Genomic DNA, 57,671 nt, shown 5'->3' on the forward strand with positions numbered 1-57,671 from the left:
GTGTGGCGCAAGGTACTCACCCCTTAGTGTATTGCTACGTTCTGGTTTAGACTTTCAAGCAGAATAATCGCGAGGTCTACAATGAAAAATAAATGTGTACTGGTAACAGGTGCCACCAAAGGTATAGGTTGGGCGATCAGTCAGCGTTTGGCCGATGCGGGGGCGCATGTGGTGGGGTTGGCACGTAATACGCAAGATATAGACTTTCCGGGCTATCTCTATGCATGTGATTTGACCAATGCAGGTGAAACAGAGGAAATGTTGCGATTGATTCGCGAAAAATATCCTGTGGATGCCATCGTTAATAATGTAGGGATTGTGCGGCCTAGCCCTTTAGGTGAAGTAGACCTTGCAGCGTTATATGAAGTCTTTGATTTGAATGTACGTGTGGCCGTACAAGTAACACAAGCATTTGTGCCGTCCATGAAAGCGCGTCGAGAAGGGCGTATCGTGAATATCTGCAGTCGCGTCGTGAATGGGGCGTACGATCGTACCAGTTACTCGGCAGCTAAAAGCGCCTTGTTAGGATGCACACGAACATGGGCACTAGAGCTCGCACCTTTTGGCATTACCGTCAATGCAGTGTCACCAGGGCCAGTAGAAACAGAGCTGTTTCGTGCGGGGCACCCTCACGGTGGCGATGCTGAGAAAAAAGCGTTGGCTTCTATTCCTATGGGGCGTATTGCCGAAGCCAGTGAAGTGGCGGCGGTAGTGGCATTTTTATTAAGTGATGAAGCTGGCTATATCACTGGGCAAGAAATTGGTGTAGATGGTGGAAGCAGTTTGGCAGGACGGTAAAGCCTTATGGTGACACAGCGCCGCGCGGCAAAAAAAGCAAAAATTACCTTTGTTTGTACTGAATGTGGGGGTGAAAGTCCTCGCTGGGAAGGTAAGTGCCCTCATTGCAGCGAGTGGAATACTCTGCAAGAGTTTAAAGACAGCTCTGGTGGCGCAGGGGAAACCAACCGATTTGCGGCGTTAGCGGGTGCAAGTCCAGTACAAAAACTCACGGAAGTACAAGCACGAGAACTACCACGCCAACCTAGTGGCATTGAAGAGTTCGATAGGGTGCTAGGTGGTGGTTTGGTGCCAGGAGGCGTGATTTTGCTTGGCGGTGACCCAGGTATAGGGAAATCCACCTTATTATTGCAAGCGATGACAGCCTTGGCTAAGGTTGCTCCTGTGCTGTACGTCACTGGTGAAGAATCCGCTGAGCAAGTTGCATTGCGTGCTCGCCGGTTGGCCGTCGATACCGAAGGCGTAGATCTTTTAGCAGAAATACGCTTAGAGTCCATTATCGAAACGTTAATAGAACGACGCCCATTGGTGGCTGTGATTGACTCTATTCAAACGTTGTACTCAGGCGAACTGAGTGCTGCGCCCGGTTCGGTTTCGCAAGTACGTGAATGTGCAGCGCAACTCACGCGGGTTGCCAAGCAGCATGGCATTTCCATCGTTTTCGTCGGTCACGTTACCAAAGATGGTTCGTTGGCCGGCCCACGAGTGCTAGAACATATAGTGGATACTGTGCTGTATTTTGAGGGGGACACACACTCTTCATACCGGTTGATACGCGCGTTCAAAAACCGTTTTGGTGCGGTAAATGAACTGGGTGTGTTTGCCATGACAGACAGAGGCTTACGTGGAGTTAGTAATCCGTCGGCATTGTTTTTGTCCCAGCACCAGCAAAAAGTACCGGGGTCCTGTGTGATGGCGACTCAAGAGGGTACTCGTCCATTATTGGTAGAGATACAGGCCTTGGTCGATACGGCTCACGTTCCTAATCCACGTCGCTTATCGGTAGGTTTGGAAGGTAACCGTTTGGCCATGTTGTTGGCGGTGATGAATCGCCATGCGGGTATTGTGACGTATGACCAAGATGTGTTTGTGAACGCGGTAGGGGGCGTACGTATTACCGAGCCTGCAGCTGACTTGGCTGTGTTATTGGCGATTATGTCATCGCTGAATAACAAAGCCTTGCCTGAAGGCTTGGTGGCTTTTGGTGAGGTAGGCTTGTCAGGTGAAATTCGCCCGGCACCGCGTGGGCAAGAGCGCCTGAAAGAAGCTGCTAAACTTGGTTTTAGTATTGCCTTGATTCCGCAAGCGAATGCGCCACGTCAGGCCATCGAGGGCTTAGAGGTGTGGCCAGTGTCGCGTATTGAAGAGGCTGTAGACCGTGTAAGGTCCAGATAAACCATGGATATAGTGCTGCAAATTATGCTGTTCATGGTCATCGGCGCTGGTATTGGCTTTATTGGCGGTGTTTTGGGCATTGGTGGTGGGTTGCTTGCTATTCCACTGCTGGTATTGCTACAGAATATGGACCAGCAATTGGCGCAGGGTACAGCATTGATTATGGTGTTACCCGCCGTCATCTTGACCATACGAAAATATAACCAATATGCGCGTATAGATAGAGGTTCCGCGATAGCGGGGGCGGCCAGTGCGAGTCTGTTTACGTGGGTAGGGGCCTTTTTTGCGTTGAGCTTGCCCTCATCTACCTTGCGTTTGATTTATGCCATGTTTGTGTTGGCGGTGGCGCTATACTATTTTCAACAGAGTGCTGCATTGCGCCGTCGTCGCGCACCGACGACTAAACAAGCAGCAGACTATCCTCGATGGATATTTGCCGTAGTGGGTGTGCTGGCAGGGCTTGCAGGCGGTATTTTTGGTGTGGGTGGTTCAGTGATTGCGGTCCCTGTGCTCACACGGTTTTTGAAACTCTCACAATTCAATGCACAAGCACTGGGCTTGACTATGGTGCTGCCAGGGCTGATGGTGGCGCTGCTCACGTATGCATCCCATGGGCAGGTAGATTGGAGCATCGGTATTCCCATGGCACTGGGTAGTATTTGTTTAGTACCTGTAGGTGTGCGGTTGGCGCACGGTATGCCTGAGCCTAGGCTAAAGCTGATTTTTGCCTGCATGCTATTGTTAATCATGGTGCTTTTGCTTCTAAAGATTTGATATGACATTGCTGGATTCACGTACCTTCCATGTGCATCATGGGCAGTATCACACTTTGTATGCCAACCCTTTGGGGAGGGTATTCGACGAAACGTTATTCGATCCTGAAAATCCCGATTTGCGTGCAGAAAAGGTGCGCAAAGGTGGGCGTCAGGCGGCATGGTTTATTGATTTGCCTATAGATATGCAGGGCGTGCTGCGTTTTTATAGGCGCGGTGGCCTCGCGGGCAAAGTGGTTCAGCAACGCTATGCATGGATGGGCGCAGGCAATACGCGCTCATGGGCCGAGTTCGTGGTCATGCAGTATTTGCAGTCACGAATTCCTCAACACGTACCCATGCCATTGGCGGCTATGTATCAGCGTTTTGGGTGGTCTTACGAGGCCGCCATCATCGTAGAGCGCGTGCCCAATGTGCAGCCGTTGGCAACATGCCTAGAGAAGGCTGATCCACAGGCGGTGGCCAAAGCTATTTTGGCGATGCACGAGGTTGGCGTGTGGCACGCAGATCTCAATGCTTACAATATCTTAGTTGATGCGTTTGACCAGATCTGGCTCATAGATTTTGACCGAGCCAGACGCGTCAGCATGGACGATAAAAAGCGGCAAGGTAACCTGCTGCGCCTACAGCGATCACTGCATAAAGTGTGCGGTCCAGCTGGGGGCTTGTGGTGGGAAGAGTTAAATCGGGCTTATCTGCAACAATGGCCAAATAAACGATGACCTTGCCATAGTAAAACCGCTATCATCACGGTTTTTGGTTTGTACGTTTTCAAAAGGGGTTCACCAATGAACTTCGGTTACGCAAAACACACCCTGTTGGGTGCCGCGCTGGTTTTTTCAGCTACTTCTGTTTTGGCCCAAGAAAAAGTTGTGAATGTGTACAACTGGGCAGAATACACGGCTCCAGATACCTTATCGGGTTTTGAAGAAAAAACTGGTATTAAGGTTCGATATGATGTGTATGACAGTAATGATACGTTGCAAGCCAAACTGCTAACAGGTAAATCCGGTTATGACGTAGTGGTGCCTTCTACCCACTACGCTGCACGTCAAATTGAAGGTGGGTTGTTCCAAAAACTGGACAAAAGCAAGTTGCCCAACTGGGAGCACTTGGACCCTGCGATCATGGCTGTACTGGCTGATGTAGACCCAGGTAATGAATACTTGATCCCATGGGGCTACGGCACCAACGGTTTGGGCTACAACGTCGACAAAGTACGTGAGATTTTTGGTGATGACGTAGAGCTGGGCAACTGGGATATGTTGTTTAAGCCTGAAAACGCCGAGAAACTGAAAGCATGCGGTATTTCTGTGCTGGATGAAGCTGCACAGGTGTTTCCAGCAGTACTGCACTACTTGGGCAAAGATCCCAATAGCTCAGACCCAGAAGACTACAAAGAGGCGTTGGCGCTGTTGAAGCAAATACGTCCGTACATCCGTCAGTTCAGCTCCTCCGGTTTTATTGATGAGCTGGCAACGGGTGATCTGTGTATGGTGTATGCCTTCTCTGGCGATGTCATGATTGCAGCTAACCGTGCTAAAGAAGCCGGTAAAACCTACAAAGTGGATTACTACATTCCTGAGGGTGGCGCACCGGTGTGGTTTGATACCATGGCTATTCCTAAAGATGCCGCTAACGTAGAAGCAGCACACGCGTTCATCAACTATATTGAAACGCCTGAAGTGCATGCGGCAATCACGAATACGATGTTCTACCCCAACGCGAATAAGTCAGCGCGTGAGTTTGTGGTGAAAGAAGTGGCGGATAACGTCATGATTTACCCACCAGACGATGTTGCACAAACCTTGTTTGTGATTAAGCCTCAACCACTGCCTGTACAGCGTTTGCAAACGCGTATGTGGGCGGAACTGAAATCAGGACGCTAACCCGATGTTGGAGAACCGTTCAGCCGCATCGTGGGCGGGAGCAGAGGATGAGTTCGTAAAAGTAGAAAACGTCGTCAAAATTTTTGGTGACACTGTGGCTGTGAAATCCGTCAATTTGTCGGTGCAGCGCCACGAGTTTTTTGCTTTGTTAGGAAGCTCAGGCTGTGGGAAGTCCACGCTGTTGCGTATGTTGGCAGGCTTTGAGGAAGTGACCTCTGGCCGCATTTATCTTGATAACGAGGACATCACCGACCAACCACCTTATAAGCGGCCGGTCAACATGATGTTCCAATCCTATGCGTTGTTTCCCCATATGACGGTGGAAGCGAACGTGGCCTTTGGTTTGAAGCAAGAAGGCGTGCCCAAGCATGAAATTCATGAGCGAGTATTTGAGGCGCTGGATTTGGTGCAAATGGCAGGTTATGCGCGTCGTAAACCCAATCAGTTATCAGGCGGTCAACAACAGCGTGTAGCGTTAGCTCGTAGTTTGGTTAAACGCCCTAAGTTACTGCTGCTAGACGAGCCTATGTCGGCGCTAGATAAACAGATTCGTACCAAAACACAGGTGGAACTGGTCAAAATTCTGGAGCAAGTGGGTGTGACCTGCATTATGGTGACTCACGATCAAGAAGAAGCTATGACCATGGCGCATCGTATTGCTGTGATGACGGCTGGCCAGATAGAGCAGTGCGGTACACCTTATGATGTGTATGCTTTCCCGAACTCTCGTTTTGTGGCGGGCTTTATTGGTTCTACGAATTTGTTCACGGGTGAGATCGTCGTAGACGAACCTGACCATGTAGAAATCGGTAGCGATGAGCTCTCTCGAGTCCTGCATGTGAACCATGGTATTAGTGAGCCGCTAGGTATGGAAGTGTACGTGTCCATACGCCCAGAGCAGATTTCGGTCACACATGCTCAACCAGAGCAGGATAAAAACTGGGGCCACGGCGTGGTCAGTCATATGGCCTGGATGGGCAGCTATGTGCGCTACCAGGTACGCCTAGATTCAGGCAAGGTTGTGGAGTCTCACATGCCTAGTTTGACGCTAGCACAGGCTGATGCTCCCGGCGTGGAAGACGAGGTTTACGTCAGTTGGTCTGACGACAGCGCGATTGTATTGCCATCATGAAACTCTTTAGTTGGCGCCGCTACATGCCATCAGGCAGGTCGTTAGTTATAGGCCTGCCTTTTGTCTGGCTATTCTTATTTTTATTCATTCCGTTTTTGCTGGTATTTAAGATCAGTTTTGCTGACCTTAAGTTTGGCGTGCCGCCCTATACGCCACTGGCAGAAATGCAAGACGATACTTTATCGTTATTGCTGCACTTGCGCAGTTACGTGCTGCTGTTTAGCGATAACTTATATCTAGATACCTATTTTAGCTCGGTCAAAATAGCCGCTGTCTCTACCTTTTTCTGTGTATTGATTGGCTATCCTATGGCGTATTACATCGCCAGAGCAAAGCCCGGTATTCGGCACTATTTGTTGTTAGCAGTGATTTTGCCATTCTGGACATCGCTGTTACTGCGGGTTTATGCATGGGTAGGGTTGCTGCGTACTGATGGGGTGATCAATAACGTGTTGATGTGGCTAGGGGTGATTGATAGCCCCTTAACGCTATACCGTACAGAACTGGCGGTATACATAGGGCTGGTCTATGCCTATCTGCCTTTCTTTATCTTGCCCTTGTATGCAAACTTGGTGAAGTTAGATGTGCGCTTGTTAGAGGCGGCCTCCGATCTGGGTGCGCGTCCATGGTCTACATTCTGGCATGTGACTTTGCCGCTTTCTATGCCGGGTGTCATCGCCGGTGCCATGTTGGTCTTTATCCCCTCTGTAGGGGAGTATGTGATCCCTGAAATGCTAGGTGGTGCAGATACCCTAATGATGGGGCGCATTATGTGGAACGAGTTCTTCAATAATGCCGATTGGCCTATGGCAGCAGCGGTAACGTGCGTCATGGTGTTGCTGTTGATTATTCCGTTGGTACTCTTCCAGTACAGCCAGATACGCAACCTACAGAATGAGAGGAAATAGCTATGGTGCGTCCTAATCCTTGGTTGCGTGGCATCGTTCTCTTCATCGGGTTTGGCTTTTTGTACATGCCCATTTTGTTTTTGATGGTGTTTTCATTTAATGACTCCACCTTGATGACGTCGTGGTCAGGTTTTTCATTGCGCTGGTACAAGTCGCTCATGAACGACCACGCGTTATTGGATGCAGCCAAGCTATCTTTTCTGATCGCTGGCATGACTGCAACCGCAGCGGTTATTTTGGGCACGTGGGCAGGTTATGTGTTGGCACGCATGGGCAAGTTTCGTGGCTTTGCGATGTATGTTGGCATGCTAAGCGCGCCCTTGGTAATTCCTGAGGTGGTACTGGGTATTTCGCTGCTGTTGATGTTTGTGGAGTTCTCTAAGCTATTTGGTTGGCCTGAAGAGAACGGTATCTTCACCATCTGGGTAGGGCATGTGTTGCTGTGTATGGCCTATGTGGCGGTGGTCGTGCAGTCGCGTATTCGTGATTTCGACCGCTCATTGGAAGAAGCTGCCATGGATTTGGGAGCAACACCCATCAAAGTGTTTTTCCTGATTACCCTGCCACTGATTGCACCTGCCTTAATGGCGGCATGGTTGCTCGCCTTTACCTTATCGCTAGACGATGTGGTCATTGCGTCCTTCTTGTCTGGTCCGGGCTATACCACCTTGCCGGTAGAGGTGTTTTCTCGTGTGCGTTTAGGCTTGAAGCCAGAAATCAATGCACTTGCTACACTGTTTATTTTGATCGTTGGCTTAGTCGTGATTGTGGCGAACAGGCTTCAGCATCAAGTGAATAAAGCAGAACAGTAAGGAGTAACTATGCTACGCGTTTATGGCATTAAAAATTGCAGCACATGTGTGAAAGCTCTGAAATGGTTGGAAGAGCAAGGTCAAACGGTTGAGTTTATTGATTACCGTGCGAACCCGGTTGATTCCACCTTGTTGCAAGATTGGGCTAAGCAACTGGGCGAATGGCCTAAGCTGGTGAATCGCGCTTCCATGACATGGCGCAATTTGGACGAGTCATTGAAGTCTCCAGAAACCGATGCCGACTGGCTGGCAATTATTGCCACCCACCCTACTGTAGTGCGTCGCCCAGTAACCGTTAAAGCGGATGGTAATGTCATCGCCGGCTTCAACGAAAAGAAAATGATAGAGTTTTTAGGCTAAGCCTATAGCTCAACACGTAGGTCATGCGTTTTGGCATGGTCGTGGTTGTAACAAGTAAAGTGATTATGTATTCCCAAACAGAACTTAAAGCTCAGGTTGCTCAGGCAGCTGTGGATTTCGTCGTACCTCAACTGCATGCAGATAGCATTCTGGGCGTAGGTACCGGATCCACCGTAGATTTATTTATTGATGCACTGGCTGCACATAAAGGTGCATTCAAAGGGGCGGTCTCTAGCTCTGAGCGTTCAACTCGCCGCATGCGCGATCTGGGTATTACCGTATTTGACTTGAACGACGTAGAGTCGTTGGTATGGTACGTGGATGGCGCTGACGAGCTTGACCCTAGCTTAGCCATGACCAAAGGTGGTGGCGGTGCCTTGACCCGCGAGAAAATCGTAGCCTCCGTGGCTCAAAACTTCTTGTGTATTGCTGACGCCTCTAAGGAGGTTGCTGTATTGGGCGCTTTCCCATTGCCTGTAGAGGTGATTCCTATGGCACGCGAAGCGGTGGCTCGCCAGTTAGCCACTTTGGGTGGTAAGCCTGTATTGCGTGCTGATTTTATCACTGATAACGGCTGCCAAATTTTGGACGTACATGGTTTGCAGATCCACGATCCTCAAGCTCTGGAGCAATGCATCAACAATATCCCTGGCGTAGTGTGTTGTGGTTTGTTTGCCCTGTCTGGCGCGACAATTGCCATGATTGCTACCCAAGAAGGCGTACTACGCAGAGAGCTATCGGACTCGTAACACCTCTGTCATAATGAGACGGTATCCTAAGGTTTATTTTTATTCAGTAGCGTCTATCAAGGGTAGTATCCATGATTGAACACACCAACAAACAATTTCACAGCGATTTAGAAAACACACGCTCCCTTTTCCTGAAAATGGGTGGCATTGTGGAGTCTATGGTGCGTGAAGCAATGGAAGCCTTGTTCAGCGGTGACCTCACTTTGGTTGAGAAAGTGCGTGAGCGCGAAAAAGAGGTTAATGCACTGGAAGTCGAAATCGACAGCCGCATTACCTACTTGATCGCCCGTAACCAGCCTACCGCTATCGATTTACGTATGCTGCTGTCCATCTCCAAAATGCTGACCGATATGGAACGCTGCGGGGACGAAGCAGAACGTATTGCCAAAATGGTACGCCGCCTGTACGAGAGTGAATCCGGCTACGAGCCAGTTGTAGAACTGCGCCACATGAGCACATCCGTAGTGAGCATGATCAAAAACGCCTTGGATGCTTTTGCACGCCAAGACGCGATTCGTGCTGCTGAAATCGTGCGTAGCGATAAAGAAGTAGACCGTGAGTGGAAAGCTTCTTTACGTCATATCAGTACGTTCATGATCGAAGATCCACGTACTATCTCTCGCTCTATTGATCTGATTTTCTTGGCCCGTGCGCTGGAGCGTATCGGTGACCACGCGAAGAACATGGCTGAGCGTGTGATTTATATGGTGCACGGTGATGATGTGCGTCACGCAGGCGTAAAAACTGCTGAGCGTGTGGCTAGAGGGGAAAGCATTGATGCTATTCCTGACGCTACGACTGACGCCGCAGCAACAGATAGCAGAGCATCTGAGCAAGCCTAAGGGTTTGTGGTGTAGCAATAAAATACCCCACGAAAAGTGGGGTGTAGAGAACAAAAAAGCTCTGGTGTGATGCCAGAGCTTTTTTTGTTTCTAGTTACAGCGATGAGGTTAGCCTAGCAGAGCTTGCACACCCAAGTTAATCAGCAACCCGCCACCCAGTAACCAGCCGAACAACATCAACGCTAACAGTAACGGACGTATCCCAGCACGGCGCAAGACGGAAACGTGTGTGCTCAAACCTAATGCACCCATTGCCATTGCTAGCAGCAAATTATCCAGCACGATGCCATTCTCAACTACCGCGCTAGGCAGTATTGACGTGGAGTGAATGGCAATCACCAAGATGAAACCTAACGCAAACCAAGGGATAACAATTTTCTTGCCGGATTGTTCGGCTTGTGGATTGTGTTTACGCTCGTAGCGCAGCAAGCCCCAGGCCAGCAACATCAAGAAAGGAGCCAACATGATCACGCGTACCATTTTGCTGATCACGGCAGCGCCAGCAGCTTCTTCACCTGCTGCACGACCTGCTACCACCACTTGAGCAACTTCGTGCACGGTAGAACCAACGAACACACCGTACTGCTGTGCATCCATGGCTAACCAGCCTTTTTGGAAGAAGAGGTTGTAGAGCACTGGCCACAAGAACATGGCGATAGTACCGAAAATCACCACGGTCGCAATAGCGACAGTTACGTGTTCGGCACGGCCTTTCACAATGGGTTCTGCAGCCATTACCGCCGCTGCACCACAAATAGACGCACCCGTACCAATCAGCAACGTGGTGTGTCTATCCAGTTTGAACAGGCGCATACCCAAGAAGCATGCGATGGCAAAGGTAGAACCCAAAACCAGCGCATCAATGACCACACCTGTCACACCCACTTGAGCAATATCTTGGAAGGTCAGACGCAAGCCGTACAGCACAATACCTGTACGCAGCAAACGTGTTTTGGAGAAGTCTACGCCCGCCGAAGTGTGGGATTGCACACTAGGGTAAAAGGTATGACCACAAATCATGCCCAACACAATAGCGATGGTGAGCGGGCTTAGACCATTGGCCATAAACCAAGGCTGTTGCCCTAACCACATGGATACTAGCCCCAGTAAACCTGTGAGCAATAAACCTGTAAACATAGAAAACGACTTGGGCCAGGTCGTAACCTGATGAGATGAAGAGTGTGATGTGGCCATGTTAATACTCGAAATACAACAGTGATAGACATCATGACCGCCTTTGTCTTATTTGTTAAATTGGTTATATAGTTATAGTTGATCTAATCTATAGATATAGAACGTCATGAAAATTACTTTGCGTCAGTTGCAGATATTTGTCGCTATTGCTGAGCATGGTAGTACCACTGCTGCTGCAGAACAGATTCCTCTATCGCAATCAGCGACCAGCGCGGCGTTGGCTGAGCTAGAGTTATTGCTGGGTACTAGTCTGTTTGACCGCATAGGTAAACGCTTGTCGTTGAATGAGACGGGCCGCAGTTTGCTAGAGGCGGCACGAGGCACCTTAAATGGTGTGGAAGAAATAGAACGTAATTTTGGTATGGGGGAGGGGCATAGTTTGCCCGCCTGGATACGGTTAGGTGCCAGTACAACCTTAGGCAATTACGTCATGCCTGAGCGCATTGCCAAGCTGCTACGTACCGAACCACTGACACAAGTACAGATGCGTATAGGCAACACACAAGAAATTATTAGTGCCGTACAGCGATTGGATGTGGATGCGGGAGTAATTGAAGGACCCTGCCATGCTGACGATTTAGATGTGCAGCCGTGGGGCGTTGATGCTTTGGTAGTGGTAGCATCACCTGAGCATAAATTAGCAAGAGACTCACAACGTTGTTCTATTGAGGCATTGCGTGCACAGCGTTGGTTGGTGCGTGAAGCAGGGTCTGGAACACGTGAGTCGGTGGACAACGTGTTGTTGCCGCATATGGGGGGCTTTTCCAGCAGTATGCAATTGGGCAGTACTGAGGCCATCAAGCAAGCGGTAGGGGCGGGGGTGGGCATTGCGTGTTTATCCAGCTGTTCAGTGCAAGATTTACTAGCACTGGGGCGGTTGACTGTATTAACTACAGAGTTACCGCCCCTAGAACGTATGCTGTATTGCATTGCTCATCGTAGTAAGCGTTTTTCACCCAGCCTGACACGCTTGCTGGAGCCTATGACGAGCGGACCGACGCGTTAGTCGTTGTGCGGTACGAAGCCTTGGGCTTCAACGTCTTTATCGTCGAACAAGTAGTTTTGCATTTGTTCAGACAAATATTGGCGAGCACGCGCGTCGGCCAAGTTCAGGCGGTTTTCATTCACTAAACGGGTTTGAATCCCCATCCAGTTATTCCATGCTTCTTTGGAAATAGAACGCCAGATTTTGACGCCTACCTCACCTGGGTAAGGTGGGAAATCAAGCCCTTCGGCTTGGCGTTTGAGTTTGATACAGTCAACCATACGGGTCATGAAAAATTCCTCGTCAAAGTTTTTTGATGAATACTAGGCTATTGCGCGAGCGGTTGTATAAAGCCCGTTTTTCTTTGGGAAGATCGGATACGCCACCTTGCACAAAACCTCGCTTAATAAACCAATGCGAGGTACGTGTGGTGAGTACGAATAGACGTTTGGCACCCATAGCGCGGGCGCGACTTTCTGCATGGCGCAGCAAGAGCTCACCCTCGCCACTGCCTTGCCATTCCGAATGGACGATCAAACAGGCCATTTCAACCATGCCTTCGTCCAGATACGGCGTAACAGAAACGCAACCGTAAATAATGCCGTCGTGCTCAAGAACTGTGAAACGTTCAACTTCACGTTCTACAACGGCGCGGCCACGCGGTACTAAAGTACCATCGGCTTCTAACGGTTCAATTAATTGCAAGATGGACGCAACATCATCCAGCGTGGCTGGGCGTAGGTCGTCCAGTGTGTCTTCTACCACCATGGTACCTACACCGTCGTGGGTGAAGATTTCCAGCAAGATACTGCCGTCCAAGGGGTAAGGGACGATGTGCGCGCGTGCAATGCCACGTTTAACAGCTTGGGAGGCACTGCGTAGAAATACGCTAGAGTCTTCACTGAGTGCATTGGCATTCAATAACTGATCTGCATCAGCACGTGCCAACTCACCATCAATGGTTTGGTTAGCATCTACATTAGCCAGAGGAGCTGGTGTAAGGTAGATGAGTTTTTCTGCACGCAAGGCGACGGCTGCATTCAAGGCCAACTCTTCCATGCCCAAATCAAAAGCATCACCAGTGGGCGAGAAGCCCAGCGGTGACAGCAGTACAATAGCGCCTTGGTCTAGAATCTTACGCATGGATTCTGTATCCATTTTGCGTACGGCACCAGCGTGTTGGTAATCCACACCATCAATCACGCCTACAGGGCGAGCGGTCACAAAATTACCAGAAATCACGCGTATTTGCGCATGGGACATAGGGGTATTAGGCAAGCCTTGGCTAAAAGCCGCTTCAATATCCAAGCGTATTTCACCAGCCGCTTCTTTGGCGCATTCTAAGGCCGCAGGGCTAGTCGGTGAGGTGCTACGGCCAAAGGTGTTCTTTTCACCTTTGAGCAGCAGTTGTTCATTAACTTGTGGTCGTGATCCATGCACCAGCACTAAGCGTATGCCCAGTGCAGACAACAAGGATAAATCGGGTATCAGTGTGGACAAGAAGTCGTCAGCGATTAGCTCTCCGCCAAAGCCGACTACAAAGGTTTTGCCACGAAAGCGGTGCACATACGGAGCGACTTCCCTGAACCAGCGTACAAACTGCGCGGGAGCGAATTCTGGTGCATCATGGGCGGAAAGGGTGTCGCTGTCATTGTTGCTCATAAGCCTGCCTGAAAGGGTCAGTGATCAAAACCAAAACAAAATTATAATGAGGGACTATTTAGAGAAGCGAGTTTCATGCAAGAGCCTGTAGACGTTGCGGGAAAGCCAACATTTCCCCTAGTAATTGAGTACCCAGAAGAGTTGCCGGTTAGTGCCCGCCGCGAGGAAATCGCGCGCGCCATACAAAAGCATCAAGTGGTTATTGTAAGCGGTGAAACCGGTTCAGGGAAAACCACCCAGCTACCAAAAATTTGTCTAGAGCTTGGGCGTGGCCAGAAAAAAATGATAGGTCATACCCAGCCGCGCCGTTTAGCGGCGACTTCAGTAGCCCAACGTATCGCAGAGGAGCTGAATACCGAGATAGGCGAATGGGTTGGTTACCAAATTCGTTTTGCCGATCGTAGTGGTCCGAACTCAGCAATTAAGCTGATGACGGATGGTATTTTGTTAGCGGAAAGCCAACGTGATCCTTTGCTGCGCCGCTACGATACCCTGATTATCGATGAGGCGCACGAACGCAGCCTGAATATCGATTTTTTGTTGGGGTTTTTGAAGCAGCTGTTGCAACGACGCAAAGATCTAAAACTGATTATTACGTCAGCAACTATTGATGCGGCAAAGTTTGCCGAGCATTTCGCTATGGATGGTGAGCCTGCACCCGTGATTGAGGTGTCTGGACGCTTATATCCAGTAGAGGTGCTGTATCGCCCTGTCTTACAAGATAAGAAAACTGAAGAGGGCGCCAAAGAAAAAGATAAAGACGATGAGCGTGATTTAAATGATGCCATCGTCGATGCGGTCAACGAATGCAGTCGCTATGGCGACGGCGATATTTTGGTGTTTTTACCCGGTGAGCGAGAAATTCGTGATGCAGCGGAAAGCCTGCGTAAAGCACAACTGCGTGGTACCGAAATTCTGCCGTTGTACGCACGATTAAGTAACGCCGAGCAAAGCCGTATTTTCCATCCTCAAGGTAACGCACGCCGAGTGGTGTTGGCGACCAACGTGGCCGAAACCTCATTGACGGTTCCAGGCATACGCTATGTGATTGATAGCGGCTTAGCGCGTATCAAGCGTTATTCATGGCGTAATAAAGTAGAGCAGTTACGTATTGAGCCCATTAGTCAAGCATCGGCTAATCAACGGGCAGGTCGTTGTGGACGTATAGGCCCTGGCGTGTGTATTCGCCTCTATGCGGAACAAGACTATGCACAACGCCCTGCGTTTGGTGATCCAGAGATTTTGCGTTCATCCTTAGCAGGGGTGATTTTGCGCATGAAGGTGCTGAAGCTGGATGACGTTGAGCACTTCCCCTTTGTGGATAAACCCACAGGGCGCGCCATTGCCGACGGCTATCAACTGTTGCACGAGTTGGGGGCGTTGGATGATGAACGTCACCTGACTAAAGTGGGTCGTTCATTGGCACATTTGCCGGTGGATCCTCGTGTGGCGCGCATGATTTTGGCGGCTCAAGATCAGCAGTGTTTGCATGAAATGCTGATTATTGCGTCAGGTCTGTCTGTTCAAGACCCGCGTGAACGTCCTATGAATGATAGGGACGGTGCTGAGCGTGCGCACCAGCGTTTTATAGATAGTCAGTCTGAGTTCATGTCTTTCCTAAAAATGTGGGAATGGTATGGCGAGCAGGTGAAAAGCCGCTTGTCACAACGCAAACTCAGTAAGGCGTTAAAAGATCAATTCTTGTCGCCCATGCGTTTTAGGGAATGGCGTGAAGTGCACAAGCAGTTGTTGAATCTGGTACGCGAAGCAGAGTGGCGGTTGAATACCGAGCCAGCAACCTACGAGCAAATTCATTGTGCCCTGTTAACTGGCTTGGTGGCTAACGTAGGCTACAAAGCCGAAGAAGGATCAGTCTATCAAGGTACGCGTGATATTCGATTTGTGTTGCACCCCGGTTCTACCTTAGGTAAAAAAGCAGGACGTTGGGTATTAGCCGGTGAGTTAGTAGAAACCACACGACTGTTTGCCCGTTGCTTGGCGCGTATAGAACCACAGTGGATTGAAAAAGTTGCTGATCATTTGCTGAAAAAGCTATGGTCGGACCCACGCTGGGATAAACGCAGCGGTAGAGTGGTAGCGAACGAACGAGCAACGTTGTACGGCTTGCAAATCTACAACGGTAGACGTGTGCATTATGGACGTATTAACCCAGAAGAGTCTCGTGAGATCTTCATACGCGATGCGTTAGTCGCAGGTGAGATTCAATCTACTCTGCCATTTTTACGCCATAACAAACAGCAAGTTCAGGCTATTGAGAAGCTGGAGCATCAGGCACGACGTCCCGATATTCTGGTGGACGACAGCTTGATTCAGGCCTTTTACGAACGCCACATTCCTGCGCATATTTATCAAACCGCGACACTCGAGAAATGGTACAAGGGGCTGGATAAACAGCAAGCTGCTGAGCTGTTGTTGAATCGTGAAGAGCTAATGCGTCACGATGCGGCAGGTATCACCACCGATGTATTTCCCCGCAGTGTGACGTGGGAAGGGGTAGCGATGGCGTTGGACTATCACTTTGAGCCAGGCTCATTGCGTGATGGTGTCACCATGACAGTGCCGGTGTTTCAGTTAAATAGACTGCATAACCAGCGTTGTGAATGGCTGGTCCCTGGCATGTTGAAAGAAAAAGTGCAGTGGTTGTTGCGTTCGTTGCCACAACGACTGCGCCGACATTGTGTGCCTATTCCTGACTATGCTGAAGGCTTCCATGAGCGTTGGTTCGAGCAGGCACAAGATCCTAAGATTTCACTGATACAGGCGTTGATTGATGACGTGTGGCAAGAGCGTAGACAGCGTCTGCAAGCCACCGACTTCAAAGCAGAAACCTTGCCAGCCCACTTGTTTATGAACTTTAAGGTTGTGGATGAGCATGGGCGTATGCTGGCTGGCGGTCGCAATCTGGATAAGCTGAAAGCTGAGCACGGTAAAAAAGCGCAAGAGTCTTTTCAACGATTGGCGGCGGAAGATACTGAAGTGGCCAAAGCCTTGGATCATGAAAAGATTACAGAGTGGTCTTTTGGCGAGCTACCAGAATTGCTGGAGATACGTAGAAACCAGCGTAGTGTGGTTGGCTATCCAGCATTAGTGGACCAAGGCGAGTACTGTGAACTGGATGTATTTGATGAGCCAGAGCAAGCGATGCGTCAGCATAGAGCGGGGCTGCGTAGACTGTTCCGAATCGCGCTACGTGAACCGCTGAAGTTTCAGGAGAAAAATATTCCTGATCTCACCAAAATGAGCATGTTGTTTATGCCATTGGGTACGCAAAATGTGCTGCGTGATCAAATCTTGGATGCGGCTATTGATAGCGTATGTTTGTTGGACCCATTGCCCGTGAATGCCGAGCAGTTTGCAGCACGTGTGGAGCAAGCTCGACCACGCCTAGGGTTGATTGTGCGTGAGATCGCCAGACAAACATTGGCGGTGCTAACAGAGTGGACAGCGTTGCAGCGCAAAATCGTGGGTATTAAGAGCCATACGCAAACCTACGAAGACATGCAAGCACATCAATCCCGTTTGATGCATAAGGCCTTTATCAGCGACAATAGTCCTCAGCGGTTGGCGCACTTTCCGCGTTACCTGAAAGCAGCACAGGTACGTATTGATAAGTTACGTACTGACCCAGCGCGAGATGCGCGTTGGATGGCAGAATTACTACCATTGCAAACCAAGTTTTTGCGTGCAGTAGTAGCAGCGAAAGGGGCGGAAGATCAACAACTGGAAGATTTCCGTTGGATGCTGGAAGAGTTGCGGGTCTCGCTGTTTGCGCAAGAGTTGCGCACCCCCATGCCCATTTCCGCCAAGCGGTTGGAAAAAGCATGGGCAGCCATGCAACGCTAAATACGAATTGAATACAGGTTGGCACTATAACGATGACGAGTTTTCCTTTTGTGCATTTACGCAGCCACTCCGAGTTTTCGGTGGTGGATGGTATAGCACGCATACCAAACTTGGTATCTAGAGCAGTAGCTTCAGAGCAGCCCGCAATGGCGCTTACCGATTTATGTAACTTGTTCGGGTTGATCAAGTTCTATAAAGAAGCACGCAAAAAAGGTATCAAGGCTATTGCTGGTTCTGATTTGTGGGTGGAAAACGAGCACGACCGGGAAAAACCTTTCCGTCTGTTGGTGTTGGTGATGAATCACCAAGGCTATTTAGACCTGTGTGATCTGCTGACTAAAGCATGGTTGGAGAACCAATACAAAGGACGTGGTGAAGTACGTCGTGAGTGGTTAGAGAACCAACAAAACCTGATTTTGCTGTCCGGCGGACGCATGGGCGATATTGGTCAGGCTATTGATGCGGGTAATGCAGATTTGGCGCGTGAGTATGCCAACTTCTGGGCAGAGCATTACCCCAATCGTTTCTATATTGAGTTACAACGAGCAGGTCATGAGGGCGATGATGCTTATGTGCACGCCGCATGTGGTTTGGCAACTGAGCTAAAACTCCCTGTTGTGGCTACACACCCCATTCAATTCATGGAGCCCGATGATTTCCGGGCCCACGAAGTGCGTGTGTGTATTGCAGAGGGCGAACAGTTGGCGAACCCGCGCCGCGTTAAACGCTTTACTACAGAACAATACTTTCTTGACTCCGAAGCGATGTACAGCAAATTTGCTGATATCCCTTCAGCGTTGGCTAATACTGTAGAGATTGCTAAGCGTTGTAACTTGACGCTGACCTTGGGTAAAGCTTGCTTGCCTAACTTCCCCACACCTGATGGTATGAGTCTGGATGACTTCTTGGTGCAAGAAGCCATAGCAGGGCTAGACGTGCGCATGAAGCAGTTGTATCCCAACGAAGAGGAGCGCAGCGCACAGTACCCTGAATACCGTAAGCGTTTGGATTGGGAATGCAACACTATTGTGACGATGGGGTTCCCCGGTTACTTCCTAATTGTGGCTGACTTTATTAACTGGGGTAAAAATAACGGCGTTCCTGTAGGGCCGGGTCGTGGTTCAGGTGCAGGCTCGTTGGTGGCCTACAGTTTGGGTATTACAGACCTAGATCCCCTGCGTTATGACTTGCTGTTCGAGCGGTTCCTGAACCCAGAGCGGGTATCCATGCCTGACTTCGATATCGACTTTTGTCAGGATAACCGTGAGCGGGTAATTGACTATGTGAAGCAGAAGTACGGCCCACAGGCGGTAAGTCAGATTGCCACTTTTGGTACCTTGGGGGCCAAGGCTGTGGTGCGTGACGTAGGGCGAGTGTTAGAGCTGCCTTATAGCATGTGTGATGGCTTATCTAAGCTGATTCCTTTTAGTCCAGCTGACCCGTGGACGTTGTCGCGAGCCTTGTCCGATGAACCTGCATTCAAAGAACGCTACGAAAACGACGAAGAAGTACGTGCGCTCATTGATTTGGCCAAGCCTTTAGAGGGGCTAACACGAAGTGTGGGTATGCACGCTGGGGGCGTGTTGATTGCTCCCGGAAAATTGGTGGATTTCTGCCCGCTGTACCGACAGCCTGGCATCGATACTAATGCAGTATCCCAATACGATAAAGACGACGTTGAACAAGCTGGCTTGGTGAAGTTTGACTTCTTGGGCCTGCGCAACTTGACCATTTTGGACTGGGCAGAGAAGTACGTACGTGCTTTTAACCCCTCTAGAACGGATTTCAACTTGATGTCCTTATCCTTAGACGATCCAGATGCGTACCGCATCTTGTGTGAGGGTAATACTACCGCCGTGTTTCAGCTGGAGTCGCGCGGGATGAAAGAGTTGCTGCGCAGTCTGCGCCCTAGCAACTTTGAAGACATTATTGCGATGTTGGCGTTGTATCGTCCTGGTCCGTTAGAGTCTGGGATGGTGGTGGACTTCGTGAACCGTAAACACGGTAGGGCAGAGGTAGATTACTTTCACCCAGACCTAGAACCTGTACTGACCAGCACCTACGGGGTGATTGTGTATCAGGAACAGGTGATGCTGATTTCACAGATCATCGGTGGCTATTCGCTGGGTGGCGCTGACTTGCTGCGCCGTGCGATGGGTAAGAAAAAACCCGAAGAGATGGCTAAGCACCGTGAGATTTTTGAAAAAGGTGCTGTAGCGAAGGGCTACGACGGTGATCTGGCGGTGAAGCTGTTTGACCTGATGGAAAAATTTGCAGGCTACGGTTTTAACAAGAGTCACTCGGCAGCGTATGCGCTGATTGCCTACCATACAGCATGGTTGAAAGCGCATCATCCAGCTGAGTTTTTGGCCGCGACGATGTTGTCGGATATGGATGATACCGACAAGGTGCAGATTTTCTGGCAAGACGCTCTTGCCAATGGCATTGAGGTGTTGCCGCCGGACATTAACGCGTCTAACTACCGCTTCGAGCCGGTACAAGACCGTTACACCAAAGAAGGTAAACCACCACGCACCATTCGATATGGTTTAGGGGCGGTAAAAGGTACAGGTCAAGCGGCAGTAGAGTCCATCGTTGAGGCGCGTAAAGCAGGCGGTAATTTCACTAGCTTGTTTGATTTCTGCCGTAGGGTAGACCGACAGGTAGTGAACAAACGTACCATCGAAGCGCTGATTCGCGCTGGTGCATTTGATAGCGTAGAAGAAAACCGTGCAGCATTGCTGACTTCGTTAAGTCATGCAGTAGAAGCTGCTGATCAGGTAGCACGTAATGCCAACCAAGCTAGCTTGTTTGACGACAGCGGTACCGATGAAATTGTAGAAAGCGAATTGGCGCGTGTGCGCCCGTGGGATTTACAAACCAAACTGCGTGAAGAAAAAACGGCTATTGGTTTCTATTTTAGTGCCCACTTGTTTGATGCGTGGCGCGATGAAGTGCGACGTTTTGCTCCGCGCCCGTTAGCGAAGCTAGAGCCGTCGCGTTCACCGCAATGGTTTGCAGGCGTATTGGCCTCAGTACGAGTACGCATGACCCGCAGAGGGAAAATGTTGTATGCCTTATTGGACGATGGTTCTGCACAGGTAGAAGTATCCATTTTTAATGAAGTATTTGAGGCGAACAAACAGCACTTACGTGAAGACCAACTGGTGATTATTCAAGGTAAAGTGAGCCACGATGATTACACTGGTGGTTTGCGAGTCACTGCAGATGAAATTCTTAGTTTGCAGGGGGCGCGTGAAGCCCGTGCACGTAGTTTGAGTCTGGTACTGCGTGATAATCAAGATGTACAGCGCCTACGCCAAGTGTTGAATCCGTTTAGAGCAGAGCCTGAAAACAATATCCCAGGTGTGTGGGTAGATGTGCAGATACATAATCCCGATTACTCCTGCACCGTACGGTTGGGTGAAGAGTGGCGCGTACGTCTGGCTGATTCTATGTTTGTGCAAATTACAGATTGGCTTGGTGAAGAAGCCATGGAGATCGAATACTAAATCATGCATAAATTAAGCATTTTATTTGCTGAGGCCGCCACTAGTTACGGTGGTCAAGAGCGCTATGTGCACCGCTTGATGCTAGAGCTCAGGGCAAAAGGCCATAAGGTGGAAATGCTGTGTCAACCACAGGCTCAATTGCGCCAGTTGTTAGAGAAAGATGGGTTTGTGGTGCATACGGTCAGAATGAAAAAAGGTATGGATTTCTGGCGTAATTTGTTTCGTCTGCGTAAGTTCTTTAAAACACATCGCTACGATGTGGTGAATACGGCGAGTCGTATTGATAGCGTGCAAGTGGGTATTCCAGCTAGATTGGCTGGAGTGCCGTTGGTTGTACGTAGTCGACATCTGGCCAGACCTATAGGGTCGTTGCTGACGTACAAATGGATTCCGCACCGGTTAATTACCGTCAGTGAGTTTGTGCGCAAGCAGATTACCGATAGAGGTATAGATCCGGATCACGTAGATATTGCACCACCTGCGGTGAATCTACCAGATCCATTGCCACCACAAAAACTACGCGCGGAATTAGGGCTGCAGCCTGACGATTTAATCGTGGGCAGTATTGCCGTGTTGCGTAGGCCCAAAGGGATGGATACGTTGATCGAGGCGATGGTGCCTTTGATGAGAGTTAACAGTAAGGTGCACTTGGTCATTGTGGGTGATGGTGGCGAGATGCAGCGCTTGCAAGAACAAGCTAAACAGTCTGGTGTGAGTCAGAAAGTGCATTTTATGGGGACGCGTGATGATGTTCCTGAGCTGATTGGTGATTTTGATGTATTCGCTTTGGCAACGCATACGGAGTCTGCTGGCGCTGTGTTTGCTGAGGCTGCTGCTGCGCGTGTGCCAGTAGTGGGTACAGATGTGGGGGGAGTGTCCGAAATGATGGTGCCTGGTAAAAGTGGTTTTGTAGTGCCCTTTGGCGATACGCCTGCGCTAACAAAAGCCATTGGGCAGTTATTGGATAACCCAGAGCTACGTCATGAAATGGGTGAAATCGGCTATCAGTACGGTATTGTAGAAAATCGATTCACCTTAAAAGCATTGTGCGAACAAACAGAGCGCAGCTATTACCGTTGGTTGGAGCAACTACATCATGTTTAAGTCTTCAGTACCTGTGTTGATGTACCACCACGTACGTCCCGGCGGTGGCATGATAGGCTGCACGCCGGAAAACTTCGAAGACCAACTGCGTTGGTTGAAAAAAGAGGGCTATAAGTCACTGACTCTGGATGAGTTTGCTCAGCATCTGGATGGCAAGGACCAAGGTAAAGCGGTACTGATTACCTTTGATGACGGCTACTTGGATAACTGGGTGTATGCATTTCCGCTGCTGCAGAAATATCAATTTAAGGCAACCATATTTTTGGTGACTTCGTGGTTGCATCATGGTCCAGTACGTCCCATTACGGGGCAAGACAATGTGCCAAACTGTCCTGAGCACCGAGAGTGCGAAGAGCTGATTGATGCAGGGCGTAGTGACGAGGTGATTGCTCGCTGGAGCGAAGTAGAAGCAATGCGCGAAAGTGGCCTGATTGAGTTTCATAGCCACACCCATACGCACACACGTTGGGACTTAATGCCTGCAGAAGCCAAAAATGATCGTATGCAGTGGGAGCTGGAACAATCCCGTTTGTGCTTGCAAAAAGAGCTAGGGGAAGTTTCTCAACACTTGTGCTGGCCGCAGGGTTACTTTGATGAAGACTACATTGCCATTGCTCAGAAAAATGGCTTTAGTCATCTGTACACGACCATGGCATTCGGTAGAAACACCTCAGACACAGACCGTGCTCGCATCCACAGGTTTGCGGTACGCAACCGTCCGGCCAAAACATTGGCAAAGCGCATACGTGCCAGCCACCATCCGCTGATTGCACCAGTGTTCAATAAATGGAAATTACTCAGTAGAAAATTGAAAAGCAGGTAAACCTACTGACCTAGAAAGTTCAAGAGGGGAGCGTCAGGCGCTCTAAGGTACCTAGCCAAATGAGCGCTTCTTCTCTTGAGTTGCCACACATCTCTTCAGAGGGCTGCAAGCCAGCACAGCAACTAGGTCTCTCCGGCAGACCAAAAATCTTGCAGCGTAATTGCTCATCTAATTGTATACAGGGTGTGCCAGCAGGTTTTCCGTGCGGCATGCCCGGTATAGGGCTGCTTATAGAGGGGGCGGTGCAACATGCCCCACACTCCGGTCTGCATTGCATTAAATCCAGCCCCTAGCCCAATAAACGATCAGGCCCACATATTCTTTGATGATAGAGCGACTGGCGTGTAATGTGCGCCAAGAAGGTATCCAAAGGTCCACATCACTGTGTTCGGGCAATAGAATTTGCGGTGCTACAGGGGCAGGAATTACCTCTATGCCACGGTTCTCAAACGTTGCCATTGAGCGTGGCATATGTAGAGAGGAGGTCACTAGCAAGACTTTGGTAATGCCGTTGGTGCGTAGCTTGTTAATGCTAAAAAGGGCATTTTCACGAGTGTTTTGGCTTTCACGCTCTAGCAGGATTTTATTGCTAGGTACGTGTAATTGTTCCAACGAACGTGCCATCATTTGTGCTTCGCTCATACCTCCATCAAAGGCTGCGCCAGACACAATGATTTGGGGAGCTTTGCCTGCGGCATAGAGTGCAGCTGCATAATCCACGCGGGATAGCGTATTGTTGGTATCTAGCTCTTCAAACCAGTTCTTGCGGTTATTGGCAGTATGCCCGCCCAACACAATAATGGCTTGTGCATCAGGGATTTTTTCTAAGGCTTGATGGGGGTAACGTTGCTCTAAGTAACCGCCCGCCCATAAGGTCACGCCAGGCAATGACCAACCTACTACCCACGCTACTGCTGTCAGTGTTAACAGGGCGGCAAGTTTTCGCCATCGAATCAAGAAAAACAACAGCGCTAGGACAACGAGTGCGCCGGCTAGGTTTATAGGGATAACGAGTTGGGGGAGCCAGGAGGTCAGGTTCATACTACGACTTTCTCGTGTGCGTTTAACAATGCTTGGCTTGCTTGCACTACCTCTTCCAAAGTAGGCCACTTGCCTTGTTCACCCAAGCTATGGGCAACGGGAGACCATGGGCCCGTGCGAGAAGGAGATGTCACACCAAAGAGACTGAGCTGTTGGGCGCCCACTGCTGCTGCTAAGTGGGAGACGCCAGAGTCATTACACACCACAAGGGCGGCATGTTGGCACAGTGCTGCAAAACTATCTAATGGTAAAGCAGGCAGGATGGGAATGGTAGGGGCTTGTTGATGTGCGGCGTCCACCTCATTCGCTGGTGGGCACATGACAATAGGTAATCCCACAGGTTCTAGCGCGGCATACAACTGCTCATAGGAGGCCCAGGTTTTAATTTGGCCTTTATGTATGCCCTTGGCTGTAGGGGCGAGCAAAACAAAGCGCCCAGACTCAAGTCCTGCTTTTTGCATCGTTTTTAAACACAGGACTTCGGCTTCAGGACGCAGTTGCAAAGCCAGTGTTGTAGACGGCTGTTCAGGTAGGGAAATCTGCCAGTGTTGGCAGGCGCGACGCGCCAAATAATACCAAAACTCTACAGCATGCATAGGCGTTTCTGGTTTTTTTTCAGGCCATTTCAGTAAGATAGCGCGGCCTTCGTCGCGGTAGCCTGCACTACGTAGCCCAGCTAGTTTGAATACCAAAGCGCTGGATAGTGAGTCAGGTAGAATGATGCCGTATGCTGTAGAGTGGCCGTGTTGCTGACGGAATTGGCGTACCCGAGTAGCATCAGCAACGGTTTTGCCTTCCATAAGCACTATGCCTTCCAGTTGTGGGACATAGGCAGACAATAAATTCTTAGCCCATGGGCGAGCACACACTACAATTCGTGCACGCTGTTGCAGCAGTGCATGCAGTATGGGTAAGCACATGAGGCAATCACCCACCCAATTGGGCATCCGTAGGTAAATGACAGGGGATTCAGTGGTGGTGGAAACAGGCATACAAACAGCATCAAGTCATGGGTTGAGTACTGGGTGCATATCAGCGTTAAAATGCACGCAGACTCTTAGTATAAAGTGAGCCACAGTTGAAGACACAAAAACTATCATCGGATCTTAAAAAGCAGTTATTTGATGCCGACGTTTGGCCGCGTATTTATAGACGCGTAGCCCCGTACTGGAAACTCACCGTTGTAGCACTGATCTTGGTGGTAATTGTTGCCGCTACTAAACCTGTGCTGGCTCTGATTATGGAGCCGTTGCTGGATGAAGGTTTCTCCGGCGTTAAACCACACTATGTGTGGAGCATACCGCTGGTCATTGTGATACTGATGCTTGTACGTGGTGTAGCCTCATTTGGTAGTGATTACTTATTGGCTCTGATTGCCAATAATATGCTGCGCACCATGCGTGCGGATATGTTTTCCAAATTACTAACTTTGCCTGACTCGTACTTTAAGCGTGGCGATACAGGTAGGCTATTAAACCGCTTCACCATTGATGCCAATACGATGGCCACAGTGGCGACTGAGGTTATCACCGTTTTGGTGCGTGAAAGTATTGCGATCATGGCGTTGATCGCTGTGCTGTTCTATATGTCATGGCAGCTTACTCTCATTGTGTTCATTATGCTGCCCATCTCGTTTATTACGGCTCGTATCGTGGCGTTGCGCTTGAAGAAAATCAACCGTGACACCATCAACATGAACGCCGAGATGGTGCGAGTGGTAAGCGAAACGATTGAAGGCGAGCGCGTTGTTAAGCTGTTTAATGGCTATGAGCACGAAACTGAGCGTTTTGTGTACGTCAACGGTAGACTGCGTAGGTTTGCAATGCGCGCCGCTACCGCTAACTCAGCGCTGTCACCTATTACTCAATTCTTTATCTCATTGGCCGTTGCTGGTGTGGTTGCGATGGCGTTGTACCAGTCGTCTGTAGACGGTTTAACGGTGGGTAGCTTTGCGGCCTTTTTGGGTGCGTTGGCTCAGCTGTTTGACCCTATTCGTCGTATCACCGGCATGGCTGGAACTACACAGCGTATGTTGGTGGCTGCTGAAAGCGTGTTCTCGCTGATTGATGCAGAAGTTGAACCAGAAGGCGCTAAAACAGCACTGCCTACCCCCGTGAAAGGCAATGTGGAATATCGTCAGGTGACGCATGCTTTTGATGGTTCAGATAACCCTGTGGTGAATAACCTAAGCTTTAGTGCTAAATCGGGTCAAACTATTGCATTAGTAGGGCGCTCTGGTAGTGGTAAAACCACCTTGGCGAATATGCTACCGCGTTTTATCGTGCCAGACAGTGGTCAAGTATTGATTGATGGTATTGATATTCAAGATATAGATTTGCGCGCATTGCGGGCTCAGATTTCTATGGTCAGCCAAGATGTAGTGTTGTTCGAGGGAAGTATCCGTGACAATGTTGCCTATGGTGGCTACTCAGGGAAAACCGATAAAGAGGTGTGGGCAGCTTTGGAAGCTGCTAGCTTGGCCGATTTTGTCCGCTCCTTACCTGAAGGCCTAGATGCACCAGTTGGTGAGAAAGCCAATATGTTGTCGGGTGGTCAGCGTCAACGCTTGGCGATTGCTAGGGCATTGATTAAAGATAGTCCTATTTTGATTTTGGATGAGGCAACCTCTGCTTTGGATAATGAGTCTGAATGGCAGATTCAGAATGCACTAGATAGACTGATGGAAAACCGTACTACCTTGGTGATTGCTCACAGGCTCACAACCATCCAAAATGCCAACTCAATTTTGGTACTGGAAAAAGGCCAAATTGCAGAGCAAGGTACACACCAAGAGCTACTAGATTTAGGCGGTATGTATGCATCGCTCTATAACATGGAGTTCACCGAGAAAACAGACGGTGAGCAGCAGCTCTAGTAAGACCAAATAAACCGCAGAGAACTTCTAGAAAGGAAAGCAGGTATGAAAGTGTTGGGGAAAATCGTGGCGTTGGCCGCTGTGGGTTTGGCTGGTTGTGTGGCAACTGCACCAGCAAATCAAGATCAGTCTACATTGCGCCAAGAGCAATATCAGCGAGATACATATCGCTTCTACAGTACTCTGGCTGAAATTCAGCAAAATCTATTTGCAAACCAACGTCTTTGCGGTTCAGAGTTTGAGTGGTCGTTGGATCCCTATCAAATCCATTACGCTACTGTTGTCTATAAACCTAAACCAGGCATAGAAACCAAAGAAAGTATTTTGTTTGATTTGACGTCGTACGGAACTGGCTACGTAGAAGCCACGGTTTACAGTTATTTCCCAATGTCGGGCAAAGAGGCAACAAGGGCCTTGCGTATCTTGCAAGACCCTAAAGTGTGCTTGGGTACAGAAGGTTAAGTTGTGCGATTAGAACAGTATGATGTCGTACTGTTCTTGAGCATGCTGGGGATCTACTTCCAGTGAAATAGGTTTACCGATGAAGTCGCCAGTTTGAGCTAAGTGCTCACTTTCTTCCTCTAGAAATAAATCCACTACCTCTTGTGAGGCCAGAATCCTAAACTCTTTGGGGTTGAACTGTCTGGCCTCACGAAGTACTTCACGCAAAATGTCATAACAAATGGTACGCGAAGTTTTTACGCTACCGCGTGATTGGCAAGTAGGGCAGGGTTCGCATAGTAAGTTGTTCAGTGACTCTCTAGTGCGTTTGCGTGTCATTTCAACCAGGCCTAGCTGGCTGAAATTGCTGACGGTGATACGAGTGCGGTCTTTGCTTAGCGCTGTTTGTAGTTCATTTAATACGCTTTGGCGGTGCTCATCGTTATCCATATCGATGAAGTCCAACACAATAATGCCGCCTAAGTTCCTCAATCGCAGTTGACGTGCAATCGTGCCTGCAGCTTCCAAGTTGGTTTTAAAAATCGTATCGCCAAAATTGCGACCACCCACGTAGCCACCAGTGTTTACGTCTACCGTGGTTAGGGCTTCTGTTTGGTCAATAATTAAATAGCCGCCTGATTTCAAATCTACCCGTCTAGATAGAGCACGCGAAATCTCTTCGTCAACGTGTACAGTATCGAAAAGGGGGCGGGTACCGGTATAGAGTTGAATTCTGTCCAGTACCGAAGGCGTATAAACCTCAGCCCACTCTTTCATTTGTTGGGTGACGGTGCGTGAATCCACAATAATGTTATGAGTTTCTGGCGTGACCATATCACGCAGCACGCGTTGGGTCAGATCTAAATCGGTGTACAGTGTAGAGGGGCAAGGTTGGGTGCGTAAACGTTGCTGGATAATACTCCACAGTTTGCGCAAATACTCGCAGTCCGCACGTAATTCATCGTCGCTGGCTTGTTCAGCTTGAGTACGTACGATGAATCCGCCTTTTTCGTCAGGGCTACTTAGCGCTTCAATTTTTTCTCTAAGCGAAATACGCAGTGCTTCGTCTTCTATGCGCTGTGACACACCAATGTGCGGATCAAAAGGCAAATAGACCAACATGCGGCCAGCAATACTGACCTGTGTAGAAACTCTAGCCCCTTTTGTGCCCAGTGGATCTTTGGTTACCTGAACAATTAACGACTGGCCTTCAAATAGCAGTTTCTCTATGGGAGTAGGGTTGCTGCCGTTTAAGCGCTCAGTGCGGTTCTGGCGTAAATCTGAAATATGCACGAATGCCGCGCGTTCTTGCCCTATATCTATAAATGCACTTTGCATACCAGGTAGCACACGAGCCACCTTGCCAAGATAAATATTGCCTACGAAGCCACGTTGAATGCTGCGTTCTATGTGCAGTTCTTGCACGGCCCCTTGCTCTACGACGACCGCACGAGTTTCAAAGGGGGTAATGTTGATCAGAATGTCTTCAGGCATGTTGGTAGTGACAAAGTTGCAATCAACCCAGTGTAGGGCGAAGTTTAGGAAGGTGCTAGTGCTCTATTCTATATAGTAAGAACAGTAAGAGCCTCTTGAATCCGTAGAAATACTTCAGAAAAATCCTCAGAGACAGCATTGACGGAGGTGAGCCTGTGTATTTTGTTATCTAGATGGGGGCTGTGGGTTCTCTTATATAGAGAGTTGCACATGTGAGGATAAGCGAATCCATGCTAGATAGAAGATAGCTGAATCGATTAGCCTTTTATAGGCAGTCCTTTGCCTCAGAAAGTATTGTTGCTTGAGGTTTACCAGCGAAAATTTCGTGACATGGTTAGCCTACCTACGCTGTTTGTGCCTAGGTGTGGGTATGTCTTATATAGTGTGCGTAGGGTGCGCGCTGTTGTTGGCTAGCGGGCTTACTTAGTGATGAATGTAGAGCAGATAAAAAGATGACTCAGCCTTCCTGCAGAACTATTACTACAGCCATTTTTGAACTTAGCGGCAGAGGAGCGAAGTGGGTTCTATATATAAGAGAGATTTAGCTAGCAAGAAAAGGGCTATGTCTAGATCGTCTGATTGCAGAGTCTGGCTATTTAGGTGTCGCTGTTTAATAAGGAATAGCCAAGGGTTGTCAGGTAAAGTGCCTTAGTCATACACGGTATGTTCTTACTATAGGGAGTGAAGCTGGTTAGTAGTGCAGTGGAGGTCGGCTGAGCTATAGCCATACTTCTATATAGGTAAGAATGAGCGTATTGCATCTCATGGTGGGACTGGAGCCTTTATCTTCATAGCGTGGTGATGGTGTGCCAGCTATGCCTCTACCAAAGACGCTACAGATATATCAGAGAGGAGGCGTTCTATGATCTGGTCATTGATATGGGTGGTCATGATTAGAAACGTGCAGATCTAGCTCCATATAGAGGGAAGGTTTGCTGTTCGATGGTTGCCAAACGAAGAGATAGTGGTGCGGGATGCACAAGCTAGCATTGTCCGTTAGTTAGTTAGTTAGTTAGTTAGTTAGTTAGTTAGTTGGTTGGTTGGTTGGTTGGGGGCGGAAGTGGGCTCAGAGCAGCCTCTTGGAGTTTTCTTCTAGCACTTAGAAAATATTTCAAACCGTAAGTCATTGAATTGATGGGTATTTGAAAATATCTTCATAAAATCTTCATTTGTTTGTCATAAATAGCTTGTGTGGCTGTGATTGATGGTGCTATAGTTTCGTTTCTTCGTTGCAAGACATACGGGTTTTCCCTAGGTGGATCCCACGATCAAACAACGAAAGCCAAGTAAAACAAACGTTTGACAGGCATCAGGGAAAAGGACTATAGTTCACTCCCTTGTTTGAAAAGCAGTTTGCTTTACAAGGCAGCGGTCTTCTGCGGGAGGTTGCGATTCATCCGAAAGGGTGAAACGGCAAGAAAATAAATCTTGACAAGTTTTAAAAAACCATGTTAAAGTTTCTTTCTTTGCTGAAGAGCACAAAACTTAGTTTTCAGGTTTGAGAGTTAATTTTTGTGAGTGGGTTTTGAGGTGGTTTCGGTTTTAAATGTTTTGAAAAAAACGCTTGACACCAAAAACAAAATACTTCATAATTTCACTTCTCTGGTTTAGCTGCAACGGCAGCGACTAGCTACTTCGGTAGCAAGTGTTCTTTAAAAATTTAACAGCCGATAAGTGTGGGCGCTTGGAATGAGTGGACCAACCTTCTCACGAAGGTTCGCCAACTAAATTGACAAGTGCTCACATAAAGAAAATTAGGTTTTTGCCTTGTGCAAACAACTCTAAATTTCTTTGAGTACGAATTACTCCGTCTTAGGTAGCTTCGGTTACTTAAGGCAAATATACAGAGATTAAACTGAAGAGTTTGATCCTGGCTCAGATTGAACGCTAGCGGGATGCTTTACACATGCAAGTCGAACGGCAGCACGAGAGAGCTTGCTCTCTTGGTGGCGAGTGGCGGACGGGTGAGTAATGTATCGGAACGTGCCCAGTAGCGGGGGATAACTACTCGAAAGAGTGGCTAATACCGCATACGCCCTACGGGGGAAAGGGGGGGATCGCAAGACCTCTCACTATTGGAGCGGCCGATATCGGATTAGCTAGTTGGTGGGGTAAAGGCCTACCAAGGCGACGATCCGTAGCTGGTTTGAGAGGACGACCAGCCACACTGGGACTGAGACACGGCCCAGACTCCTACGGGAGGCAGCAGTGGGGAATTTTGGACAATGGGGGAAACCCTGATCCAGCCATCCCGCGTGTGTGATGAAGGCCTTCGGGTTGTAAAGCACTTTTGACAGGGAAGAAATAGCAGGGGTTAATAACCTCTGAAGATGACGGTACCTGTAGAATAAGCACCGGCTAACTACGTGCCAGCAGCCGCGGTAATACGTAGGGTGCAAGCGTTAATCGGAATTACTGGGCGTAAAGGGTACGCAGGCGGCTAGGAAAGAAAGATGTGAAATCCCAGGGCTCAACCTTGGAACTGCATTTTTAACTACCTGGCTAGAGTATGTCAGAGGGGGGTAGAATTCCACGTGTAGCAGTGAAATGCGTAGAGATGTGGAGGAATACCGATGGCGAAGGCAGCCCCCTGGGATAATACTGACGCTCAGGTACGAAAGCGTGGGGAGCAAACAGGATTAGATACCCTGGTAGTCCACGCCCTAAACGATGTCAACTAGCTGTTGGGGCCGTTAGGCCTTAGTAGCGCAGCTAACGCGTGAAGTTGACCGCCTGGGGAGTACGGTCGCAAGATTAAAACTCAAAGGAATTGACGGGGACCCGCACAAGCGGTGGATGATGTGGATTAATTCGATGCAACGCGAAAAACCTTACCTACGCTTGACATGTCTAGAATCCTGAAGAGATTTAGGAGTGCCCGCAAGGGAACTGGAACACAGGTGCTGCATGGCTGTCGTCAGCTCGTGTCGTGAGATGTTGGGTTAAGTCCCGCAACGAGCGCAACCCTTGTCATTAGTTGCTACGAAAGAGCACTCTAATGAGACTGCCGGTGACAAACCGGAGGAAGGTGGGGATGACGTCAAGTCCTCATGGCCCTTATGCGTAGGGCTTCACACGTCATACAATGGTCGGGACAGAGGGTCGCCAACCCGCGAGGGGGAGCTAATCTCATAAACCCGATCGTAGTCCGGATCGCAGTCTGCAACTCGACTGCGTGAAGTCGGAATCGCTAGTAATCGCGGATCAGAATGCCGCGGTGAATACGTTCCCGGGTCTTGTACACACCGCCCGTCACACCATGGAAGTGGGTTTCACCAGAAGTAGGTAGTCTAACCGTAAGGAGGACGCTTACCACGGTGGGATTCATGACTGGGGTGAAGTCGTAACAAGGTAGCCGTATCGGAAGGTGCGGCTGGATCACCTCCTTTAAGAGCGAAGGTTCACAAAGCGAAAGCGTCCACACTTATTGGCTGTTAGAAAGTTCATGACCAAGGTAGTCACCAACGAAGCAGTAACGAATTGGGTCAGTAGCTCAGTCGGTTAGAGCACCGTCTTGATAAGGCGGGGGTCGTTGGTTCGATTCCAACTTGACCCACCACGAATACCACGGGGGATTAGCTCAGCTGGGAGAGCACCTGCTTTGCAAGCAGGGGGTCGTCGGTTCGATCCCGTCATCCTCCACCAAGATTTTTACGGTGGTGATTGAAGTTTGGTCATGAAATGCAGTGAAGTGCAGCTTGAAATGTCGAGTTGCTTGGGTACTGACAGTTTAACGAATAGCATTGTTGATGACAGTGTTACTCGTTGGGCTGATAAAGCTCATCGCTGGTTATGTTCTTTAACAATCTGGAAAAAGCACAACGAAGTGTATTCATGTATACACCAACTTAATTGTTGGCTGTATGAATAGACGGGTTGTGATTGCAAATCAACAATTTTGTTCAAACAAAGTTCTTTTTTGAATTCGAGTAAAATCGAATCCAAGCAAACTTGATGAACGGCACAATTGCTAAAACTCATAATCCTGTAGCCTTAAGTGTTATAGGATCAAGCGAATAAGTGCATGCGGCGGATGCCTTGGCGATCACAGGCGATGAAGGACGTGGTAGTCTGCGAAAAGCTACGGGGAGCTGACAAACAAGCTTTGATCCGTAGATGTCCGAATGGGGAAACCCACAGTAGCGATACTGTATCCTACACTGAATACATAGGTGTAGCGAAGCGAACCAGGTGAACTGAACCATCTAAGTAACCTGAGGAAAAGAAATCAACCGAGATTCCGGAAGTAGTGGCGAGCGAAACCGGACCAGCCTTAACGTGATAGTCGATTTGATAGCTGAAAAAAATGGAAAGTTTTACCGTAGTGGGTGATAGTCCCGTAAGCGAAATCAAATCGGTGGTACTAGGCGTTAGATAAGTAGGGCGGGACACGTGAAATCCTGTCTGAATATGGGGGGACCATCCTCCAAGGCTAAATACTCGTGATCGACCGATAGTGAACCAGTACCGTGAGGGAAAGGCGAAAAGAACCCCGGAAGGGGAGTGAAATAGATCCTGAAACCGCATGCATACAAACAGTAGGAGCACCCTTGTGGTGTGACTGCGTACCTTTTGTATAATGGGTCAGCGACTTACATTCAGTGGCAAGCTTAACCGAATAGGGGAGGCGTAGCGAAAGCGAGTCCGAATAGGGCGATTCAGTCGCTGGGTGTAGACCCGAAACCAGGCGATCTATCCATGGTCAGGTTGAAGGCACGGTAACACGTGCTGGAGGACCGAACCCACTAATGTTGAAAAATTAGGGGATGAACTGTGGATTGGAGTGAAAGGCTAAACAAGCCTGGAGATAGCTGGTTCTCTCCGAAAACTATTTAGGTAGTGCCTCGTATATTACTGTTGGGGGTAGAGCACTGTTTTGGCTAGGGGGTCATAGCGACTTACCAAACCATGGCAAACTCCGAATACCAACAAGTACAGTACGGGAGACAGAGCACCGGGTGCTAACGTCCGGACTCAAGAGGGAAACAACCCAGACCGCCAGCTAAGGTCCCTAAAACGGGCTAAGTGGGAAACGAAGTGGGAAGGCATAGACAGTCAGGAGGTTGGCTTAGAAGCAGCCACCCTTTAAAGAAAGCGTAATAGCTCACTGATCGAGTCGTCCTGCGCGGAAGATGTAACGGGGCTAAGCCAGTTACCGAAGCTGCGGATGCACAGTTTACTGTGCGTGGTAGGAGAGCGTTCTGTAGGCCTGCGAAGGTGTTCCGTAAGGAATGCTGGAGGTATCAGAAGTGAGAATGCTGACATGAGTAGCGATAAAGGGGGTGAAAAGCCCCCTCGCCGTAAGTCCAAGGTTTCCTGCGCAACGTTCATCGGCGCAGGGTGAGTCGGCCCCTAAGGTGAGGCAGAGATGCGTAGCTGATGGGAAGCGGGTTAATATTCCCGCACCGTTGTAAAGTGCGATGGGGGGACGGATTGCAGAAGGTCATCGGAGTGTTGGATATCTCCGTTGGGGCATCGAAGAAGGCGCTTAGGCAAATCCGGGCGCGGAATTCAAGGATGTCACTGGATAGAGCTACGGCTCTAAACTGATTGGAAGTGGTCCCAAGAAAAGCCTCTAAGCTTCAGCTTTACAAGACCGTACCGCAAACCGACACAGGTGGACGGGATGAATATTCCAAGGCGCTTGAGAGAACTCAGGAGAAGGAACTCGGCAAATTAATACCGTAACTTCGGGAGAAGGTATGCCCCGGTAGTGTGATGCGCCTGCGCGCAAAGCATGAAAGGGCCGCAGTGAATCGGTGGCTGCGACTGTTTATTAAAAACACAGCACTCTGCAAACACGAAAGTGGACGTATAGGGTGTGACGCCTGCCCGGTGCCGGAAGGTTAAGTGATGGGGTGCAAGCTCTTGATCGAAGCCCCGGTAAACGGCGGCCGTAACTATAACGGTCCTAAGGTAGCGAAATTCCTTGTCGGGTAAGTTCCGACCTGCACGAATGGCGTAACGATGGCCACACTGTCTCCTCCTGAGACTCAGCGAAGTTGAAGTGGTTGTGATGATGCAATCTACCCGCGGCTAGACGGAAAGACCCCATGAACCTTTACTGTAGCTTTGCATTGGATTGTGAACCGGCCTGTGTAGGATAGGTGGGAGACGTTGAAGCGTGGACGCTAGTTCGCGTGGAGTCAACCTTGAAATACCACCCTGGTCTGTTTATGGTTCTAACCTAGGTCCCTTATCGGGATCGGGGACCGTGCATGGTGGGCAGTTTGACTGGGGCGGTCTCCTCCTAAAGTGTAACGGAGGAGTTCGAAGGTACGCTAGAGACGGTCGGAAATCGTCTTGATAGTGCAATGGCATAAGCGTGCTTGACTGTGAGACTGACAAGTCGAACAGGTACGAAAGTAGGACATAGTGATCCGGTGGTTCTGTATGGAAGGGCCATCGCTCAACGGATAAAAGGTACTCTGGGGATAACAGGCTGATACCGCCCAAGAGTTCATATCGACGGCGGTGTTTGGCACCTCGATGTCGACTCATCTCATCCTGGGGCTGTAGCCGGTCCCAAGGGTATGGCTGTTCGCCATTTAAAGAGGTACGTGAGTTGGGTTTAAAACGTCGTGAGACAGTTTGGTCCCTATCTGCCGTGGGCGTTGGATACTTGACGGAGCCTGCTCCTAGTACGAGAGGACCGGAGTGGACGTACCGCTGGTGTATCGGTTGTCATGCCAATGGCATTGCCGAGTAGCTAAGTACGGAAGAGATAACCGCTGAAGGCATCTAAGCGGGAAACTCGTCTGAAGATTAGGTATCCCGGGAACTTGATTCCCCTAAAGGGTCGTTCTAGACCAGGACGTTGATAGGCTGGGTGTGGAAGTGCAGTAATGCACGTAGCTAACCAGTACTAATTGCCCGTGCGGCTTGATCCTATAACTCTTAAGGTTATAAGTTTTAAGTGTCGTTCAAACAAATTTAGCAGTACAATAACGCAATCCCAAACATGAAACACTGCATCATACTGTTGATGTAGTTGTGCTAATTCCAGATTTAGTTGACATGCTTCGTGTGAAGCATGTGAGTAAGCCAGTTACGCTTGACGACCATAGCAAGGTGGAACCACCCCTTTTCCATTCCGAACAGGACCGTGAAACGCCTTTGCGCCGATGATAGTGCATATTCGTGTGTGAAAGTAGGTCATCGTCAGGCTCTTACACCAAAAGCCCCGCATCCAACCGATGCGGGGCTTTTTTACGTCTGGACAAACCGTAAAACCCCTCTGCAAAGACCCAATTAAGCGCTATTCAGAATCTCTATAAAGCTGCTGCTGACCAATTCAGCACTAAGAATACCGGTAAAAAACCTAAGAAAAGACGAGAGATTCGCTCCCTGCAGGGAGCTAGAGTTCCGCTAATTACTATCCTCTATTACTACGCTGCCTGTTGAGCCAGCTTCTCTTTAGCATAGGCCACCTGCATATTATTGGGTACGACCAAGCCGTTTTTGATCGCAATGACTTCAGCCATCAGGCTGATTGCGATTTCTGCAGGGGTTTTACTGCCTATATAGATGCCTATAGGACCGCGTAACTTATTAAGTTGTTCGGCACTCAGATCAAAATGTTGCATCAGTCTTTCTCGGCGATCTTGATTATTACGCCGTGAGCCTATGGCTCCTACATAGAAGGCTTTAGTGTGTAAGGCTTCCATTAGAGCTAGGTCATCTAATTTAGGGTCGTGGGTTAGGGCTATGATGCAGCTACGGCTGTCGGCGTTGAATGCTGTGACCACGTCATCAGGCATATCAGACACTATTGTTACGCCTTCTATAGAAACACTATTACGATACTCTATACGTGGGTCGCAAATGGTGACGCTAAAACCGCTGAATAAAGCCATGGTGGCCACATACTCTGTGAGTTGGCCTGCACCAATAAGTAGCATTCTATATTCAGGGCCAAAAGAGGTACTTAGGCTATTTTTGTCGATACTAAGTGGCGAAGGGCTCGCTATGGGATGTTGAGCTATAGAGCCATCTTCCAGACTGACTGAGCGCTGCATAAGCAGGCCTTGATCTAATGACTCTACCAATTGCTGTAATGCAGCAGTATCGGGATTGAACTCCAACAAAATTTCTAGTGTGCCACCACAAGGTAAGCCAAATCTAAATGCCTCTTCAGCGCTTAATCCATAGGTGACAAGCTTAGCCATAGCTGCTTCTTGTAAAGCTATCCTTTCATTTCCTATGGTGTATTGCCGGATAAGGTCGTCCTCTATGCACCCTCCGGATACAGAACCAACTACAGAGCCGTCTTCACACAAGGCCATGATAGAACCTAGAGGTCTAGGAGAGGATCCCCAGGTGCGCGTGACTGTGGCTAAGATGGCTTTTTTGCCTTCATTACGCCAAACACTGAGTTTACGTAGTACTAGAACATCCAAATTTTCCATAAAACTCTCGTCTCACTAAGGCGTAGTTAACGCTCATTTATCATTTTTATAAATAACCGATGATTGTATTAGGGCAGAGCTGTGCTCGTCCATGTATCACTTTTGGTATTGATGTGAATGATTATGCCTGCATAGCAGTGAGTAAGGCGAGCTAGAGATGAATAATCAGACTCAAAGGTAATTGGGCCGACTGTTAGGTAAAAGGGATAGGGCCTCTCATTCCTATACTGTTTCCAGATGTTTGCACTCTTATTTAACTCATAAAAATAAAGCATATAGTGAGTACAGGTAAGAGCAATACCGAGCCAGACAACAACGAGAACGACTACAGCAAGTTGAGTTGGCTCTGAGCAGGGTATTTCGGAGACAGTGCATGCGGCAGTTTATCGCTCAAGCTATGCACATGCACGGATTGTATCTATGGATGTGCCGCGTGCAGAAAAAATGCCTGGTGTACGCGGGGTGCTGACTTCAGCAGATGTGCGTGCATGGTCAAAGCCGTTTATTAACGGTGTGAAAGTGCCTATGGAAATGTGGGTATTGGCCATAGAGTTTGAGTCGTTGCCCGCGGTAAGTAGCATTGATACTGCTATCTCTACGGATGCTGCTATTTTGCACGAGGCTGTTGAAAGCAATGTATTGCATGATCGCTCGTTTGTGTATGGCAACCCTCAAGCTAGGTTTGAAGAGAGCGATCACAGCTTATCGCTAGACATTGAGTACCCGAGAAACTCCTGTACGCCTATTGAGTGTGGGGTTGTCATCGCGGAGCACTTGCCCGGCGATGAAGGCTACGATGTGTGCTCAAACTTCATGGGGCCTTTCTCCATGCATGCGGTGATGTCGTTGGCACTTAAAGAGCCGGGCAATAGAGCGAGCGCCAGAGTCAGCGACGTTTGACCGTATGCATAGCCTATTAAGTAGTCAGTATTTTGATAGGCTGTAAGCCCACTCACCTAGTGTTTTGCGTTAGCGAATGGGCTTCATATGCCTAGTTGTTAAGAGCGCTTACTTCTATGTACCAATGCCAGTGCAATAATGCCTGTCACCACCATAGCACTACCAAAGATTTGTCTGCCATTCAGACTTTGCTCTAACAGTATCCACGCCAGAATCAACGAGGCTACCGGTTCAATGTTTAAAGCTGGGGCATTTTGACTTAGGTTGAGTCGTGGTGTTAGTACGAACAAACCGATAAACGCACAACTGTAGAAAAAGCCCACAGCGATTAAGGCAAGCCAGCCTGTTGCATCAACAGGCACAGCTGTGCCGCCTTCTAGAGCGCCGGTAAAGCTTAGTCCTAGCATGCTAAAGAACACGATACCAATGGTATAAAAACTGCGCACGGGGCCATATAGATTGGCGAGGCGGTTTTCGCTGATCCACAAGATAAAGGCAAAGCAGGTTGCGGCCCCAAAAGCAAAAAGCAATCCTAAAAACCAGGTGCTGGTAAGTTGTTCGCTGTTTTGGAACCACATGGGTGCATCTAATACCCAAATCAGCCCAAATAGAATCATCCCCATAATAATGGCCGAGGCCTTAGTGGGGCGCTTTCCGCTGACAGCCCAATTCAATAATGCTAAGAGAATAGGGAAGGTGTTCGCCACCAATAAGGCTATGCCTACGGGTATGCGAGCAACGGCCGAGAAAATACAGAAACTTTGTAGTGCGACCAACAGCCCCAGTGTTAATTGCCAAGGCCAGAGTTTTCGTTCAAAGCGTAATGAATGGCGTTGCCATACCAGCAATAAGGTAAGGCACACCAAACTGGTGCCTGAGCGGAACAAAATGGCGGTTAATAAGCCGGCACCATGATCAAAGGCAATGCGTGCAGAAACGTGATTGGTGGCAAAGCCTGTGCCTAATCCTAGCAATATAGGAATGGCGATATGACGTTTAAATGGAAGAGGGGAGTTCATGCAGATACAGCCAGCTAGGAAAGAAAACAATCTTAATCATCTTATGACAGAGTGTGTTTTCTACCTAGCAGGGGGATGGCTGTATAGAAAGAAAGAGTGGTAGTTGTTGTAATAAAGAGGTTTATTCCATGCAATGTTCATTTAGTGAACCATTTTGTGTGATGCATGGATTTTTATAATGAATTACAGTTCAACCGCATAGTACGCAATATAGAGTTCTTCGCCAGCTAACCATAAAGCCGTTACCCCCATGATCAATGCCATTGCGGTGTTAAACACGCGAAGATAGTTTGGGCTTTGTAGAAGCTGACGCAATCTATCCCCCAATAAGGCCCATAGCAAAATGCAGGGAAAGTTTGTGACGATGTAGAGCAAAGACACTTGTAAGTTGTGGCTGAGGGCTTGATCGCTGTCTACCGTCCCAAACAAGAGCGCTGTATTAATGGCCATAATCCAGGCCTTTGGATTAATCCATTGAAAGGCAGCCATTTGCAGGAAACCAAAAGGACGAGCATCTTTTTTGGCTTCGGGAGCGCTGGATTGCAAAATCTTCCACGATAACCACAGCAAGTACATACAGCCGGCTAGGGCTAAGAACAACCGCATTTGTCCTAACCATGACACCATCGCGCCTAAGGCTTGCATGGTGATGAAGCACTGAAAACCAGCACCCAAACTAATACCCAAGCTCATAGGTAGGGTACGTTTGAAGCCAAAGTTCACGCCAGAGGTTGCTAACAGCAAATTGTTGGGGCCGGGTGTAACCGACATAACGGCTACGTAACTGAGAAGGGCGGGGTTGATCATGATGGCTGGCTATATGAAAAGGAAGAAAGAGCTGTCAGCGTAAAGCAGATACAAAAATAGGTACAGGCTCAGAAATTATCAATTATGATGGGTACAGTTATTGCGTGCTATTTTTCTTGACGGTGTCATCATGCCTGAACTGCTGCCTGCTTCATCACAACCACGTTATCTGCAATTGGCAGAGGGCTTAAAACACGCCATTGAAAAGGGTGTGTTCAGTGCGGGTGGGGCTTTGCCGTCTATACGTCAGGCAGCGCATACGCATAATCTCAGCATTAACACGGTGATTGCGGCCTACCGCTCACTTGAGGATCAGGGCTTTATAGAGGCCAAGCCACAATCGGGTTTTGTTGTAAAAAATCAGCTACCCGGATTAATGCGTACCTTTGAGAAGGGTACTGAGGATAGTACGACTAGTGCATCGGTGTTGAGCTTGATTGAACAAGCTTTTGCCATGCAGCAAGATCCATCGTTTTTGAATTTGTCGTTGGCCTGTCCGGATAAGCATTCAGATTTGTTCCCTAGAGAAAAACTAGGGCGCATCATGAGCCGCTTAGTACGCCAGCAAGCGTCGCTGATTTCCAGCTATGCGTTGCCGCCAGGAAGCTTGATCCTACGCAGACAGATCGCGCGTCGTATGCAGAATTTGGGTGTACTGAGTCATGTGGACGATATTTGTCTTACACACGGCTGCATGGAGGCCATTAATCTCGCGCTACGAGCCGTGACTAAGCCGGGGGATAGTATAGGAGTAGAGTCGCCTACGTATTTTTATTTAATCCCGTTATTGAATGATTTGGGATTAAAGCTGGTAGAGCTACCTACGCATGCCGAGACAGGCTTATGTGTGGATGAGATAGAGCCTCTCTTAGCAGAAAAACAGTTACAAGCCTTGATTTGTATGCCTAATTTGCACAACCCTTTGGGTTGTAGCATGCCGTTAGAGGCTAAGAAAAAGCTCGCCAAACTGGTGAATCAATACCAAGTTCCCTTAATCGAAGATGGCTTATATGCTGAGCTGCAAAGCCACGGTACTTTACCTGCAGTGCAGTCTTTAGATGACAATGGTTGGGTGATTTTTTGTTCTAGCTTTAGCAAAACCTTAGCACCAGATTTCCGTATAGGATGGGTACACAGCACACGTTTTAATAGAAAAATACGCCAACTGAAAAGTTTATATTCCATTGCGGAATCGCATTTTCTATCGGAAACGTTGGGGCAGTTTTTAGAGGCTGGTGGCTATGACTATCACCTGCGTAAACTGCGTAAGAATTATGCGAAGAATATGAATGTAGCGCAGGCGTTAATCGCTGATTATTTTCCTGCGGGCACTAAAGCGACTAAGCCAGATGGCGGGTATTTGTTTTGGTTGGAGTTGCCAGACTCCATCGATACCTATGTGTTATATCAACAGCTAGTACGTGACAAAATTAGTTTGATACCGGGGCGCTTGTATTCAGCCAGTGGTAGGTTTAGCAATGCTGTGCGTATTTCTTGCTGCAATCCTGTGGATGAACGTTATAGAGCAGGTTTTGCTAGAGTGGGGGAGAAGGCCAGAGAACTACTGGCCTCGTCTTGAGCGCTATGCTTAGACAAAAAGCAGGCTGATATTGACGGCAAATGCAGCGAACCAGATCAGGCTGCGCAGTGATGATAAGTCGCGAATGTACACGTAAATATATGCTACGCGTAAGAGTACCCATGCTAAGCCTAGCTTCAGGACTAGCTCAGGAGCAACGGGCTGGATGAATAACGCGTAGATAAAGGCAGCGTAGAAAAATGGTAGGGCTTCAAAGGTGTTAGCTTGAGCTGCATTGGCACGAGCACGCCAGCCTTCTTGTTTAGCTAACCATTCACGCGGGGTATGATTTTGGAAACCTTTACCACCCACTTTGGCACTGACAGCCGCCAGAAACGGCAAGAACGCCGCGATGATCAGAATCCACTTTGCACTCATAATTAGCCTCGTATAAAGGGTAAGGGGGCGAAATTTACAAGCCCGAATGATGGCATTATAATTTTTGTTGAGTGCAAACGCACTGTGCCGCTTTAGCTCAGTTGGTAGAGCAGTTCATTCGTAATGAAAAGGTCACCAGTTCGATTCCGGTAAGCGGCACCAAAAATAGCAAACATATACGCCAACTCTACTGGGTTGGCGTTTTTGTTTTTGGTGGTAGGAGTAAGCACACAGTACGGTATTTTCAAAGATTTATCCATCTATGCCGAATGTAAGAAGTAGGCGAAAATAAGCTGTTTCTTGAACAACGTAATGGATTGAGTAATGCACATCTCTGTGAACCCTGATTCGGTATTCAATAGCCTTCAGTATGGTTTTAGCCAAGCGGTACTAACCAAAGAGGGAAAACACCTTTTCTTATCAGGCCAAGTAGCAACAGATAAAGATCAAAATACTATTGCTACTGGTATGAAAGAGCAGACGCGAGTTTGTCTTGAAAATATAGAGAAAGTACTGTTAGCGACACAAGCTAAAAAAGAGCATATTGCAATGCTGCGCATCTACATCAAAGAAGATGCCAATAACCGCGAGAACCAACTGGAAATCAGTGAGGCACTGAAAGCCTTTTTCAACACTAACCCTCCTGCGTCATCCTGGGTAGTGGTTACCGGCCTCGCATTACCAGAGTGGTTAATTGAGATCGAGGCTCAGGCCGTCATTCCATCTGTTGGATGACCTAAGCTGTTTCGCATCCCAAGCAGACGATCACAGAACTCAGTGATTTAGTTTGAGCTTGGGCTGATGGATCGATACTAGAAAGTTCTTCCTAGTATCGATCTATGTATGCTCACGCATACTGAGCTAATTGCTCTGCCAATTGCTGCTGATAAAAGTTATTGCCATTGCGTGTGTCGAATGCCTTGGCTGCTTCTTGAGCATGTTGTAGCGCTTCGTCTAGCCCCATACCTACATCCATAGATAGCCCTCGTTTTTTGGCAGCTTGCAACAGTACAGCTACGGCGGCATAGAGGCGGAATTGACGGAATTTGTTTTCGCTTTTGGGGAGGATTTTGAGTTCTGTGGTGGCAAGATTCTCAGCCTCTTGCCATTGATCGCTCGCTATCAAATACAAGATGAAATCGGCATTGGTGTTCAAAAACTCAACCTGGTTTTTGGTGAGCTTATAACCCCTTTCAAAACGCTCTTGCGCTGCTTCTTGATTACCTAATGCCCAGAAAGATAAGGCCAACATACCATTGGTCAGGTGTGGAACTTCACCACATCGTTGTCTGCCTGAAACTAACGGTTTGCCCTTGGTGACGGCGGCTTGGTGATCGTTATGGTAGAACTGGAAATGTACTTCGTCATTGGTTTCGCAGGCAGCGCAATCGTTCATATGGTCTTGTTTGGCTGCTAGCCATTCAGCACGTAAACGTAGCACTTCCTCGGGTTCGCCCATGCTCATCGCCACCATGGTGCGGATTTTGTAATAGGGCTTTAATGAATACTGAAAGCCTAGGTACTTCTGCTTCATGTCTTCCAGTAAGTTGTCGATTTGTGCTTTAGATATTTCGGGGAAGTCGACAATACTTAAGGCTACCCATTTGTATTTCCACATCAGGTCGTCTTCATCTATGTGGATTTCTTTGTCTTCGAATTGTTTGATCATCCACGCAAAGGCCAACAATTGCTTTTTGGGCATGCCTAAGGTGTAGGTGGCATCCATGAGCATTTCGCGTGCTTCATAGCCCGCTTCTACGTCGTTGTCAGCATCAGCTGCTTTAATGGCTTGTTCAATCAGGCGCACGCCTTCTACGCTGTTTTCACCTACTTCGTAGGCTTCTTCCATGTACTCGTGAGCATTCATGCTAGTGTTCCTTCTGTCTAATGGCTTGCAAGCGTAGGCTGCTGCAAAGCTAAATATTTTAACCGCCCTGTTTTGACTAAAAACTGGTAGCGGTAAGCATTGTGAGGTGTATTCGGCTGTATAGGGAATAGGTCTTATTTCATCGCCTTAATGATGTGCAGTAAGCCTTTGTTCATTAAGGTGACCTCGTCTTTTTTCAGGGGATAATGCCCCATCAACAAGGCTTGCACATACAACACCTCAACTACATTGCAAATGGTGTCTACGCTTTTCCCTGAGCAAAATACAGATTGCACCACTTCATTGTGAAAGTTCAGATAGAGCTGTGCCAGCGGTGCGTTTTCTTTTTCCTCTTGCAAGCTGCCTAAAATGCCGCCAAACAAATCATTACTAGCTTCGGCTACGCGTCCTAATTCGCGCTCTGCTTGCTTTTGCTGGCTGCAGATGTACAGCATGGGGATGTCGTGCGGGCTAAAGTAGTTGAGCACCGCTTCGACTTGATAAGTTTCCATGCGTGCATTGAGCTGACTGAGTAAATCTGCAAAAGCGCGCTCTTCTTCAGGGAATAGTGGCTGGAATGCAAACTCTACGTCTTCGGCTTGAAAGAGTTTGAATACCTCGTGGCCCAGTATTCCATTCAAATGTCTGAGGATGGCAGAGTCGTAAGCATAGCCGCCGTTAATCAGGGGCATTTGCTGAGCACGGGCTACATCGGCAATTTGACGGAATTCATCTACGCTCTGGGTGTAATAAACCACCTCGGATCGCGATAACAAGGTTTGTAGGTTTTCTTCACCATTCAGAGTGCGGAAGTTCAGGTGCGGGTAAATGAACTGTAGTAACTCACTGTCTTCACACGCCAAGGCTTTGAAGGCTAAATAGTGTGTATTGAGCAGGCGCTGCAATTGCTTTTCAGGCATCGCTTTGATTTGTTGTTTCAGCGATGCTCCCAATTCTTGGCTGACACGTTCTAGCGCTTCGTTTTGGTAAAAGGCTTCACGCGAAGCAACAGGTTGCAGCTCTTTTGTCCAAATGACAGTGCGGGTAAAAAATGCCCACTCTGGCATCACTTCCTCTACGGCATCGCTCACAAACATACGATTCAAATAAGCACGGTGTAGTTTGCGTGCGTGGGTACTGACCGCAAAGGGAATCACATACGCGACAGCAAAGGTGTTGCCACTGTCGTTATGCAAGATGAAATAGTCTTGCAGTGATCGCATTTCTTCTGCACCAAATAGGGTGCGCCCAAACTGCAAAACTTCGTAGTGATTCAAGGCCTGTAAGTCTGCTAAGCTGCCTACTTTATTGCTGTGCTCGTTTAGCCATAAGCGCTTGTGTTGATCTTTAAGATAAATAGGGACTTCTAGGCAGGCGCCATACTGGAACATGCATTCGCGGATGGTGTTATGCAAATCAGCATAGCTTTCAGCAGCAATCTCTGCTTTGTATGTTAAATACACCGAGGTACCAGCCTCAGGCTGAGCTTCTAGTGGTAGTTCACGGATCTCATAGGTGCCATCGCCTTTACCGTTCCACTCTAATACTGTGCCGGTTTTGGCTGAGTGGGTCACTAAGCGAATCTGTGTGGTCACTACAAAGCAAGACAATAAGCCTATGCCGAAACGGCCAATAAAGCTTTGCTCGCTGCTCTCACCAAAGTTCTTCTCGCCTTTGGAGGAGCTGGCAATAGTCGCTAAAAATATCTCAACTTCGTCAGCCGTCAGGCCAATACCATTGTCCGTGAATACTAAGGTTTTGCTGTTAGCGTTTTGGTCTTGTCGTAACTCTACATTGATCTCGCCAGCATCGAATTTACTGTCCCACAATTTACGGGCGCGAATGGCATCAGTACCATTTTGCAAGAGTTCACGGATGTAGACGTTTTGGTCGCTGTACAAATGGTTGGACAGGATGTCGATCATGCCGGCAAGGTTGACTTGGAAGCGGCTTTCTTGGCTCATGTAGGGGACTCGAATAGGACGAATAAGAAACTTCATCATGCTAGAGAGTCGTCATCGAAATAACAAGCACGTTGACGTAATTTGAGATTTTGTAATAAATGGGTAGCAATTTCCTAAGCTGCAGGGTGCTTATCCATGGCGTTCTTTGCATAGTGAGGGGCCAGACTTACGTGCTAATCCTCAGCCATGCTCTGGGGGCGTGGTGCCTGCACTGTCATGTAGAGTGGTTGACATGCTTAAGGCAAAAAAAGAACGAAACGCGTAAGGGCGCTTCGTTCTTAGGAGATCAGCTTTAGTGAGTTGTCATAGGAGGCTCTCAATGACAACTCTGGCTACTTTGAAAGGCTTAGCTGGCTTTTTTGAATTTTAAAGACATGAACCCTTCTAGGGAGTCATCTTTGATTTCTAACCATGGTCTAGGTAGTTGTGCCGCTACGGTTCCGGTAATAGTAGAAGCATAGGATTTGTTTCTGAAGCCCATTATGTCGGACTTCTTATCTTCTAACCATTTCTTAAATAATTCAGCTTGTTGATGAACTGGGAAGCTTGGATAGTCAGTGGCTCCAGTAAGGTCATCAATATAGTTGGCTTGAAAATCAATAGATTGGGCATCAGTATTTAATTTTTCATGATTCTGTATCCAGCTATCTATATCTTTACGTCGTTCATTTTCATTAGGTAGCTGTATTTTCCCCATGATAACGTCACGAACGTACCAAGCTTGAGCATCAAACATATTGAACGTGAACCATTGATCTTGCATACCAAGATAAATAAGTTTTGGATTGCTTTGGAAAAATATTCCTTTATATAAATTATCAGGATATAAACAGTTATGTGTTTCCAAACGCAGTTCATCTGGTAAGAAAGGGAAGTGGAAGATATATCCGGTACACATAACAATGGCATCAAAAGCTTGGCTGCTACCATCACTAAAGTACACAACGTTGCCTTCAATATGTTCTAAACCAGGCTTCTCGTTGACTGTCTCTGGCCAGTTATAGCCAAATGAACCACCACGATGGCTAATCGTGACAGATTTAGCGCCGTACTTATAACACTGTGAGCCTATATCTTCTGCAGAGTAGCTACCGCCTACCAGCAGTATATTTTGTCCTTCGAACTCCAAAGCATCACGGAAATCATGTGCGTGCAAGACACGCCCAGGAAACTGCTCTAGGCCTTTGTAGTAAGGCATATTAGGGGTGGAAAAATGCCCTGTTGCTACGACAACATAGTCAAACTCTTCAGTTTCTTGCTCACCCGTTTTATGGTTCATTACCGTGACACTAAAGCGTTGTGTGTTCTGGTCAAAGGTTACCCAGCGTACCGGACACTCAAAGCGCATGTACGTAAACAAGGCCCGTTTATCTAAACGACCCATGATGTAGTCTTTAAGTACTTCACGTGGTGGGTAGGAGGGGATGGCCTGACCAAAGTGCTGGTCAAAACTGTAGTCAGCAAACTCTAGGCACTCTTTAGGGCCGTTAGACCATAAGTAGCGATACATACTGCCGTGTACGGGCTCTCCGTTTCTATCTAAGCCTGTACGCCATGTGTAATTCCACATACCACCAATATCATTCTGTTTTTCATAACAGACAATTTCAGGAAAATCGCTGATGTTGGATTTTTTACGTAATGCTTCAAATGCACGTAATTGAGCCAGACCACTAGGGCCAGCACCTAGTATTGCAATTCTTGTTTTTGACAAAATAAAACTCCATTTCTTTTTTGATGCAATTTTTTGCATTCTATTTTTAATAATAATTATTTAAAGAAAAAGTCTATTTGGCACTTCTTTGTTTTAGTAACCAATGATATGTAAACTTTTTAAACAACCTTTATTTGAAAATCTGGCGTTATTATACCACACTTTATTTTATTATTGATTTTTTTATTTTTTATGGTGTTTTGTTTTTGTGAGGGTCTAATTTTTATCTCAAGATACTATTTAATACGAGATAACAGGAGCAAAGGCGGGCAGAGTCTAGGTGCATAACTAGACGGTATGTGGTGCTCTGCATTTTGGCACCAAATGGCAAGTTTCTCTCTGGGCATTCTTATAGAATCTGCCACACATAAATCTAACAAGCGGAACGCTTAGTTTCTTTGGCTAAAGCGCCTTTTGTTGAGAAGCCAAAATTCATAAAAAGCAGAGGGATTACATGTCTTATTCATCATTCATGTTGGGTACGGTTGTACTGGCGGTTGCCGCCTTAGGAAGTGTGCAGGCGCAGTCCTCAACAGAGGCTCCTGTCTTGGTAGGGATTGATAACTTTGCGCGTGCTGAGTCTGACCTGTACATGGGGAAAACGGTAGCAGATGGCGGTTTGGGCAAGTTTGTTCATAGCCGCCAGCCAGTAGCCATTGATGCGCAAAACGTGATTAGGATGAACCGAGATACGCTGTATTCCAGCGTGGTTTTTGATCTTGATGCAGGCCCGGTCACCATTACGTTGCCTGATGTCGGTGAGCGCTTTATGTCTATGATGGTGGTGGATGAAGAGCATTATGTACCTGCTGTGTACTACGGCGGTGGTACGTATACGCTGACTAAAGAGAATGTGGGAACACGCTACGCCTTTGTGGCAGTACGTTTGCTGGTGGATCCCGTCAGTCAGCAAGACCTTGAGCAGGTTCATGCTCTACAAGATGCCATACAAATTGAGCAAGCGCAGGTAGGCGAGTTTGTTGTACCAAATTGGGACAAGAACAGCCAAAAAACCATACGTGATGCACTGTTAGTGTTAGGGGCAAGCATGCCCAACTATGACCATGCGTTTGGGACAAAAGATCAAGTAGAGCCTATACGGCATTTGATTGGTACTGCAGCAGGTTGGGGCGGAAACCCTAGCAAAGATGCTACCTATTTAGGTGGCGTGATGCCCCAAAATGATGGGAAAGCGGTGTATCAGCTGACAATTGGAGATGTACCCGTTAAAAGCTTCTGGTCTGTAAGCGTGTACAACGCCGATGGTTACTTTGAGCAAAACCCGTATAACGCCTATTCCTTAAACAGCCTGACTGCTGAAAAAGCAGACGATGGCACGATTGTGATCCAGTTTGGAGGTTGCGATGGCAAGGTGGTGAATTGTTTGCCTACCGTGCCTGGTTGGAATTACACCGTGAGGTTGTATCAGCCTGAAGAGGAAATTCTCAATGGGCAGTGGAGCTTTCCTCAGCCAGAATTGGTAACGCGTTAATCATACGGGATGCATATGCGCAAGGGATCACAGTTAATGAAGACATCGCTAATAGTGGGCGTGTTGAGTTGCTCTATTTCTGGGATGGTGCTCGCTAGTGAGGCTAAGGTGACGGATGCTCACTTCACTTTAGCACCTGGGTATTTAGCGCAAACAGAACTTCCCGACAGCTTACAACTGTTGGGGGCTCCCCCAGTTAAAGACAGTGCGGCTTTTGCACGAGATGAGGAAGCCAGAAGCACTGCACGTACTTTGCGTGGTTCTGCTCGCTGGGATCTTGCTAAAGGAGATGCGGCATTGAATTTTCCTCGTCCAGCAGAGAATTTTTCATGCGCAATGGGTATGGAAATAGATGAGGAAAATCTGCCGCATACCTATCAAGTTATGCAAAGGGTGCTCACTGATGCAGGGTTATCCACATATGGCGTAAAAAATACGTATAACCGTACTAGACCCTTTGCTTTGCATGATGAAGACACGTGTACGCCAGAAGATGAGGCAGTCTTAAGAACGGATGGTTCGTACCCGTCTGGGCATACAGCAGCCGGGTGGGCATGGGCGCTGGTGTTAGCTGAAATTAATCCAGCAAGAGCGAATCAGCTGTTAGCACGTGGGCTGTCGTTTGGGCAGAGTCGCGTGATTTGTAATGCACACTGGCAAAGTGATGTGGATGCAGGGCGAATCATGGGGGCGGCTACGGTGGCTAGGCTTCATAGTGACCCTAGCTTTCAGGCAGATATCGCAGCAGCGAGAGCTGAGCTAGAAAAAGCCAAGGCAGTTGGCACAGCGATGGCGTTGGACTGCACAGCAGAAAATGCAGCGTTGGCGAGCGCTAAGTAATAAGGGGTAAGGATGTCTACTTATATACGCTCTTTGCTGTGTATTACGCTTGCTTGTGCCACTACTACCGCAGTGGCAGAAGCGACTTCCCCTGCGGGCTCTGGGAGTGGGGATCTTGCCCAGTCAGCGTGGCAGGTCAGTGTGAGCCCTTACTTCTGGATGGCAGGCATTCAAGGTACCGTTGGGCAATTTAATATGCCCGCAGCCAAAGTGAAATCTGACTTCGGGCAAATCTTTAATGAGCTAGATTTTGCTTTTATGGGCATTATCGAAGCAAGACAAGGCCGCTACAGTATTTTTGCTGATGTGGCGTACACCAAGACCTCGCTTAAAGACTCTAGCCCACAAGGTGTGCTAACCGACAAGATAGGAGTGACATCGGAGGCTTTTTCAGGTTTGTTGGGGGGCGGCTATTCAGTGTTGCGTACAGACAGAGGTGTGTTGGATGTGATTGCTGGTGCGCGTGTGTGGAGTGTCAGTACCAAACTGAAGTTTCATGGCGGCGTGCTAGATAATGTCACAAAGCGCGATAGTGCTACATGGGTAGATGCAGTGGTTGGCGTGAAAGGTTCGTACTTTATGACCGATAGCGCTTATCTAACAGGGTGGGGCAATATAGGTGCGGGGCAGGCTGATTTGGATTGGGATGTGGTAGCGGGTGTAGGTTACCAATTCAAAGATAATCTATCTGCGGTGGTGGGCTACCGTATACAAGGTGTGGATTACAGTAGGCACGGATTTAAATACGACGTGATTCAGAAAGGCCCTATCATGGGGGTAACGTTTAGGTTTTAAGTTCCGATTGCAGCGATTTAGGCGTCGGACCTAAGTTGTAGGGGGTAGCGCGAAGGTGTGCTGCCCGTCCAGCGTTTAAAGGCACGTGTGAAGTGTGCTGGATCGCTGTAGCCCACCATGTAGGCAATCTCTGTGGCGCTGTATTTTCCACTGGCTATCAGTTGTAGCGCTTCGCTACGTCGAGTTTCGTCACGTAATGCATCAAAATCCACCCCACAATACTTGAGGCGTCGTTGCAGGGTGCGAGTAGAGATGCCTATGTGTTTTGAGACACTACTGAGCTTAGCGGTTTCATGATCAGATAGATGCTGTGTAAGGAGGTCGGCCGTTTGTACCGTAGAGCTCAGGGCTTCAGTGGTTCGCCAAGCGGCATCATGCTGGTTGTGCAGCGGCATCTCTAGCAGATCACGGTCAAACTCAATCATGTTGTAGTCGGCATTCATCGTCAGATTAGGGCCTAGGCTTTCCTCAAGTGATTCGTCCCCTTGGGATCTGGCGTGAGTCAGGTGCACGCGTATGGCGCTAGGCTCTTTGGACATGAGCGGGATTTTTCGTAATACCGCTAAGCTGCCCAAAATAAACTGTTTGGGATCGGCGTGATATTCGCCTGTGAATTGATGTATGAGTTTGGTAGTACGGCCTTCGGTGACGATTTTGATCTCACCGCCTTGGTGTAGCAAGGACGCATGGGCGGATGCCATGGCGCAAGCTTGCGCAATATTCTCTGACGCTAAAATGTTTTGTCCCCAGAAGCCTAACGAGCGAATTTCGGTAAGGTGGCCTACGTAGGCACCGCCAAAGTCGTCAGCAGCTACCGCGGCCATTTCGTTGGCAATCTGAAAGCAGGCAGTTCTAGGTAACCAGAGATCGGGGTTTTGAAATACGTTGGGTGAAATGCCCAGACGACGGAAAAACTCTAACGGTGAAACACCGCGCATGGCTAAGTATGGGGCTATTTGTAAAAAGCTTCCAAGCCTGATGGATGGTGTGGTGTTCATCCTGAGCCCCCGTTAGCAGATTGATCGTAAACCGATTACAATTTTTGTAATCTTACTGGGCCATGCTAGCAACTAGCAAGTTGGTGTAGTAGGTAATCCCATCTGTATTAGCAAACATGCACGGGCGGAAACCGTGGTTCGGCATGTGTACAGCACTTTTTTCTTTTTTATCAACCGGGGCGGTCCGGAGTAGTGCATTGATGTTGTATCAAAGCATGCTGGAGTTTACGTTGATAACCCTTAGTCCTTTTAAACGTCGTCTGGTTTATGTAGGCGTTTTTGAAGTTTTTGCGATTCTGTTTTCTACCTTAATTTTGATGGTGCTCAGTGAAAGTGGTGCCGATGACTCATTGCCCGTGGCGGTGATGGTGTCGGCAGCAGCGGTAGCGTGGAATTACACTTATAACAGTGTTTTTGAAGCGTGGGAGCGCCGTAATCAAGTGATGGACCGCACCTTGCGTTTGCGATGTGCGCATGCCATAGGTTTTGAGGGCGGGTTGATTTTGATCTGCCTGCCTATTTACATGCTTTGGTACGGTGTAGATGTGTGGACGGCCTTCATGATGGAAGTGACGTTACTGGTGTTCTTCTTAATCTACACATTCTTCTTCACACTGGGTTTTGACAAGATTTTTGTATTGCCACATCAGGTGCCGCAAACGCAGGCTAAATAACACGGACACCCTTGGCGTCTAGGGCATGAAAGTGCAGGGCTTGGAAAATGTGTATGTGTTGGGTGATATGGTAGATCTGCCAGTGAGTAAGGCGGGTGGTTCGTTCCATAGCCAATCGCCTGTTGTGGCGCGTAGCCCGTGAGCCAGAAGTACGCCGTGGCTAGGCATTTTTATTCTCAGCGGCCGGCGTATTGGGTAAAGGTATGTCTACTCCGCCATTGGATGGCACTGCAGAGTAAACACAAGCGTGTAACAAAAAGGCCCTGTGTGAATACAGGGCCTTTTTCATGGTGAAGTGAGTGCGATAGCTAGCTTTTGTAGAGGTTATAGCCCAGCGCATTAGCAATGGATGCGACCATTTTCTGGCCTCGTACACTATTGCCTACTTCGTCTAACGGTGGCGAGAACGCTGCGATACCCATCACTCCGGGTACTACCGCCAGAATCCCGCCCCCCACACCGCTTTTACCGGGCAAGCCTACGGTGTAGGCCCAGTCGCCAGAGGTATCGTACAGTCCCTCCATGGTCATATCCGCCAGAATGCGGGGGGTATTGTTGGCGCTTAACACTTGTTCTTGACTAACTGGGTTGACGCCACCGGTGGCAAGTGTAGCGCCCATGGTGGCCAACTCTACGGTGGTAAGCAGGGTTGAGCACTGACGGGTGTAAACGTCGCAGGCTTCCATTGGGTCGCAGTACAAGTAGCCAGCGGAATAGAGTAACCAGGCGATAGCGCGATTATGGAAGTTGGTGGTTTGCTCTGATTCGTTTAGTTGGGCTGACAGCTTAATGTGTGCTGATCCCAGTTTGCGCTGCATGGCTAGAATGCGACTCCAGCGGTCTTCTGTATTCTTGGCTTTGATTAAGCTGGCACTGGCAATGGCACCGGCGTTCACTAGTGGGGACAACGGTTTACCACCGTGTAGCTCTAAGGCCATGACCGAGTTAAAAGGCATACCTGTGGCATCGGCTCCGATTTTTTGCTGTACTGCTTCAGCGCCCCAGTCTTCCAGCGCCAAGGCCAAGGTACACACTTTGGAAATGGATTCTATGGCAAATCTATAGTGAATATCGCCAGCAGAAAGAATGTCACCCTGTACTGTGACGACGGCGACGGCAGAAAGGTCACTGGGGATATTGGCGAGGAAAGGGATGTAATCCGCATTGGCACCACCTGGCGCTTGGCCAAAGTCGTGATGGGCGGCGTCAACGGCTGATTGTATGGTGTTAAGGTCTAGCACGAGCCTACTCCTGAAAGTGGATCATGAAAGTAAAAGAGGAAAAGCTGTCATGGTGCGAACAGGTTTTCCTCTTGATAACGCTGGGTACTACCCCTTAGGAGTTGCTAGATGCAGCGGTGGTACGGGACGCTGCGGTAGTAGTTGCTGCTGCTTTGACTTCCCATGTGAAGGGTTCGAAATCAGAATTAGGATCACGCCAGCTGGGTTTACGTTGTGCGTAAATAATCAGTGGGATAGCCACAAAGATCACGACCAACACAACCAAATACATGAAGTAGGAGGTTGGACTACCTACAGCAATTTGGCTAGGTGGTACGAAGCTTAATGCGAAAGCAAGCAGGGAACCCACAAAGCCTAGTGATGCCCATAAGTACATGGCGGGGGCTCGGTACGGACGAGGGCGATCAGGCTGGGTGCGACGCAGACGAATACCTGCTGCAAACATCAGTAAGTACATGACCAAGTACAAAATCACCGTCAACTGTGACAAGATTTGGAATGCAGCTTGCACAGAAGGCATGACTACGAAAGTAATGGAAAGAATGGTTACGATCACGGCTTGCACGAGCATCAGATTTACCCCCATGCCGTGCTTATTGGTTTTCTGGAACCAACGTGGCAGATAGCCTGCTTTGGCAACGGCCAGTACCCCAGTGTTAGGGCCTGCAATCCATGTCACCACACCGCCCAACACACCAAATGCCAGCATCACAGCAACAATAGAACCTAGCCATGGAGCGCCTAGCCATTTGAACAGCAGATCATAGGCCAACAGCAAGCTTTGGGTTAGGTTGATGTCTTGTGCAGGAACAATAAAGGCAATCCCCAAGGTGCTCAGCAAGAAAATCGCTACTGTACCCAATGACGCAATGGTGATGGCAATAGGGTATTTCTTGGTGGGGTTGTCCATATCCTTTACGTGTACGGCGTTCATTTCCATACCGGCGTAAGCCAAGAAAATGCTGGCAGCTAATACTACGGTGCTGAAATTACTGAAGTCGGGCATCAGTGCGCCCCACGACAATTCAATCAACGGTTTATTGCCACTGAACATCAAATAGGCAAAGCCTAGCAGGGTAACAATACCGGCTGGGATAATGGTGCCTACAATACCGCACCATTTGGATACGCTAGCGAAAATACCCACGCCACGCAGTGCGATGGCCACAGAGATCCAGTACACAATCAGCACAAAGCCGGTGATATACCATTTGTTGGCCGAGATGCTTTCCGCCATGCTGACAGTGGGGTCAATAAAGGCAATAGATACCGCACCAAATGTTAATACCGTGGGGAAGTAGGGGATTACTTCAATCCATACCATTGCCATGGCTAAAAAGCCCAGTCTAGGGCCAAAAGCTTCACTGACCCAACGGAATACACCGCCTTTTTCGGGGTACGTGGTGGCGAGTTCAGCCGCTACCAGTGCCATAGGAATCAGAAAAACGAGTGCAGCAAAGGCAAAGAAGAATATGGAGCTTAGCCCATACTCTGCTTCGGATGGTAGAAAGCGTAAGCTAACCACCGCCGTGATGTTCATGATGGCAATGGTAGCAATCGACATCTTAGCCGTAGGCTGGTTTTGTGTCGCAGTGCTCATGGTTACCCTCTCATAAAGATGATTGAAAACAGAAACCTGCAGGGATACAGAAAGAGGCCATTGCTGACCTCTTTCTTCTACCTTATGTTTTAGTGGTGGAAACCACCGGCTTCTTGTTCATCCAACGGCTGTGAAACAGGGCGTTTGGCGAAGTAGTCCAATGTGCGTTGGAAGTCAGCCAACAACAAGTCGGCCAAGTCGCGACTCACGCCGTGACGTACCAAAATACGCTGTACCACGAGGTCTTCGCGGTTGGCAGGCATGGAATAGGCGGGAACCTGCCAGCCACGGCTGCGTAGTCGGTCGGCAAAGTCATACAGCGTGAAATTCACTTTGCCTTTGAACTCCTCTTTAATGGTCCATGACAACGCAGGGATGCCTTTTTTCATGTCGCCATCAAAAATGATTTTGAAGGGGCCGAATTTCTCAATTTCTTGGGACAGGTATTTAGCCGTGTCGTAGCATGCAGTTTGAATGCGTTTGTAGCCTTCTTTGCCCAAGCGCAGAAAGTTGTAGTACTGGGCCACAATCTGGCCACCAGGGCGAGAGAAGTTGAGCGCGAAGGTTGGCATGTTGCCACCTAGGTAGTTCACATTGAAGATCAGCTCTTCTGGCAGGCTGGCAGCATCACGCCAAATTACCCAACCCACCCCAAGTGGGGCCAAACCGAATTTATGACCCGACGAGTTAATGGATTTCACGCGAGGAAGGCGGAAGTCCCACTCGATTTCAGGCGCGCAAAACGGAGCCAAGAAACCACCGCTAGCACCATCAACGTGGATAGGGATATCTAGGCCAGTGTCTTTTTGCAGTTTATCCAGCGCATCGCTCACAGCTTTAACGGGCTCGTAATCGCATGTGAAGGTAACGCCCATGGTGGGGACAACGCCGATGGTGTTTTCATCCACGCGTTTTAGTACTTCTTCAGGCGACATGATTAGTCTATCGCCTTCCAATGGGATTTCACGCAGCTCTACATCGAAGTAGCGCGCAAATTTGTGCCAGCAAATCTGTACGGGACCGCAAATCAGGTTAGGTTTGTCAGTAGGTTTACCCGCGGCTTGCATCTTTTTGCGCCAGCTCCATTTCAGCGCTAACCCCCCCAACATTGCCGCTTCAGAAGAACCGGTGGTAGAGCACCCCATTGTGTTGGCGGCATCGGGAGAATTCCATAAATCTGCAATCATGTGCACGCAACGTGACTCGATTTCAGCGGTTTGTGGATATTCATCCTTATCGATCATGTTTTTGTCTATGGACTCATCCATAAGACGGCGGGCTTCATCATCTACCCATGTCTGGCAAAAGGTGGCCAGGTTTTGGCGCGAATTACCATCCATCATTAATTCGTCATGCACCACTTGGTATGCATGACGTGGGTCATGCTCACCCTCAGGCATTTTGTACTTGGGCATGACTACCGATAGATCGTTGGATGCATATACATCGTCGTATATACGGTTGCGGATATCATCTTTGGAGTGCAGAGCCATTTCTATAACCTCATTGAAAGAAAAGGGTGAGCCAAATTTTGGCCTGAAACAACCTCGTTGATGCGAGTTAATCGTGAAGTGGCTTATTTGGTTTTTATTGGAAATCTTTAGTGCTGCAGCAGTTACTTGATGATGTGTGGATTCTAGATGGATTTATTAATTCAGATATGCAACCAGATAATTCTATTATTTCTAATTATTTCTAAATAAGGGTTTGGGCTAGCTGTTTTTGTGCTGATTTTTATGCGGGGAAAAGTGTTTTTTAAGGTTTAGGGAAGAAGTAAACCAGTATTTTTAGTCTTAAGAGAAATACACTAACCATCTGATTTTGGGCCGTAAATAAGCAAACGGCCTACGAGGCCGTTTGGGGTTGTGCCATAACCGTGACACAGATGTTAATGGTGATTTACTGTCGTGGTGACTGCAGGAGTTTACGTAGTTCCATCAGCCCAACTTGTAACGCTGCTTCTTGGTTTTGTACGGCTTCAGGTAAGCCTATATGGCCGTCATTACGTAAGATTTGTTCATTAGAGAGCGTTAATTCGGCATTTTTTGGGGTGACATTTAATTTAAGACCCGTTAATACTTGCCGTAATTGCGCTGCACATTTTTCACCGCCATGAGCACCGTAGCTCACAATAAAAGCGGGCTTGTGATGCCATTCAGTATATAAATGATCTAGCGCATTTTTTAATGCGGCAGGATAGCCCCAGTTATATTGAGGCGTCACAAAAACAAAAGCATCCGCTTGAGAAATTTTATTGCTCCACGCTTGAGCTTGAGGTGTTTGATAACCTGCGCCGTGAGCAGGGATGGCTGGCTCATCCATCATGGGCAAAGGCCAATTACGTAAATCCACCAGTTCAAACATGGCTTCAGGTATGCATAGTCGTCCCACTGATGCTACCCAGTCTGCTAGTAAAGGGCTAATACGCTGAAGGCGTACGCTACCCATAATGACGAGAATTTTAGGGGAGGGCTTCATGTGTATTCTCTACTCTGATGTTGCTGATTCATACAGGCCCAAAGGCCCGTTACCATCATAATCAGTTATTGCTAGAGAGGTCTTGTTTTAAGGCAGAATAGGCGATGTTTTTCTGCATAGAAACTAGCATAAACGGTGTGTGTGGTAGGCAGATTTTCTCCTCTTTAGTAACTAAATGTTATGAAATGATGATTGCGCCATGCTTTGCTATAAATAATAAAAAGTAATATGAATGATATAAATCAAGGTGTTAATGTCATGTAC

Annotated in this window: 44 protein-coding genes, 3 tRNA genes, 3 rRNA genes and 1 pseudogene; 31 read left to right on the plus strand and 20 right to left on the minus strand. The window is 48.4% G+C overall.

From position 1 onward, the window contains the following. The first annotated feature begins 81 nt into the window (after positions 1-81). From AC3QL0_RS04780 to phoU, 11 genes are all read left to right on the plus strand, one after another. Entirely contained in the window at positions 82-798 is a 717-nt protein-coding gene (locus AC3QL0_RS04780; protein WP_493010313.1) for an SDR family oxidoreductase, read from the plus strand. A gap of 6 nt (positions 799-804) precedes the next feature. Beyond that, positions 805-2,193, plus strand: coding sequence for a DNA repair protein RadA (radA, locus tag AC3QL0_RS04785; RefSeq protein WP_493010314.1), 1,389 nt, complete (start codon positions 805-807; stop codon positions 2,191-2,193). 3 nt (positions 2,194-2,196) lie between these two features. Beyond that, entirely contained in the window at positions 2,197-2,967 is a 771-nt protein-coding gene (locus AC3QL0_RS04790) for a sulfite exporter TauE/SafE family protein (RefSeq protein ID WP_493010315.1), read from the plus strand. A 1-nt stretch (position 2,968) separates the two neighbouring features. Beyond that, the gene (locus AC3QL0_RS04795) at positions 2,969-3,688 is read left to right on the plus strand and encodes a 3-deoxy-D-manno-octulosonic acid kinase (RefSeq protein ID WP_493010316.1); all 720 of its coding nucleotides are present in this window, start codon (positions 2,969-2,971) and stop codon (positions 3,686-3,688) included. Between the two features lie 66 nt (positions 3,689-3,754). Then, positions 3,755-4,855 (plus strand): polyamine ABC transporter substrate-binding protein, encoded by a 1,101-nt coding sequence (locus AC3QL0_RS04800; protein WP_493010317.1) that lies wholly within the window; start codon positions 3,755-3,757, stop codon positions 4,853-4,855. Between the two features lie 4 nt (positions 4,856-4,859). Next, a complete protein-coding gene (locus AC3QL0_RS04805) occupies positions 4,860-5,987 on the plus strand; it encodes an ABC transporter ATP-binding protein (protein WP_493010318.1) in 1,128 nt (375 codons plus the stop codon). Beyond that, on the plus strand, positions 5,984-6,895 hold the full coding sequence (locus tag AC3QL0_RS04810; RefSeq protein WP_493010319.1) for an ABC transporter permease subunit: 912 nt from the start codon (positions 5,984-5,986) through the stop codon (positions 6,893-6,895). The genes AC3QL0_RS04805 and AC3QL0_RS04810 overlap by 4 nt, the downstream gene beginning before the upstream one ends. A 2-nt stretch (positions 6,896-6,897) precedes the next feature. Next, the gene (locus AC3QL0_RS04815; RefSeq protein ID WP_493010320.1) at positions 6,898-7,707 is read left to right on the plus strand and encodes an ABC transporter permease subunit; all 810 of its coding nucleotides are present in this window, start codon (positions 6,898-6,900) and stop codon (positions 7,705-7,707) included. Positions 7,708-7,716: 9 nt separating this feature from the next. After that, a complete protein-coding gene (locus tag AC3QL0_RS04820; RefSeq protein ID WP_493010321.1) occupies positions 7,717-8,067 on the plus strand; it encodes a Spx/MgsR family RNA polymerase-binding regulatory protein in 351 nt (116 codons plus the stop codon). A 65-nt stretch (positions 8,068-8,132) separates the two neighbouring features. Next, entirely contained in the window at positions 8,133-8,816 is a 684-nt protein-coding gene (rpiA, locus tag AC3QL0_RS04825; protein WP_493010322.1) for a ribose-5-phosphate isomerase RpiA, read from the plus strand. Positions 8,817-8,887: 71 nt separating this feature from the next. Beyond that, entirely contained in the window at positions 8,888-9,658 is a 771-nt protein-coding gene (phoU, locus tag AC3QL0_RS04830) for a phosphate signaling complex protein PhoU (protein ID WP_493010323.1), read from the plus strand. 108 nt (positions 9,659-9,766) lie between these two features. On the opposite strand, the gene AC3QL0_RS04835 is transcribed toward phoU, so the two are convergent. Then, entirely contained in the window at positions 9,767-10,795 is a 1,029-nt protein-coding gene (locus AC3QL0_RS04835) for a YeiH family protein (protein ID WP_493010324.1), read from the minus strand. Positions 10,796-10,958: 163 nt separating this feature from the next. Between AC3QL0_RS04835 and AC3QL0_RS04840 the strand changes: the two genes are divergently transcribed. Continuing rightward, the gene (locus AC3QL0_RS04840; RefSeq protein ID WP_493010325.1) at positions 10,959-11,858 is read left to right on the plus strand and encodes a LysR family transcriptional regulator; all 900 of its coding nucleotides are present in this window, start codon (positions 10,959-10,961) and stop codon (positions 11,856-11,858) included. On the opposite strand, the gene AC3QL0_RS04845 is transcribed toward AC3QL0_RS04840, so the two are convergent. Both AC3QL0_RS04845 and argA read right to left on the minus strand, forming a co-directional pair. Beyond that, the gene (locus AC3QL0_RS04845; protein ID WP_135866842.1) at positions 11,855-12,127 is read right to left on the minus strand and encodes an oxidative damage protection protein; all 273 of its coding nucleotides are present in this window, start codon (positions 12,125-12,127) and stop codon (positions 11,855-11,857) included. The genes AC3QL0_RS04840 and AC3QL0_RS04845 overlap by 4 nt on opposite strands. Positions 12,128-12,140: 13 nt before the next feature. Continuing rightward, positions 12,141-13,499, minus strand: coding sequence for an amino-acid N-acetyltransferase (gene argA / locus AC3QL0_RS04850; protein WP_493010326.1), 1,359 nt, complete (start codon positions 13,497-13,499; stop codon positions 12,141-12,143). Positions 13,500-13,574: 75 nt separating this feature from the next. Here argA and hrpA point away from each other — a divergent pair, with 75 nt between their 5' ends. Genes hrpA through AC3QL0_RS04870 form a run of 4 tightly spaced genes read left to right on the plus strand, consistent with a single transcriptional unit; the run spans position 13,575 to position 22,802 of the window. After that, positions 13,575-17,363, plus strand: a complete 3,789-nt coding sequence (gene hrpA, locus AC3QL0_RS04855; RefSeq protein ID WP_493010327.1) for an ATP-dependent RNA helicase HrpA — start codon at positions 13,575-13,577, stop codon at positions 17,361-17,363. A gap of 32 nt (positions 17,364-17,395) precedes the next feature. Then, positions 17,396-20,875: a DNA polymerase III subunit alpha gene (dnaE, locus tag AC3QL0_RS04860; protein WP_493010328.1), complete on the plus strand. Its 3,480-nt coding sequence runs from the start codon at positions 17,396-17,398 to the stop codon at positions 20,873-20,875. Between the two features lie 3 nt (positions 20,876-20,878). Further along, on the plus strand, positions 20,879-21,979 hold the full coding sequence (locus tag AC3QL0_RS04865) for a glycosyltransferase family 4 protein (RefSeq protein ID WP_493010329.1): 1,101 nt from the start codon (positions 20,879-20,881) through the stop codon (positions 21,977-21,979). Next, complete coding sequence (locus AC3QL0_RS04870) at positions 21,972-22,802, plus strand: polysaccharide deacetylase family protein (RefSeq protein WP_493010330.1); 831 nt, start codon at positions 21,972-21,974, stop codon at positions 22,800-22,802. Before AC3QL0_RS04865 ends, AC3QL0_RS04870 begins: the two co-directional genes overlap by 8 nt. A gap of 19 nt (positions 22,803-22,821) precedes the next feature. Here AC3QL0_RS04870 and AC3QL0_RS04875 read toward each other — a convergent pair whose 3' ends face one another. The 3 genes from AC3QL0_RS04875 to AC3QL0_RS04885 are packed head-to-tail and all read right to left on the minus strand — an operon-like array spanning position 22,822 to position 24,763. Then, entirely contained in the window at positions 22,822-23,079 is a 258-nt protein-coding gene (locus tag AC3QL0_RS04875) for a YkgJ family cysteine cluster protein (protein ID WP_493010331.1), read from the minus strand. After that, positions 23,079-23,843 (minus strand): YdcF family protein, encoded by a 765-nt coding sequence (locus tag AC3QL0_RS04880; protein ID WP_493010332.1) that lies wholly within the window; start codon positions 23,841-23,843, stop codon positions 23,079-23,081. Before AC3QL0_RS04880 ends, AC3QL0_RS04875 begins: the two co-directional genes overlap by 1 nt. Then, positions 23,840-24,763: a glycosyltransferase family 9 protein gene (locus AC3QL0_RS04885; RefSeq protein WP_493010333.1), complete on the minus strand. Its 924-nt coding sequence runs from the start codon at positions 24,761-24,763 to the stop codon at positions 23,840-23,842. Before AC3QL0_RS04885 ends, AC3QL0_RS04880 begins: the two co-directional genes overlap by 4 nt. A 158-nt stretch (positions 24,764-24,921) precedes the next feature. On the opposite strand from AC3QL0_RS04885, the gene msbA reads away from it, so the two are divergent. Both msbA and AC3QL0_RS04895 read left to right on the plus strand, forming a co-directional pair. After that, positions 24,922-26,718, plus strand: coding sequence for a lipid A export permease/ATP-binding protein MsbA (gene msbA, locus AC3QL0_RS04890; RefSeq protein ID WP_493010334.1), 1,797 nt, complete (start codon positions 24,922-24,924; stop codon positions 26,716-26,718). A 45-nt stretch (positions 26,719-26,763) separates the two neighbouring features. Beyond that, a complete protein-coding gene (locus tag AC3QL0_RS04895) occupies positions 26,764-27,180 on the plus strand; it encodes a hypothetical protein (protein ID WP_493010335.1) in 417 nt (138 codons plus the stop codon). A gap of 9 nt (positions 27,181-27,189) precedes the next feature. Here the strand turns inward: AC3QL0_RS04895 and rng are convergent, their stop codons facing one another. Beyond that, on the minus strand, positions 27,190-28,653 hold the full coding sequence (gene rng, locus AC3QL0_RS04900; RefSeq protein ID WP_493010336.1) for a ribonuclease G: 1,464 nt from the start codon (positions 28,651-28,653) through the stop codon (positions 27,190-27,192). 1,852 nt (positions 28,654-30,505) lie between these two features. Here rng and AC3QL0_RS04905 point away from each other — a divergent pair. The 5 genes from AC3QL0_RS04905 (at position 30,506) to rrf (ending at position 35,820) form a co-directional block, all read left to right on the plus strand. Continuing rightward, positions 30,506-32,042: ribosomal RNA gene (locus tag AC3QL0_RS04905) — 16S ribosomal RNA — on the plus strand. Between the two features lie 93 nt (positions 32,043-32,135). After that, positions 32,136-32,212: transfer RNA gene (locus tag AC3QL0_RS04910), tRNA-Ile, on the plus strand. A gap of 10 nt (positions 32,213-32,222) precedes the next feature. Further along, positions 32,223-32,298: transfer RNA gene (locus AC3QL0_RS04915), tRNA-Ala, on the plus strand. A gap of 361 nt (positions 32,299-32,659) precedes the next feature. After that, positions 32,660-35,543 (plus strand): 23S ribosomal RNA (locus AC3QL0_RS04920). Between the two features lie 163 nt (positions 35,544-35,706). After that, positions 35,707-35,820: ribosomal RNA gene (rrf, locus tag AC3QL0_RS04925) — 5S ribosomal RNA — on the plus strand. The 16S, 23S and 5S rRNA genes sit together here with 2 tRNA genes alongside, the layout of an rRNA operon. 221 nt (positions 35,821-36,041) lie before the next feature. On the opposite strand, the gene AC3QL0_RS04930 is transcribed toward rrf, so the two are convergent. After that, a complete protein-coding gene (locus AC3QL0_RS04930; protein WP_493010943.1) occupies positions 36,042-36,821 on the minus strand; it encodes an XdhC family protein in 780 nt (259 codons plus the stop codon). 54 nt (positions 36,822-36,875) lie between these two features. Continuing rightward, positions 36,876-37,061: pseudogene (locus AC3QL0_RS04935) on the minus strand (XdhC family protein); the annotation flags it as partial. A gap of 369 nt (positions 37,062-37,430) precedes the next feature. Between AC3QL0_RS04935 and AC3QL0_RS04940 the strand changes: the two are divergent. Then, positions 37,431-37,961 (plus strand): molybdopterin cofactor-binding domain-containing protein, encoded by a 531-nt coding sequence (locus AC3QL0_RS04940; RefSeq protein ID WP_493010337.1) that lies wholly within the window; start codon positions 37,431-37,433, stop codon positions 37,959-37,961. 98 nt (positions 37,962-38,059) lie between these two features. Here the strand turns inward: AC3QL0_RS04940 and AC3QL0_RS04945 are convergent, their stop codons facing one another. Then, positions 38,060-38,980: an EamA family transporter gene (locus tag AC3QL0_RS04945; protein WP_493010338.1), complete on the minus strand. Its 921-nt coding sequence runs from the start codon at positions 38,978-38,980 to the stop codon at positions 38,060-38,062. Positions 38,981-39,163: 183 nt separating this feature from the next. Further along, positions 39,164-39,787: a LysE family translocator gene (locus tag AC3QL0_RS04950; protein ID WP_493010339.1), complete on the minus strand. Its 624-nt coding sequence runs from the start codon at positions 39,785-39,787 to the stop codon at positions 39,164-39,166. A 130-nt stretch (positions 39,788-39,917) separates the two neighbouring features. Between AC3QL0_RS04950 and AC3QL0_RS04955 the strand changes: the two genes are divergently transcribed. After that, a complete protein-coding gene (locus AC3QL0_RS04955) occupies positions 39,918-41,366 on the plus strand; it encodes an aminotransferase-like domain-containing protein (protein ID WP_493010340.1) in 1,449 nt (482 codons plus the stop codon). Between the two features lie 9 nt (positions 41,367-41,375). Here the strand turns inward: AC3QL0_RS04955 and AC3QL0_RS04960 are convergent, their stop codons facing one another. Next, positions 41,376-41,744 carry an MAPEG family protein gene (locus tag AC3QL0_RS04960; RefSeq protein ID WP_135866523.1) on the minus strand — a complete coding sequence of 123 codons (369 nt, stop codon included), beginning with the start codon at positions 41,742-41,744 and terminating at the stop codon, positions 41,376-41,378. 86 nt (positions 41,745-41,830) lie between these two features. On the opposite strand from AC3QL0_RS04960, the gene AC3QL0_RS04965 reads away from it, so the two are divergent. Both AC3QL0_RS04965 and AC3QL0_RS04970 read left to right on the plus strand, forming a co-directional pair. Then, positions 41,831-41,906, plus strand: a tRNA-Thr gene (locus AC3QL0_RS04965). A 162-nt stretch (positions 41,907-42,068) separates the two neighbouring features. Continuing rightward, positions 42,069-42,479, plus strand: a complete 411-nt coding sequence (locus tag AC3QL0_RS04970) for a RidA family protein (RefSeq protein WP_493010341.1) — start codon at positions 42,069-42,071, stop codon at positions 42,477-42,479. Positions 42,480-42,591: 112 nt separating this feature from the next. On the opposite strand, the gene AC3QL0_RS04975 is transcribed toward AC3QL0_RS04970, so the two are convergent. The 3 genes from AC3QL0_RS04975 to AC3QL0_RS04985 form a co-directional block, all read right to left on the minus strand. Beyond that, a complete protein-coding gene (locus AC3QL0_RS04975) occupies positions 42,592-43,611 on the minus strand; it encodes a hypothetical protein (RefSeq protein WP_493010342.1) in 1,020 nt (339 codons plus the stop codon). A gap of 134 nt (positions 43,612-43,745) precedes the next feature. Then, positions 43,746-45,614 carry an HSP90 family protein gene (locus AC3QL0_RS04980; protein ID WP_493010343.1) on the minus strand — a complete coding sequence of 623 codons (1,869 nt, stop codon included), beginning with the start codon at positions 45,612-45,614 and terminating at the stop codon, positions 43,746-43,748. Between the two features lie 307 nt (positions 45,615-45,921). Further along, on the minus strand, positions 45,922-47,328 hold the full coding sequence (locus AC3QL0_RS04985; RefSeq protein ID WP_493010344.1) for a trimethylamine monooxygenase: 1,407 nt from the start codon (positions 47,326-47,328) through the stop codon (positions 45,922-45,924). Positions 47,329-47,743: 415 nt separating this feature from the next. Here AC3QL0_RS04985 and AC3QL0_RS04990 point away from each other — a divergent pair, with 415 nt between their 5' ends. The 3 genes from AC3QL0_RS04990 to AC3QL0_RS05000 are packed head-to-tail and all read left to right on the plus strand — an operon-like array spanning position 47,744 to position 50,416. Next, complete coding sequence (locus AC3QL0_RS04990; RefSeq protein ID WP_493010345.1) at positions 47,744-48,781, plus strand: DUF1254 domain-containing protein; 1,038 nt, start codon at positions 47,744-47,746, stop codon at positions 48,779-48,781. 36 nt (positions 48,782-48,817) lie between these two features. Then, on the plus strand, positions 48,818-49,621 hold the full coding sequence (locus AC3QL0_RS04995) for an acid phosphatase (RefSeq protein WP_493010346.1): 804 nt from the start codon (positions 48,818-48,820) through the stop codon (positions 49,619-49,621). A 12-nt stretch (positions 49,622-49,633) separates the two neighbouring features. Next, positions 49,634-50,416, plus strand: a complete 783-nt coding sequence (locus tag AC3QL0_RS05000) for a hypothetical protein (RefSeq protein ID WP_493010347.1) — start codon at positions 49,634-49,636, stop codon at positions 50,414-50,416. 17 nt (positions 50,417-50,433) lie between these two features. On the opposite strand, the gene AC3QL0_RS05005 is transcribed toward AC3QL0_RS05000, so the two are convergent. Further along, on the minus strand, positions 50,434-51,414 hold the full coding sequence (locus AC3QL0_RS05005; RefSeq protein ID WP_493010348.1) for an AraC family transcriptional regulator: 981 nt from the start codon (positions 51,412-51,414) through the stop codon (positions 50,434-50,436). 200 nt (positions 51,415-51,614) lie between these two features. On the opposite strand from AC3QL0_RS05005, the gene AC3QL0_RS05010 reads away from it, so the two are divergent. Continuing rightward, positions 51,615-52,088 (plus strand): PACE efflux transporter, encoded by a 474-nt coding sequence (locus tag AC3QL0_RS05010; RefSeq protein WP_493010349.1) that lies wholly within the window; start codon positions 51,615-51,617, stop codon positions 52,086-52,088. A gap of 308 nt (positions 52,089-52,396) precedes the next feature. Here the strand turns inward: AC3QL0_RS05010 and glsA are convergent, their stop codons facing one another. From glsA to AC3QL0_RS05030, 4 genes are all read right to left on the minus strand, one after another. After that, positions 52,397-53,329 carry a glutaminase A gene (gene glsA, locus AC3QL0_RS05015; RefSeq protein ID WP_493010350.1) on the minus strand — a complete coding sequence of 311 codons (933 nt, stop codon included), beginning with the start codon at positions 53,327-53,329 and terminating at the stop codon, positions 52,397-52,399. A gap of 94 nt (positions 53,330-53,423) precedes the next feature. Then, entirely contained in the window at positions 53,424-54,929 is a 1,506-nt protein-coding gene (gene gadC / locus AC3QL0_RS05020; RefSeq protein WP_493010351.1) for a glutamine/gamma-aminobutyrate antiporter GadC, read from the minus strand. Positions 54,930-55,018: 89 nt separating this feature from the next. After that, positions 55,019-56,422, minus strand: a complete 1,404-nt coding sequence (gene gad / locus AC3QL0_RS05025; RefSeq protein WP_493010352.1) for a glutamate decarboxylase — start codon at positions 56,420-56,422, stop codon at positions 55,019-55,021. A gap of 406 nt (positions 56,423-56,828) precedes the next feature. Then, positions 56,829-57,407 (minus strand): NADPH-dependent FMN reductase, encoded by a 579-nt coding sequence (locus AC3QL0_RS05030; protein ID WP_493010353.1) that lies wholly within the window; start codon positions 57,405-57,407, stop codon positions 56,829-56,831. Between the last annotated feature and the right edge of the window lie 264 nt (positions 57,408-57,671).

Source organism: Paenalcaligenes sp. GW821-LYS-B07-1 (assembly GCF_058803365.1).

Coding starts and splice junctions, on each gene's coding strand:
- AC3QL0_RS04780 (WP_493010313.1), top strand. CDS start 82: ATGAAAAATAAATGTGTACTGGTAACAGGTGCCACCAAAGGTATAGGT.
- radA (WP_493010314.1), top strand. CDS start 805: ATGGTGACACAGCGCCGCGCGGCAAAAAAAGCAAAAATTACCTTTGTT.
- AC3QL0_RS04790 (WP_493010315.1), top strand. CDS start 2,197: ATGGATATAGTGCTGCAAATTATGCTGTTCATGGTCATCGGCGCTGGT.
- AC3QL0_RS04795 (WP_493010316.1), top strand. CDS start 2,969: ATGACATTGCTGGATTCACGTACCTTCCATGTGCATCATGGGCAGTAT.
- AC3QL0_RS04800 (WP_493010317.1), top strand. CDS start 3,755: ATGAACTTCGGTTACGCAAAACACACCCTGTTGGGTGCCGCGCTGGTT.
- AC3QL0_RS04805 (WP_493010318.1), top strand. CDS start 4,860: ATGTTGGAGAACCGTTCAGCCGCATCGTGGGCGGGAGCAGAGGATGAG.
- AC3QL0_RS04810 (WP_493010319.1), top strand. CDS start 5,984: ATGAAACTCTTTAGTTGGCGCCGCTACATGCCATCAGGCAGGTCGTTA.
- AC3QL0_RS04815 (WP_493010320.1), top strand. CDS start 6,898: ATGGTGCGTCCTAATCCTTGGTTGCGTGGCATCGTTCTCTTCATCGGG.
- AC3QL0_RS04820 (WP_493010321.1), top strand. CDS start 7,717: ATGCTACGCGTTTATGGCATTAAAAATTGCAGCACATGTGTGAAAGCT.
- rpiA (WP_493010322.1), top strand. CDS start 8,133: ATGTATTCCCAAACAGAACTTAAAGCTCAGGTTGCTCAGGCAGCTGTG.
- phoU (WP_493010323.1), top strand. CDS start 8,888: ATGATTGAACACACCAACAAACAATTTCACAGCGATTTAGAAAACACA.
- AC3QL0_RS04835 (WP_493010324.1), bottom strand. CDS start 10,795: ATGTTTACAGGTTTATTGCTCACAGGTTTACTGGGGCTAGTATCCATG.
- AC3QL0_RS04840 (WP_493010325.1), top strand. CDS start 10,959: ATGAAAATTACTTTGCGTCAGTTGCAGATATTTGTCGCTATTGCTGAG.
- AC3QL0_RS04845 (WP_135866842.1), bottom strand. CDS start 12,127: ATGACCCGTATGGTTGACTGTATCAAACTCAAACGCCAAGCCGAAGGG.
- argA (WP_493010326.1), bottom strand. CDS start 13,499: ATGAGCAACAATGACAGCGACACCCTTTCCGCCCATGATGCACCAGAA.
- hrpA (WP_493010327.1), top strand. CDS start 13,575: ATGCAAGAGCCTGTAGACGTTGCGGGAAAGCCAACATTTCCCCTAGTA.
- dnaE (WP_493010328.1), top strand. CDS start 17,396: ATGACGAGTTTTCCTTTTGTGCATTTACGCAGCCACTCCGAGTTTTCG.
- AC3QL0_RS04865 (WP_493010329.1), top strand. CDS start 20,879: ATGCATAAATTAAGCATTTTATTTGCTGAGGCCGCCACTAGTTACGGT.
- AC3QL0_RS04870 (WP_493010330.1), top strand. CDS start 21,972: ATGTTTAAGTCTTCAGTACCTGTGTTGATGTACCACCACGTACGTCCC.
- AC3QL0_RS04875 (WP_493010331.1), bottom strand. CDS start 23,079: ATGCAATGCAGACCGGAGTGTGGGGCATGTTGCACCGCCCCCTCTATA.
- AC3QL0_RS04880 (WP_493010332.1), bottom strand. CDS start 23,843: ATGAACCTGACCTCCTGGCTCCCCCAACTCGTTATCCCTATAAACCTA.
- AC3QL0_RS04885 (WP_493010333.1), bottom strand. CDS start 24,763: ATGTGCTTACCCATACTGCATGCACTGCTGCAACAGCGTGCACGAATT.
- AC3QL0_RS04895 (WP_493010335.1), top strand. CDS start 26,764: ATGAAAGTGTTGGGGAAAATCGTGGCGTTGGCCGCTGTGGGTTTGGCT.
- rng (WP_493010336.1), bottom strand. CDS start 28,653: ATGCCTGAAGACATTCTGATCAACATTACCCCCTTTGAAACTCGTGCG.
- AC3QL0_RS04930 (WP_493010943.1), bottom strand. CDS start 36,821: ATGGCTAAGCTTGTCACCTATGGATTAAGCGCTGAAGAGGCATTTAGA.
- AC3QL0_RS04945 (WP_493010338.1), bottom strand. CDS start 38,980: ATGAACTCCCCTCTTCCATTTAAACGTCATATCGCCATTCCTATATTG.
- AC3QL0_RS04950 (WP_493010339.1), bottom strand. CDS start 39,787: ATGATCAACCCCGCCCTTCTCAGTTACGTAGCCGTTATGTCGGTTACA.
- AC3QL0_RS04955 (WP_493010340.1), top strand. CDS start 39,918: ATGCCTGAACTGCTGCCTGCTTCATCACAACCACGTTATCTGCAATTG.
- AC3QL0_RS04960 (WP_135866523.1), bottom strand. CDS start 41,744: ATGAGTGCAAAGTGGATTCTGATCATCGCGGCGTTCTTGCCGTTTCTG.
- AC3QL0_RS04970 (WP_493010341.1), top strand. CDS start 42,069: ATGCACATCTCTGTGAACCCTGATTCGGTATTCAATAGCCTTCAGTAT.
- AC3QL0_RS04975 (WP_493010342.1), bottom strand. CDS start 43,611: ATGAATGCTCACGAGTACATGGAAGAAGCCTACGAAGTAGGTGAAAAC.
- AC3QL0_RS04980 (WP_493010343.1), bottom strand. CDS start 45,614: ATGATGAAGTTTCTTATTCGTCCTATTCGAGTCCCCTACATGAGCCAA.
- AC3QL0_RS04985 (WP_493010344.1), bottom strand. CDS start 47,328: ATGCAAAAAATTGCATCAAAAAAGAAATGGAGTTTTATTTTGTCAAAA.
- AC3QL0_RS04990 (WP_493010345.1), top strand. CDS start 47,744: ATGTCTTATTCATCATTCATGTTGGGTACGGTTGTACTGGCGGTTGCC.
- AC3QL0_RS04995 (WP_493010346.1), top strand. CDS start 48,818: ATGAAGACATCGCTAATAGTGGGCGTGTTGAGTTGCTCTATTTCTGGG.
- AC3QL0_RS05000 (WP_493010347.1), top strand. CDS start 49,634: ATGTCTACTTATATACGCTCTTTGCTGTGTATTACGCTTGCTTGTGCC.
- AC3QL0_RS05005 (WP_493010348.1), bottom strand. CDS start 51,414: ATGAACACCACACCATCCATCAGGCTTGGAAGCTTTTTACAAATAGCC.
- AC3QL0_RS05010 (WP_493010349.1), top strand. CDS start 51,615: ATGTTGTATCAAAGCATGCTGGAGTTTACGTTGATAACCCTTAGTCCT.
- gadC (WP_493010351.1), bottom strand. CDS start 54,929: ATGAGCACTGCGACACAAAACCAGCCTACGGCTAAGATGTCGATTGCT.
- gad (WP_493010352.1), bottom strand. CDS start 56,422: ATGGCTCTGCACTCCAAAGATGATATCCGCAACCGTATATACGACGAT.
- AC3QL0_RS05030 (WP_493010353.1), bottom strand. CDS start 57,407: ATGAAGCCCTCCCCTAAAATTCTCGTCATTATGGGTAGCGTACGCCTT.